The sequence below is a fragment of the Paraburkholderia sp. GAS448 genome (genome assembly GCF_050435685.1).
In the GTDB taxonomy this organism is placed as follows: Bacteria; Pseudomonadota; Gammaproteobacteria; order Burkholderiales; family Burkholderiaceae; genus Paraburkholderia.
On record NZ_JBNDKT010000021.1, the window covers coordinates 113,320 to 158,036 of the forward strand.

A 44,717-nucleotide genomic window follows, 5' to 3' on the forward strand; every position below is an offset into this window, starting at 1 on the left:
TAAAGGAGCACTGAGTTCACGCGCTGCCGCCAGCCTCGCAGGATGCGCGGCAGCATCACCCGTACCTGACAATTGACTACCGCCATGTGTGACTTACAATCCTTAAGTGACCGCCGGACTGGTGGTTCATTCGAACAGTGCTTGCCCGCCGCGATTCCCTCCAGCATTCCTCTGATGCTTTCGCAGCAGCGGGTAAACGATTAGTGATCCAGACAAATGACTCCCGGCGAAGCTTCGATTGCGGAGATGCGAACGACACTGGACCCGGAGTTCGATGTCGTACTGTCGCCGGTGTCGCACCCGGCGCTCGGTGCGATACGGATCATCGACAGCCTGTTTGCGATCGGGCGCATTGAAGCGCCGTTCGCGGACTATCCGCACGAGCTGCTCACGCGGCTCTCGCGCCGCCATGCGCGCATTTTCACGGAGCATGGCGCCGTCTACGTCGCGGACCTCGACAGCAAGAACGGTACGACACTTAACGGCAAGAGCGTGCGTCAGACGCCCAGTCGTGTGCGCGCCGGCGATGAACTCTGTTTTGGCGGCGAACTGAAATACCGGGTCGGCGTCGAGCCGCGTGCGCGCATCGTCGCGGCGGCCCAGACCGCGCCGCACGTCGCGCTCGTGCTCGTGCCGCAGCGCGACGATCTCGGCCTCCAGCCCATCGATCTACGGGCGTTTCCGTTTCTGGTCAGCAAGACCGACGAGATTTTCGCGCGCTACAAGGATCGCTATCCGCACCAGGTCAATTACATCTCGCGACGCCATGCGCATATCTTCCTCAAGGCGGGTGACCTGTATGTGGAGGACCTGGGCAGCACGAACGGTACCTTCGTCGACGGAAAGCGGCTCGACGAGACGGCCCATGCGCTCTCGGAAGGCGACGTCGTTGCATTCGGCAGCGACCATTTCGTCTACAGGGTGGAACTGCAGAACGAGCGCGAATTTGAGCCGACCGTGACCCAGATGATTTCAACGCCGCCGATCGACGACTTCGACGCCGACAAGACTACGTTTGTCGGCGCCGCGCATTCGTTCCTCGACATTTTCTGCGTCGACCGGGCGCTGCAGCGCGAGGACGAAGTCAACGAGGCGGCGCAGCCGGCCGCACAGGCCGCCGGACGCAACGCGCAAGCCGATCGCCCGGACCCTGCCAACCGCGCGGGCAGCCGCATGAGCCGCACGCAGCGCCGGTGGCGCCTGCTCTTCGGCGAACTCACGCGCGCCTTCTCCGGCGGCGAGCGCACCACGGTTCCGCGAACGGCATGGTGGGGGCTCGCGGGCGTCGCGCTGCTGGTCGTGGTCGCCGTGACGATGTATATGCGGAACTCGTCCGAGCGCGAACTGAAGAATCTGCTGGCAACCGGCGACTATGGCCGGGCGGTCGCCGTCGCGAACGACTATCTGGGCCGTCATCCGGCTGACACGCACATCAGGGCGCTCGCCAGCGAAGCATTGCTGAAGGCGAAGGTGCCAGGCTGGCTCGCCGCGCTGCAGGCGCGCGAATTCGACCGCGCCGACGCGTTGATCGCCCAGATGAAAGCGTTGAGCCTGCCGAACGCCGACGCTGCATCACTCGTCGGCGAATTGCGGTGGGTGGGGGATCTGGAGCGCTTCTTCGTTGGCCGGGGAGGGGTGGATGCGCCGATCCGGATCTATGCGGACGAGGACCGGATCAACAGCCTCCTGAAGCGCTGGGAGGACGACGCGAAGAGCCACCAGCGCGCGCTCGACCGGATCGCGTCGTACGTGCCCGAGTTTGTCGAGCCGTACGCGCTGGCCATGAGCCATCTGCGCAAGCTCGAGAGCGACGATTCGGTGTACGTCGCCGCGATCGACCGGCTCAATGCCACCATCGACACCGAACTGGGACGGGATAAACCCGATGCGCTGCCCGCCGTGCTCGACGACTACGCGCAGCGCTATCCGCGCCTCGCCGGTCTCGATCGGGTGCGCGAAGACCTGCGGCAGTACACGGCCGTACTGAACGAAGCGACCGCTCGCCGGCTTGTGCCGCTCTTGGCGTTGCTCAGGAAAGTGCGCTTCACGACGCCACCGTTCCAGGCTCACTTTCAGCAACTGGCCGCCACCCGCCTGCCTTCGGCGGATGTGATCGCCCGCCACGACGCAGCGTCGGCTGCCTGGCAGCGCGGCGACGGCCAGACGGCGCTGGCGGATCTGCAGGCGATACCTGCGGGTCCGTGGTCCGATGTGCTTGCCGCCGAACAGGCGCACAAGAAAGCCCTCTTCGACCAGTTCAGCGACCTGCAGAAGACCCGCGGCACGAAGGACTACGACGAACGGCTCCTGTCGTTCTACGCAGGACTCGATCCTGCGCAAGACGCCTGGTTCGTGCGTGCCATCCAGTCTGACGTCGCCGCGCTGCGCGACAAGGCGCTCTCGCGTGCGCAGGATCTGCTCGCGCGCGCGCAGGGCCTGTGGCGCCAGTATCGGGCGAATGGCGCGATCGGCGGCACGCAGCGGCTCGAGTCGGGCATCTCCGAGGGGTTCCGCAGCCAGGCGCGGCTCCTGACCGACGCGCAGACGCTCGCGCATCAGGGCATGCGCATCTACACGCAGCTCAGGGCAGACCACGCGTCCGACTGGGACCAACTGGTCGACGACGTCGACGCCGAAGCAGAACTGCAACGCCGCTCGCTGGAGGAATTGCGCATGGTCCTCGAACCTGCGCTGCTGAAGTCGAAGCTGGCACTCATCGGAGGCAACAGCGGTGAAGCGCGACAATCACCTTAAGCCGCTGTCCGAAGCGCTGGAAGATCACAGCGCGGAAGGCATCGCGATCCTCACCGCCGAGCCGGTCCGGATGGCGTATGCCCTCGTGCTGACGATGGTGGCGCTGGTCGTGGCCGGACTGCTGTGGTCGTTCATCGGCCGCGCGGATGTGATCGTGAGCGCGCAGGGCACGCTCGCGCCGGAGTCGGACGTGCGGCGTATCTATGCGCCCATCGACGGGGAACTGGCGGACCTCTATATCGCCGAAGGCCAGCCGGTGTCGAAAGGCGACGTGCTCGCGAGACTGAACGCGCGGGGTGCGATCGAAGCGGCAACCAACGCGCTGCAGGCGCAGTTGAAGCTCGACGACGCCGAGCGCGAATGGAAGCAGTTTCCGGAGCAGAAGGCGCTGATGGAACGCAAGGCGGCGGCATTGAAGGAACAGATCGAGGTCGAATCGAAGCTGCACGAGAACCGCATTTCCGAGGGCACGACGAAGCTCGCCGAAGGGCAGAAGGCCGAACTGGAGCAGGCGCGCAGCGAACTCGAGAACGCCCGCCGGCTGCGCGACGCGGCACGTCAGGAACTCGACAGCTACTCACGTCTCTTCGCGCAGCCGGGTGGCGGCGGTGTCGCAGAACTGCAGGTCGAAGCGAAGAAAACCGCGTATCTGCAGGCGGACAATGCGTACCGCGTCGCGCAGTCGAAACTCGCGGAACTGGATTTCCGCCTGAGTCACGAATATGCGCAGGCGAATGCGCAGCTCGAAACCAGCGGCCAGCAAGCCACCAATCTGCAGATCCAGTACGACGCGGCCATGCGCGAGATCGCGAACGCCGAAGACAAGCTGCGCCTGCAGGTTCAGACCGCGCGGCTGGTGGCCGACGCCGCCGCGCGCATCCGCTTCGAGAACATCGACAAGGACAATTTCCTGCTGATTCTCGCACCGGCTTCAGGCGTCGTGACCGACGTGACGACCACGCAGCCCGGCGACAAGATCCAGGCCAACGCGCCGCTCGGCGGCATCGCGCCGAAAGATGCGCGTCCTGTGCTGAAGATCGAGATCGCCGAGCGCGATCGCGCGTTCCTGCACGAAGGCCTGCCCGTGAAGATGAAGTTCAGCGCGTTCCCCTACCAGCGCTATGGGCTCATCAGCGGCACGCTCGCCTATATTTCGCCCGCGACCAAGCCGTCTGTGCAGGACAAGCAGCCAGTCTACGAAGGGCGCGTCACGCTTGAGCGCAACTACTACCAGATCGCCGAAAACAGGTATCCGTTGCGATACGGGATGACGGCGAGCGCGGAGATCGTCGTGCGCGAGCGGCGCCTGATCGATCTGGGTCTCGACCCGTTCAGGCAACTCGCCGGATGAGCGGCGCGCCGATGCAATGCAACGCCAGGTCGTGCGATGTGATGGAGCGAACCGAATCGAACCGGAACCGAACCGGAACCGAACCGCGAGGCCGCACGCGCATGGAAGCCCCGGCGTGCGGGCCGGAGAATGCCAACCAGAGGAGCGGATGAGATGACCGCGATTGTACGAATCGATGAAGAAGTCGTGGACGTCGCCGAATTCATACGTCTACTGAAACTGACGGGACAGTTCGAGAGCCTGATCGAGCAACTGGTGCGCGACAAGCTCACCGTGCACGCCGCGAAGAAGCAGGGCATCACCGTATCGGCGGATGAGATCCAGGAACGCGCGGATCAGTTTCGCCGGGTGCGTGGGCTGCACCGCGCTACCGATATGAACCAGTACCTGGATGCGCTCGGTGTGAGTCTGGACGAATTCGAGGCGTTCATCACGGACGGCCTGTATCAGGAACGCATGCTCGACAGGGTGAGCAACCAGGCGGCGATCGAGGAGTACTTCTCGCTGAACTCGCCGAAGTTCGACGCAATCGAGGTCAGCCACATCGTGCTCGACAGCGAGGGCAAGGCGAAAGAAATGATCTCGTACCTGCACGACGATCCGGAGAGCTTCGCCGACATGGCGCGCGAACATTCGATCGCGGATACGCGCGAGTCGGGCGGCGTGATCGGCAAGGTGCTGCGCGGCTCGCTCAAGGCGGACATCGAGGCGAAGATCTTCAATGCGGCGGTCGGCGATCTGCTTGGGCCGTTTCCGTCGCCGGACCGTTCCTGCTATGAGATTTTCGCGGTCACGGCCAAATATCCGGCGAAGCTCGACGAAGATGTCGCCGCCGAAGTGAAGCGTTTGTTGCGCGAGGGATGGCTGATCGCGCGCGCACAGGAGCATGTCATCGAGGCCCGCTAGCGTGAACAGGCCCTGGGCAGGCTGAAACAATCCACGGCTCCTGGGCCCGTGCAGGCTCAGGACGCACGACGCACAGCACGCGCCAACGTCGAGGTTCGCAAGCACATGGACGCACCCCAGACATCGCCGTCCGCGGCGGAGTTTCTGTCATCGGTCGAGATCCTGTCGCCGTTTTCGCGCGAGGAACTCGAGCGCATGGCGGAGCATGCGCAAAGCCGCTTCTACTCATTCGGCGAAACGGTGTGCAATGCGGGCGAGCCGGCGGAAGGACTCTTTATCGTCAAGTCGGGCTCGGTGCGCATCTTTACCGAGGAGCACGGCAAGGAAATCAGCATGGGCGTGCGCAAGACGGGCGAGATCTTTGCCGATATCGCGATGCTGCGCACCTATGTGCATGAATCGTCGGTGCGGGCCTCGGCGAAAACCGAACTGCTGTTCATACCGCGCGCGGCGATCGAACCGGTGATTGGCGGCAACCAGGTCGCACTGGCGTTCGTCGCGAGCTATGTGGCGATCAGTTCCGCGGGCGGGTTCGTGGCGCAGCTGTTCGATCTGCGCGGCAAGCTCAACAAGGCCGAGCTGGAAGAATACGTGCGCAGCGTGGGCGTGAAGCGGGTCAGCGCGGGCAAGGAAATCCTCAAGCAGGATTCGCGCGAAGACCGGCGGCTCTACGTCGTGCGGCAGGGCGAAGTGCGCATCGTGCGGCGCGAGGACGACAAGGATTACACGCTCGCGACGCTGGGCGAAGGCGAAATCTTCGGCGAGAAGGCCTGCCTGATGCGCCAGGAGCAGATGGCTTCGGTCATCGCGACTGCCGACACGCGGCTGCTCGTGATCCCTGAGCGAACCGTCCATTTCATCCTGGAGCGCAATCCGAAACTTCGCGAAGTGCTCGAAGAACGGATTCGCTATTCCGACCGCGAACTCGAACGCCAGAAGCGGATCGAGCAGCGGCGCAAGCTGCCGTTGACGCTCGACCTTCACACGAAGCCCGAGTTCGGCGAGAAGGTCATCAAGCGGTTTGCGCTCGTCGAGCAGGCCGAGGAGATGGATTGCGGCGCGGCCTGTCTGGCGATGGTGTGCAGGCACTACAGCATCCCCATGACGCTCGGCAAACTGCGCGAGCTTGCCAACGTTACGACGCAGGGCGCGACGCTCGACAGCCTCGCGCGCGCCGGAGAGTCGCTCGGCTTTACGGCGCGCGGCGTGCAATGCACGTTCGACGCGCTGCGCGGCTTCGATCTGCCGTTCATCGTGCACTGGGAGGGCTATCACTACATCGTGGTGTATGGCCTCTCGAAAGACTATGTGTGGGTGGCCGATCCGGCACTCGGCTTCAGGAAACTGAGTGTCGAGGATTTCGAGCGCGGCTGGAGCGGCACCTGTCTGATCTTCACGGCGGGGCCGAATCTCGCGCAGATGGCGGCGGCGCGTTCGCCGTGGATACGCTTTGTCGGTTACCTCACGCCCTACAGGAAGATCCTCGCGAACCTGTTTCTTGCGACCTTCGTGATTCAGGTGCTGGGCGTGATTCCGCCGCTCATCATCCAGAACGTCCTCGATGGCGTGATCGTGCATCAGAACGTCAGCCTGCTGCATCTGTTGATTGTCGGGCTGATCATCTCCAACGTGTTCACGCAGCTGATGTCCACGATCCGCGCCTATCTGGCGAATTTCATGGTCCGCAACATGGACTTCGCGATGATGTCGCAGTTTTTCAAACACACGATGTCACTGCCGTTCTCGTTCTTCGCGAAGCGCAAGACCGGCGATATCTTTGCGCGCTTCCAGGAAAACCAGACGATCCGCGCGTTCCTGACCGAATCGACCGTCGCGACCGCGTTGAACCTGCTGATGGTGTTCATCTACTTCTCGATCATGTTCTTCTACAACGTGAAGATGACACTGGTGCTGATCGCCTTCGTGATTCCGATCATGGGGCTCACCGTGCTTGCCACGCCAAAGCTCAAGTCATACGCGCGTTCCGTGTTCGCCGCCTCGACCGATTCCAAATCCTTCCTGATGGAAGCGCTGGCCGGTGTCGAGACGGTCAAGGGCATGGGCATCGAGCGTCCGGTGCGCCTGCGCTGGGAGAAGAAGTACGCGAAAGCGCTGGAATTGCAGTACCGCGCGCATGCATTCAACATTCTGGTCGGGCTGGGCAGCCAGCTGCTCAATGCCGCGACGACCATCGCGATCCTCTGGGTGGGCGCGAATCTGGTGCTGGCGCGCGAGATGACGATCGGCCAGCTGATTGCCTTCAATGCCTTCATGGGCAGCGTGCTGAGTCCGTTGATGGGGCTGGTGGGCCTGTGGAGCATGTTGAACGACGCAGGCGTTGCGATGGAAAGACTGGGCGACGTCCTCGACATCGAGCCCGAACAGAAGCCGGAAGATCTGCCCTCGCGTGTGATGCTGCCGGAGCTGCAGGGCGAAATCAGCATGAGCGGCGTCTATTTCCGTTACGGTGAGGACGACAGCGCCTATGTGCTCGAGAACATCAGCTTCGATATCAAGCCGGGTGAGCTGGTGGCGATTGTCGGCCGCAGCGGTTCGGGCAAGACGACGCTCGCCAAACTGCTGGTCGGATTCTATGCACCGTCCGAAGGCAAGATGACGGTCGACGGCTACGACATGAATGTGATCGACAAGGCCTACTACCGCGCGCAGATCGGCTACGTGATGCAGAGCAATCTGCTGTTCTCCGGCACGATCGCGGAGAACATCGCGAGCGGCGACGATGCGCCCGAACGTCGCCGCATCGAGGAGGTCGCGAAGATGGCCGACGCGCATGCGTTCATCAGCAAGATGCCGCTCGGCTACGAACAGATTGTCGGCGAGCGCGGCATCGGGCTGTCGGGCGGCCAGATCCAGCGGCTGTGCATCGCGCGGGCGCTCTATCACGATCCGCGCCTGCTGGTGTTCGACGAGGCCACCTCGGCGCTCGATTCGCAGTCGGAAAGCAATATTCTCGGCAACATGCACGACATCCTCAAGGGGCGCACGGCGGTGATCATCGCGCACCGGCTCAGCACCATCATGCGTGCCGACAAGATCCTCGTGCTTTACGAGGGCGCAATCGTCGAACAGGGGCGGCACGAAGAACTGGTGGAGAGGAAGGGCATGTACTACCAGCTTGTCCAGAAACAGTTGAGCGCCTGATGAAGATACTCGACCAGACCGAAGAGGGGACGAGCCCCGCCATCTCATACGCAGGCTTGATCGAAAGAATCGAGATCCTGCGCTCGACGCTGCGCTGGTCGTCGAGACTCGAGCGCGCGGACATCGACAAGCTGCTTCGCCAGGCGAGTTCGCTGCGCGACGAAGTCATGCAGATGTCGCACCGCGAGCGCTTCGTGCAGGCAGTCGCGGAACCGCCGCGCGTCGACCAGTCGCGAGGGGCGCGGCGCCAGGCACTGCTTGAACGCAGCTTCATCTTCGAAGGAACGTTCGGTGACAACCCCAAGCTGCTCGAAGCGCTCGAAATCGCCGAGAAAGCCGCGCCGACCGATCTGCCCGTGCTGATCGATGGCGAGAGCGGGACGGGCAAGGAACTGATGGCGAAGGTGATTCACGCGAACGGCAGCCGGGCCGACAAGCCGTATATCTCGGTCAACTGCGGCGCGATTCCCGACAACCTGCTCGAGTCCGAGCTGTTCGGCCACCGGCGCGGCGCGTTCACGGGGGCATCGAGCGACCGCAAGGGCAAGTTCGAAAGCGCGCATACCGGCACGATCTTTCTCGACGAGATCGGCGAGTTGCCGCTGGCAGGCCAGGTGAAGCTCTTGCGCGTGCTCGAAGCGCACGAGATCCAGCGCGTCGGCTCGGACGAAACGATCGCCGTCGATACCCGCATCGTGGCCGCGACGAACCGCAATCTGCGTCGCCTGAGCGAGGAGGGGACGTTTCGCGAAGACCTGTTCTACCGGTTGAGCGTGATTCATGTGACCTTGCCGCCGCTGCGCGAGCGGCGCGACGAGATTCCGCTGCTGGTCGCCTACTTCGGCGACGAAGCCGCCGGCACGCTCAAGCGGCGACCGGTCAGGCTGACCCCGAGGCTGCGCGACTTCATGCTCACCTACGCGTATCCCGGCAACATCCGGGAGCTGCGCAACGTGATGTACCGCATCTCGTGTCTCGCGGGCGATACCGCTGATCTGGAACACCTGCCTGTGGATATGCGGCCCGTGCCGATGAGTTCAGGCGTGCAGGGCAGCGCCGGTAACGCGGGTGGTGCAGGGGTAGGTGGCGCGAACGTATCGAACCTGCTGTCGCTTGCGGATGCCAAGCGGGCTGCCAGCGACGAAGCCGAAAAGGCGTTCCTCGAACGCGGCTTGCATGAGGTTGGCGGCACGGTGGCCGAACTGGCGAGACGGGTCGACATGAACCGGTCGCATCTGCAGATGCTGTTGAAGAAGCACGGTCTGCATTCGAAGGATTTTCGCCATCAGGGCGAGAAGAAGAACGGCCAGGGCAAAGACGACGACGGCGAGGACGCCGAAGCTGGCTGACCGCGCGCACATGCTGTCGATGCGAATCGGCCGCGCTCAGGGCGCCGGATTCAGCAGGGTCTTGTCCGACGCGTGAGGATCTTCGGCCTGCACGACCACCGCCGAGATATTGTCGCGGCCGCCGCGCGCCAGTGCGATGTCCACCAGCTCTTCGGACGCGCGGTGGCAGTCCACGTTCGCCAGTGTGGTCAGGATCTCGTCGTTGGTGACTTCGTTGCTGAGGCCGTCGCTGCACAGCAGGAAGACGTCGCCATCAGCGACTTCGATGGCGTCTTCGTCGAGGGTGAGCCGGTCGGTCGCGCCGACTGCGCGCGTGATCATGTGCTGGGCCGGATGGTGGCGCGCCTCTTCGTCCGTCAGACGTCCCTGCAGGCGGAGTTCCTCAACCTGGCTGTGATCGCGCGTCAACTGCCGCAATTGACCCTGCCGGTAAAGATAGAGGCGGCTGTCGCCCGCCCATAGATACCCGCAGAAGCGGTCGCAGGCAAGCAGCACGACGACCGTGCTGCCGATCCGTTGCACCTGACGCCGCGCCGCTTCTTCCCTCAGCTGACGATTCGCGACCTGCAGGCGCGTCCGCGCGTCGGCGATGAAGCGCTTCATGCTGGCAGGCGGCGACATCTGGCTCAAGGTGTCAACGACGAGCCGGCTCGCGAGATCGCCGACGGCGTGGCCACCCATGCCGTCGGCCACGGCCCAGCGCCCTTTGTCTGGCTGGTCGAGGCAGGCATCCTCGTTGATTTCGCGTACGCGTCCCACGTCGGAACGCGCCGACGAAGCCCAGCGAAACTGGCTTGGACAGATCACGGGATCTACCCCGCAGTGTTGGTGTTGCGTGCGTCGGGCGAGGCGTTGATGGTCAGGTTCGAGCCGGTGTTTTGTACGCTCACCGACTGGAACGTGTTGTTCATCTGGTTAGCATAGAAGCTGTTGGAGATCTCGTACAGGTTGACGACCGGTCCGACGGTCGGCGTTTCGCGCACGTACGGCTGGATCCAGCCATACACCCAGGGGGCGCCGCCGCCGCCGCGGATGGCGGCCATCGCCTTGCGGTCCAGCGCGATGTTGAGCGAGAGGTCACTGACAGTGATGGAGGACATGGCGGGTCTCCAGAGGCGGCCGCCGAATCACGGCCTTGGATCAAGAAAAGTTGAATGACATGGTGCAAGTGCCATGCCAGTTTGACGCCGCGCCGGCACGCTACCCGTAACACCTTGATTGGCTGGCGGTTTCCCGCGTGAGGCTCCATGCGGGCAGCGTCGCGCGACGGGCAGGACGTTGGATGAACGCCAACACAGAGGGCGGGAAAAGGTGGTCTGCCCAACACTTCTGCGATGCATTCGCGTCGCGTCGATTCGTACCCGGTTGATGGGGGCACGCCAACAGTTCGAGGCAAGAAACTGTTGGGCATACCCGTACACAACACTGCACCCTTCCTCGCCTTCTTTAAGGAAAAGTCATGTAAATCAATGGCTTGAATGACATGGCCCGGTTGATGCGGAAGACCTCGCAACAGTGTTGGTCAATCGATGCAAGCCACGCTTGCATGAACGAAGAAACCGGGGCAAGCCATGAACCACTACCAGCAGCAGGCGAGCATCGAAGGGCGGAGCGCGGATCGCGCTGCCGTGTCGACTTTGCCTGACGTTCCGCTTGGCGACTTCGACGAACTGATGCCCGGTGCGCATCTCGTCACGCAACGCAGTGGTTATGAACATCACGGCATCTACGTCGGTGGCGGCAAGGTCGTTCACTACTCAGGTTTTGCCTGCTCCGCGCATCGCGGCCCGGTTGAGGAAGTCTCGCTCATGCGCTTCGCCGCTGGCCATCCGGTTGTAGTCCGCCCGAACCCCTTCCCGAAGTACTCCAGCGACGAAGCCGTGCTGCGCGCGCGCTCCAGGCTCGGCGAAAACCGCTATCGCCTGTTGACGAACAACTGCGAGCACTTCTGCGCATGGTGCCTGCTTGGCGAAAGCCATAGCGAACAGGTACGCACCTGCCTCACGCATCCGCGCACAGGGCTGCACGCTCTTGTGTGCCTGTGCAAGGCGTTTGTCGAAGCGGGTGTGAAGGGCGGCTACGGCGTGGCACATGCATGAACACGGCCGACGCCCAAATGGACGGACGCGGCGCAGTAACCAGGAAACAGGACTGAAGGAGAACGAGATGATCAGCGCAGAAAAATCGTTGCACTGGGCCGTCGACAAGTGGCTCGCCCCGACACCCGCGATGCCGGCGCGCGTCGCGCGTTGCTGCCGTACCGGCACGCACCGCCGGCGCTATGTGTGCGTCGAGGCGTTGCGCCCGGGCGGCCTGCTGTCGATCTTCTTCTTCCGCCACGACGACGGTACATGGAACGTGTTTCCGCCCGCGGCTGAACGCCCGGCGATGAACGGCTACCGGCGGGCAGCGTGATCGTGTTGGGCGCAGGAGCGCGTTCGCCAGACGTGCATCATGTTTCCCCGTTGCTGCCGGTACGCATGCGCTTGAATTCCGATGTGGAATCGTGTTCTCATTTGATATCTAAATCGGGATGAGAGTGCATCATGGCGGGGAACCTGGAACGGGCGCTGTCGATCATCGAATTGCTGGCGAGGCAAGGCGGCAGCATGCAGCTTGCGACCATTGCCGATACGCTGAACATTCCGCGTAGCGGCACCCATCGTTTGCTGGCGGAACTGATCGAAGAAGGCTACGTGCGCCAGGATGAGCATGGCGAATACGTGCTGGCGCTCAAGCTGGTGTCGCTCGCCCTGATCTGGCTGTCGACGGGCGGCGTGCTCGACATCTCGCAGCCGGTGCTCGACAGGCTCGCGGCGGCCTCGGGCGAACTGGCGCGGCTGGGCGTGGTTGAAGACGATCACATCACGTTTGTCGGCAAGGCGCAGGGCGCGAAGTCCGGCCTTCGCTACGACCCGGACATGGGGAGCCAGCCGCCGCTGCATTGCACCGCAAGCGGGCAGGCGTGGCTCTCGACGCTGAGCGACGAGGAAGCGCTCGAACTCGTGTCGCGCCAGGGTGGGATCGGCAAGCCGGGGCAGGGTGGGCCGAAGGCGCCGAAAACCATCCAGCAGTTCCTGCAGGAACTGAACGGCGCCCGCAAGCGCGGCTACGGTGTCGCGAGCGAGACCTACGAGGCAGGGATGACGTCGATGGCCGCGGCGATCCGGCATCCGGTGACCGGCAAGGTGGTGGGCATCGTCAGTCTCGCCGGGCCGACGAGCCGTCTGCCCGAGGCGCGTCTGAAGGAACTCGCGCCGGCGTTGCTGGAGGCCGCGTCGGACATGGGTGCGGCGACGCTCAGTTCGCCGTACTTCAAGCGCAGCGCGAACGTCGCGCCCGCGGTCGCGGTTGTGCAGAAGGTGGAAGCGAAGCGCAAGGGGCGCCCGCGCGCGGCGTGAGTGGTACGAAGCCGGGGGCGTCGGAGCAGGTCGCGACGCCGGCTAGAGGCAATGCAGCACCGCAGCAGTCACCTCTGTGATCTTGGATGACCCGTTCGAACCGCTCCTCACGAAAACCGCTTTTCGCCTGGCTGGCGATCCTGCTGGGGTTGCTGGCCGTCGTCCTCGCTGCAGGTGCAATGGCGGGTTGGCTGGTGTTGCGCGCAAGTCTCCCGCAACTCGACGGCAGCCACGCCGCCCCCTCGTTGTCCGCGCCCGTTACGATCGAGCGCGACGCGCTCGGCGTGCCGACACTGCGCGGCCCGACGCGCACCGACGTCGCATGGGCCACCGGCTTTGTCCATGCGCAGGACCGTTTCTTCCAGATGGATCTGCTCCGCCGCGTCGCTGCGGGGGAGATGAGCGCGCTTGTCGGATCGTCCGCGCTCGAACTCGATCGGCGCAATCGCGTGCACCGTTTCCGCGAGCGCGCGCGGACCGCATTCGATGCGTTACCCCCTGACCAGAAGCAGATCATCGAGCGCTATACGGCGGGGGTCAACGACGGGCTTGCGTCGCTCCCTGCGCGTCCGTTCGAGTACTGGGTGCTGCGGGTGCATCCGTCGCAGTGGCGTCCGGAGGACACCCTGCTCGTCGTGTATGCGATGTACTTCGATCTGCAGATGCACGAGGTGCGCCGCATCCTGTCGCGCGCGGCATTGCGCGAGCGCGTGCCGGCTGACGTTTTCGCGTTCCTGCTGCCGGCCAATAGCCACTGGGATGCGCCGTTCGACGTCGCCGTGCCGCCGCACGAAGCACTTGCGACGCCGCCCGCCACACGCCCGGACTGGCTGCGTGCGTCGAAGCCCGCCGGGGTCGCGCGAGCGGAGCGCGCGCCTTACGATGGCAACACGATGACTGGCAGCAACGGCTGGGTCGTCGATGGCGCGCACACGGTTCATGGCGGCGCCATCCTTGCGAGCGACATGCACCTCGGCCTGTCGCTGCCGAACATCTGGTACCGCCTGTCGCTAGTCTGGCCTCGCGCGGACGGGCGGGAGCGCCGCATCACGGGTGTCAGCCTGCCAGGCGCGCCGCTTGTCATCGCCGGGAGCAACGGGCAGGTCGCCTGGGGGTTCACCAACAGCTATGGCCGCTTCATCGACCTCATCGAATTGCAGCGTAATCCGTCGGACCCGTTGCAGTACCGGATTCCGGGCGGCGCCTGGGCGCGCGCGACGATTCACCATGAACGCATCGATGTGAAGGACGGCGCGCCCGTCGACCTGCCGGTCGTCGATACGCAATGGGGTCCGCAGATTGTGGCCGGACCGCACGCCTATGCGCTGCGCTGGGTGGCGCACGATCGCGAAGCGGTCAACCTGAACCTGCAGCATCTCGAAGACAGCACCGACATCGCGGATGCGCTTCATGCAGCGCAAACCAGCGGCATCCCGACGCAGAACTTCATGGTTGCCGACGTGCACGGCAACATCGGCTGGACCCTGGCGGGTCCGCTGCCGCAGCGCAGTGGTGGTGACGCTGGCGTCACAGAAGCACGCGGACTGGCTGACGATCTGCCCTTCGATTCGTCCAGCTACGAAGGCTGGCACACCTACCTGCCGCCGCAGGCGTACCCGTCGCGGATCGACCCGCCACCCGGACGTCTGTGGACTGCGAACAACCGCACGTTGCCGCCAGCTGAAGCGGCACTGCTGGGCGATGCAGGCGCTGACCTGGGTGCCCGCGCATCGCAGATCCGCGACGATCTGCTGGCGTTGCCGCACGCCGGTGAGCGCGACATGCTGTCGATCCAGATCGACGATCGCGCACTGTGGATCGACAGTTGGCGGCGCCTCGCGTTGTCCGCACTCGACGACGACGCGCTCAGGGACCATCCGCAGCGCACGGAATTCCGCCGGCTCGTAGAAACGTGGAACGGCCGCGCGGATGCAAACGCGGTTGGCTATCGCCTCGTGCGCGCGTTTTACTTTTCGCTTTACGACGCGTGGTTCGGCAAGCTCGACGCGGATCTCGCCGCGCAGGATCCGCAACTCGGCTTCCGCTGGGCGAGTTCGCGCTACGCCGTGGTGATGGAAGCGCTCGCCGCGCATCGTGCGTGGATGCCGGACGGGTTTGCCGACTGGCGCGCGTTCATGCTCGACCGGATCGATCGCGCGATCGGGCAGTTGCCTCGCGCGGACGTCGACGGAACGAAGCTAGACGAAGCACGCTGGGGCGAGCGCAACCGCGCGGCGATCGAGCATCCGTTTGCGCGGATCGTGCCGGCATGGCTGCCGTGGGTGCGCCGCTGGCTGGGTGCGCCGCGCGATCCGCTGCCGGGCGACTTCAACATGCCGCGGGTGCAGTCGCCGAGCTTCGGCGCATCCGGGCGGATGGTGGTGTCGCCGGGGCGCGAGCAGGACGGCATCTTCGAGATGCCGGGTGGGCAGTCGGGCAATCCGCTGTCGCCTTATTTTCTTGCAGGACATGAAGCGTGGGTCCGCGGCGCCGCGACGCCGTTTCTGCCCGGCGCCGCGCTCCATCGGCTCGAACTGACGCCACAGGCTCGCTGATCGGGCGGTCCGTCGCGCGCTGCGAGCTGAAGTCGAAGCGCGCAGTCCATGTGCATGATTGCGGTCCCCGCGATCTGCCGCGCCTTAGCGGGAGATAGCGCCATTGCACACAGACGCTCAAGGAAGCGTCATGTGCGATCCTCTCATGTCGGCCCGGGCGCGGACGTTCGGAGATCTGATCTGTGCGGCTCAAATGGGGTCGGCCGGCGACATCCGCGTCCGGCAGAGCACGGCCAACTACGGCCGTTCGCCAACACCATTGCGCGGGCATTTGAACGTCGGGTTCTCCCTGGCAGCAGTCATTCAGCTACCGGTCAAACATATCGGCATCGATCGGAGAGATTGGCCGCTGACGAGAAGATTGAACGCTCGTTCACGACCCGCAGTCGCCATTCGTGACCTGCACATGTACCGGTCGGGCGGTCCCCTGGTCTCTATTCTTTCGCACCTGGGGAAACCTGCGGCACGTTGCGCCTCGCACTGAAACGCTACAAGGCAACGTGGATCGAGGCCCCGCCGTGCGGGCGTGAGCCGTCGAGCATGCATGCTCGACGGCGTCACAGCTCACGCATGCGCTGGACAGCAGACTCGCGCGTCTCGCGAATAGCCGCGATCACCGCGATCAGCACCGACAGCGCCGCCACGCCGGCGAGGAAAGCCAGAAAGAGCCACGGCACCGTGAGGCGCTCGGGCGGAGGATCGAACACACCCGTCAGCAGCTTGACCAGCATCCATGCCAGTGCAAAGCCCGTCAGCGTTCCGATGGCCGCCCCGCCCAACAGGAGCACGAGCGCCTCGCTCCACAAGAACGCACCAAGCTGACGCGGCCTGGCACCGAGCGCGGTCAGAATCGCAAACGTGCGCCGCCGATCGAAGAAACCCAGCGCAATGATGAGTCCGGTTGCGCCGGCGACCATCAACGCCGCGGCCCCGAGTTCGAGTTGCGTGAGCCCGCGCAAATCGACGGCCGTCAGGCTCGAACTGATCACGCGCTGAGCCTGCCCGATGTCGGTGACCTTGACTGCCCCAAACGGCGCAACCGTGGCGCGCGCGGCTACGGCCACCTGCTCAGGCGGCGCCGTTGTCTTCAGCAACACGATTTCCGCCGCGCTCGTGCCGGTTTGCCGCGCGATGTAGCCGGCATTCGCGACGAGGAATGAGTCGCGCGGCGCGGTCGGGAATTCGCGCACGACGCCAACAAAACGAAACAGCACTACATGATATTGATGGTCGCTTGCGTTCTGAAGGCGAAGGTTGATCTCGTCGCCTGGGTGCAGTTGATAATCCTTCACGGTCTCTTCGGACACGAGGATGCCGTTCGGATATTGCGCGAGCAGGTCGAGCGATCTTTGCGCATTGCCGCCTTCGAAATAGGCGTCTGCCATGCGCGTCGCCTGTCCGATGTGGCGGGCGTCGATGCCATACAGGTCTTGCAGGTCCGTGCCCACGTAGGCGAAACGGTGCTGCATCTGCTGGGCGGCGCTGACTCCGGGCAACGCAGCAAGTTCGGCGAATCTGGCTGATGCGGGTGCCTGCGAAGTCCCGGTCGCCGTCACGTCTGCGCCGTTCGTGAGTTCCGCGTCCACGCGCGCCTGCGCGTTGTAGGTTGCGTTGAAAACGGCCGTGGACGTCGCGAACGCGAACGCCAACGCGATAAGCGCAATGCCCTGCGTCATTCGATTGCGCTGCCGGCTCATCGCCGCTGCGGCCACGTCGGCAAGCGAATGCGCAAGCGGACGAAGCCAGATGGCGAGCGCGCCGCGCCCGCGCCGCAATCCCGCGAGACCGAGCCTGATGGTCAGCAGGCCGCATCCTGCCCAGGCAAGGACGGGCGCGAGAAAGGCGACGTAATCGATCGACGATGACGGCGTGCCTTCGGGAGCCAGCACGACCTGATACCCGGTGCTCCAGGTCCGCCAGAAGATGATGGTCGACAGTGCGAGCAGGACGACATCGAGGTAGACCCGCTGCCAGAGGCGCGGTCGCGCGGAACCCGTCATCCGGCGGCCGCTCGTGACGGACGTCGTGCTTGCACTGATCCATGCTGCCACGAGAATCGCCGCATTCGCCAGCACGACACCCGCTATGGCCGCGCAGGCGACCCAGCCCATCGACGAAGCCCCAAAATAACCAGCGCCGGGAAACAGACGCGACAGCAACGCGGCAAGGACCAGCCCAACAAGCGTACCGCCGACGCCAACGCACATCGCTTCGACCGCCGCCAGCTTCATGATCTGGGCGCGCGATGCGCCACGGATTCGCAGGAGTGCCTGATCCCGGCGTCGCCGTCCGGAACCTGCCGCAACGACTCCGATCGTCAGGAACGCGCCGAGAAGTGCGCCGGGTGCGCCCAGAAACAGAAACAGGACCTTTGCGTAAAGTGCGTCGCTGCGCACGCCGTCGAGCCGCGCGGCAAGGTTGTCGGCAACGAGCGCATTGCCCGCGATGCGCGCCTCGAGATTTCTTGCGGCGCCCTGCACCTGCGCAACGGCGGCTTCAGGATCCCCCGGAAGATCGTCATGCGCGAGTGCGACGTGAAGCTGGATGCGCAATCCTCGCGCTCCGGCTGCCGCCTCTGCGCCGAACAGACGTTGCCACGCGTCCATCGGAAGCAGAAGCACATTGTCCGGAGGCGCTTGCGGCGCTGTGCGAGGCGCGACGCCGAGGGCCTGAAACATCGCATCGGCATTCGGCAGATCGACGATGCCGGCGATCCGCACATCGGTCGCAGCCACGCCTGGATCACGAATGCTCACCGTATCGCCGATGGTCACATGCAGGTTCGCGGCCGTCTGTTGCGCAATCAGAGCGCCATCCAGACTGCCCAGCAGCAGCCGAACCTGAGCCGGAAAGTCCCGAAAGTACGTGCTTTCAAGACCGAGCACCTTGCCCTGTCCTGTCGTCTGTACGCTTCCTCCCGTGGTAGCTTCGAAGCCATCGACATCGGCATAACCGACAGCTTGCTGTTTCGTGACGCGCGCGGCCTTTGCGACGGCTGCTGCCGCCTGCGCGATCGAAAGCGCGCCCGTCGTCGCCGGTCCTGGTTGCACCTGCCAATCCACGGGCAGGCTGGCGCTCGCGCGTTGTGTCATCGAAGCGGTGCTTTGCGCGATGAAAGCGCCAAGCGATGTGACCAGCGCGACCGTCACCGCGATGCCACCCGACATGCCCGCGAGCCGGCCCCCGCGTTGCCTGACAAGTCCGATAAGCCAAAGGCCGATCATGGCTGTCTCGCTGTCGGCCCGGCTTCGGTGAGCACGCCGCGCTCCAGGCGCCAGAGCGTGTTCATCCGTGCTGAAACAGCCGGATCATGAGTGGCGATGACGAGCGCCGTCGGCGTGTTGGCGAGATGCGCGATGAGTGCATCGAGCAAGGCCTGACCGGTGGCCTGATCGAACTGGCCCGTGGGCTCGTCAGCGAGAATGACGAGCGGTCGTCCGGCCGCCGCGCGCGCCATCGCCACGCGCTGCATCTGGCCGCCCGAAAGTTCCTCCGGCAATTTCTGCGCAAGCGCCTCCAGACCGAACCTGGCAAGGGCAGCGGACACCGCGCCCTCGACATCGCTTGCGCGATCGCCGGGATCGGCCGCATCGGCCATCAGGAGCGGCAACGCAACGTTTTCGCTCACCGTCAGCGGCTCGAGCAGGCTCGGCGTCTGGAACACGAACGAGATCTTTGCGGGCAGCAGCCTCTCGCGCGCACCGAGCGCGGGCCAATCGATCGTGCCGCTCGTCGGCGTATCGAGCGCTGCCATCAGGTGCAGCAAGGTGGTCTTGCCGCTCCCCGAGCGGCCCGCCAGCGCGATGCGATCACCTCGATGGAGGACGAAGCTGGCCGTGGCGAGCGCCACGACTTGCGTCTCGCCGTGCCGGTAGGTGCGATTGAGTGATTGGGCTTCGATGAGCACCTCACGCATCGACGAGCCTCCCATCGCGGATGACGAGCACGCGGTCGGCGCGCGCAGCCAGAGCATCGCTGTGCGTCGCGATCAGCGCCATGTCGCCGTTGCCGTGACATCGCTCGACCAGATGACTCACGATCACGGTTTCGGTTGCCGCATCGACTTCGGCGGTGGGCTCGTCCGCAAGGAGCACCTGATGCCCGGCCGAGAGCGCCACCGCGAGCCCGGCACGCGCTGCTTCGCCGCCGGACAACTGCGACGGATACGCGCGGCGTCGCGCAGCCAGGCCTGTCACATCGAGCAGCGCATCGAGTTTGACGCGATCTTTCGTGCCAGCAAGCAACATCTGCAGCGTCATGTTGCCCTCGACGGTGAGATGCTCGAACAGGTTGGCCGACTGCATCAGCATGCCGATGTGGCGGGCCCGCAAGGCCGCACGCACGGCTTCAGGCCGGCGCGACAGGCGTTGACCCATCACGTCGACATGGCCGCCGTCTGGTTCCTCCAGCCCCGCAAGACAGGCGAGGAGCGTTGACTTGCCGCTGCCGGAGGGTCCCAGCAACGCCACGAATTCGCCTGCGCACAGTTGCAGTGAGACGCCCCTTAGCGCGGCGGTCTCGTCGTCTCCGCTGTGATAAAACCGGTAGAGTTCGAACGCTTCAAGCCGAGGCAGATCAGCGCCATTGGAACGAATTGGCCATGAGGTTCCATTGATCGGCATTGTCGGCTCCAAGCGGTGCGGAGAGGTCGAGCGTAGCGAGTGTGCCGCCGCGATAGATTAAATACCGGTGATGCTCAAGACGAAGTTGCTTGTTCGTGACCGGGTTCGGTTCGGAATTCGACGTGTAGATAATCAGCACGGCTGCCCCACTGCGCAGCCATACGTTTTTGATGGCACCGATCCTGATTGCATGACCGGTCCTGGCGAGTTCGGCGGCTGAGTGCGCAGTAACGGACGATACCGTCGGCGCGCTCGCAGCAGGGGCAACACTGATCTCGACGACGTTGTACTTATCGGCAAAGCGCGTCCCGTCGCGGCGGTCCGTGCGGGCCCAACCTTCGGGCACTTTGAGGGAAAAGCCTGCCGGGGACTGATAGGTTACGAAGACCTGCGTGTCTGGAATGTCGCCCGGCGGATTTTTTTCGGGCGTGGCAGCCTGCCCGGTTGTCGCCAGGACGCTTTCGGCGGCTTGCAGCGTGCAGGGCGAGGCGGCGAACGCCAGCACAAGGGCCGAGCTCCGTAGTAAGCGCTGACAGGTCAGATGTGGTATCACGATCCCTCCCTGCTTCACATCCGTGCAGCGCGACTCTTCCTGAAGGAACCACTGGTTCGCATGCACCGGACTACCTGCACCATAGTCCGCGAAGCTTAGGAAACACTTAGCTGGCTCCTCCGCGTCCGTTGGACCTGGGGCGAGGTTCGGCTATCTGCGTACGTTCACACTGGCCTGAGAAGCCAAGGCCGCGTGTCGAACCGGAAACTCGATCTATAGTCTCTTTGTTATGAAGAGCGTCGCATCGCCTTTCATATCGCTGCTCGCAAAACCAGCTGTCGAGACCGCATGCTTGAATGTCCATGTGTCCGACTCCTGCTATGCCGCCTGACCGACAAGTGCTGTGGTAGTTGAATGACTGCGGAAGACTTGCCGCCTGACTCGAAGAGTGAATGACCGCAGGACCCTGAGAGCCGCCATTGAGGTGCCACGCGGTCGAGCGTCCGGAGCGGGTCGAACTGAGCCGACCGCGTCAGGCAGCGGTCGGCCATGAACGGTCGGTCGACATACGCCCTTGAATTGTTGGCAATCACTCTCCCGAGCGAGAGCAGCCGCTGGCTAAACTACGGTTTCCAGGCAGTGGCGTGACAGACGCTGAATGACCTGAGCCGCACTAACGCGGCGACCCGGAAGATCCTCTGACCATGAAAGGAAAGGAGAGACCTCATGCCGAGCCTTGAGCGAGTGCGATCGGCGATGCTTGTCGACTCCGTCTGGCGCATAGCGCTTCGCCTCGGGTTCCGGTTCGCTCGCGCCTGGTGGTACCTTCGACGGCCTCGCCATGAGGGCGCGCTAGTAGCAATCTACGTCGGGCGAGCGCTGTTGCTTGTGAAGTCATCGTACCGGGCCGAGTGGAATTTTCCCGGCGGTAGTGTCCGGCCCGGTGAGACGCCTGATGCAGCGGCGCAGCGCGAAATGGAGGAGGAGATTGGTCTGTCGTCGTACGCATTGCTCCCCGCGGGCAGCGCCTGCGGCATTTGGGACGGGCGAAAAGACCGGGTGCATTTCTTTGAACTACACCTCGATTGCATACCCGAGCTGCGGCTTGATAATCGTGAGATTATCGCCGCGCATCTGGCATCGCCAGAGGAATTGCACGGCATCGCGCTGACTGAGGCGGTCGCTGCGTATCTCGGCAGAGATCTCTGCTGTTAGTTGGCCCTTTTCCTTTCAGGACATCTCCGCGGGGCCTGGTGATGGGAAAGCAGTCGGTCGGTCCCCGCCTGTATGCATCGACAAGAGGACGCGCGCGTGGCCTGTTGAACGCGGTCTGATCGCTTCAGAATAGCAATCCCCCATGCCGTCGACTGCCGAGCTTGGCGCGCGATGGCAAGGCAGCGCGGGTCCGCCCCCGCGAGCTGCTGGTCTTGGCTCACGAGCTGGGGTCGAGAGAGCTGTTTTGGGAAACGAGGAGTGCCCGAACAACAAGCATGATACGTTCAACGCGCGCGCTGGGCCTGATTCGGCCTGAACGTTCGAGTTCGGCGAGCCCGTGAAGGGCTGCCCAAAAAGTCTCGGTCGCGACATCCACATCGACGCAGAACGGCGTTACGACCGTCGCAAGAGCTGCGAAAGCAGCCCGCAGTTCCGGTCTGGTTTCAGCTTCAGCGAACCGCAGATCCGTCGGGAGGACAAACATGGCCTCGTAGAGTGCAGGACGACGTAATGCAAAGCCGAGATAGGCCATGGCGACATTCTCGAGGGCGTTTCGTTGTCCGGTCGATCCACGCGCCGCTTCCCGAAGAGCCACGGTGATCTCCTGGAAACCCTCGACTGCAACTGCTGCAACAATCGCATCCCTGTCCTCGAAATGTGAATAGAGGACTGGCTGACTATATTCGATCTCTTCGGCCAGGCGGCGAATCGTTACGGCATTCCATCCTTCGCGCTCTGCGATCACGCGCGCCGCTGCGACAATGCGGGACTCGCGCTCAGCCCGTTGCCTGCCTTTCCGCTCAGCGATACTCAACCTTCGATCTCCCAGACCAGGATGGCCGACATGCCTTGTGATGATACCTAAGCTTGATAATCTAGCAATGATAGATTATATTGTGTCGATACGATACAAAACATAGGACACTGCGATGCATTGGCTTGCGATCGGACTGGCGCTGCTCCTTGCTCTCGCGATTATCGCGATCGGCACCCTATATGTTGTGAACCCAACGACCGCGACACGCAGTTTCGGTCTGCCGCTTCCTGAAAACGGCGCCAACATCGCCTGGTGGCTTCGCCTCAAGGGGGTGCGCGACATTGCATCGGGATTGACAGTACTGGCGTTCATGGCGTGGGGCGCCCCTCGCGGGATCGGCATCATTCTGCTTGTGGGAGCGATCATCCCTGTCGGCGACATGCTGCTCATTCTTGCAGCGAAAGGCTCCACCAGAAGCGCCTTCGGCATGCATGCCCCTACGGCCGTGCTTATGGTCTTAACGGCCATTCTGATGATGATGGGTGGGCGCTGAGATGGCCCATGCTCTTTCGATCTGGCTCCTCGTTGCCGGCTTCTTTGGCGCAGGCCTCTTTAACGCGATCGGCACGCCCGCGACGCAAAGCGATTTCGCTCGGTGGGGTTACCCGCGCTGGTGGGGCCGTTTTGCCGGCGGACTGGAGATAATGATTGGGATGACAAGGAACACGTCTGTCGTACTTTACATTGTGGTGATGATAGCCGTTGTCGTTGGCGTAGATTTACTGTTCTTTAAGAATCGATTCTGGGAACGGTTGATGGTGAATATCGGCATTGTCCTGGTGTTTGCGGCCTTCTATTTGCGATTCCTAAAGAGCCCATAAGCGAAGCTCCACGGCACCAACTGGTTGCCTGATACCCACATCGAGCCCGACGGCTTATGCTGCCGCTACGCTCCAGAGCAAACCGCGGCTCATGTGGAGCGTTCAGGGAAACTCGACTGTCGCCTTCGAGGCGACGCCCGCCGGCCACGCGTCGAAGCGTGGCGCAACGGCATCGGCGGCCCGGGTGCGGTCACGAACAGCCGTTCGACATCAAAGGGGTCTCCTTTGAGCCCGACTACTGGCCGATATGGTCAGCACGAAGGTGCTCCTGAACGAACCTGATGTTTCAGAAATACCTGCTCCCCGCTTCAGGGAGAGGTGACGCGCTTCCCATTCGCAATCGCCTGCGGGCGTGATTTTCTGCCACATTTATAGAACTGCTACCGCCTCTACCTCGACCTTCAAACCGAAATGCAGCGGGCCCGTAGGAACGACGGCTCTCGAAGGACACGCCTCGCCGACCCAACGTGCATATATGCTGTTGAATTCAGGCCAGTTGGCGATGTCGTCGACATAGACGCGAACCTGCACCAATCGGTCGATGGCGCTGCCTGCAGCGAGCAGCGCATGTTCCACGTTGTCGAGTACCTGTTGAACCTGCTCGGCGAAGGGACTGTCGGTCAGTCTGGTTCCGGCGGCGGTAATGGGTAGCTGGCCCGAGACAAAAACGAACCCGTTTGCGACCGTCACATGGCTATAGTGGCCGCCAGGTGTTGCCAGATCCGGCGTGGGGGGATGAACGGGCTCCTGCGAACGATTTTCACCAGCCATGAAAGCGTCTCCACACGGTAAGTTCCCCGGTCGGTTCCAGGGCATGGTATTCGGGGAACTGTGCGCCTGTCGCGCAAGCGTGATTCGGCAGGATGCGCAGTCGGGTGCCGACCGGCAAGCGGACTTTGAGGTCGCCGTCGTCAGGTGTGTGGTTGGCATGGGCCCGAGCGAGAATACCGTGTTCCTGGTTGGCGCCAATCAGCACGTAGCCGTCGAGCGGGGTACCGTCTAGTGTGCAGGGCAGTCCGTAGCCGAAATCGCGGGATTGTTTCGACGTGCCGCGATCACGGCTCATTGCCATCCATCCCGCGTCCACGATGACCCACCCCTTGTCCTGTTGATGGCCGATGACGGTGGTGAGCACGCTGAGAGCGATGTCGTCGATCGGGCATACGCCGACGTTGTGCATCACGAGATCGAAAAATACGTAAACGCCGGCGCGGACCTCGGTGATGCCATCAAGACTGCTTGCGGCCAGCGCAGTCGGCGTCGAGCCGACGCTGACGGTCTCGCACGGAATGCCGGCGGCGCGCAGGCGTTGTGCGGCGCGCACGCAGCCGGCGCGTTCCTGCTCGGCGAGCGCCGATAAGGCTTCCTGCGTGTTCAGTTCGTAGCTCGAGCCGGCATGCGTCATGACGCCGCCGACCCTGACGCCGCCCGCCTGCAGAATGCGGCCGATTTCCAGCAGCGCATCGTCTTCGGGCGTGATGCCGGAGCGATGCCCGTCGGTATCTACTTCGATCCACACTTCGAGCGATTCATCCGCCGATTGGCAGAACTCCACGATTCCCGTGGCGGCGCTGGCATTATCGACGATGATCTTCAGATCGCATCCCTGTTTCCTGAGCGCCATGACTCGGGAGAGTTTGGAGGGAATGATGCTGACGGCGTAGAGAATGTCCGTGATGCCAGCCGCGAAGAAAGTTTCCGCTTCTTTCAGGGTGGAAACCGTAATTCCTTGAGCCCCGGCGGACATCTGCGCCTGTACGACATCGAGGCATTTCGAAGTCTTCACGTGCGGCCGGAATTTCACGCCCAGGGCGTTCATCAGCTCCTGCATCGAGGCGATGTTTTTTTTCATCCGCCGGACGTCGATGATGGCCGCAGGTGTATCCAGTAAATCGAGCGTCATGATGTTGTCGGGTGTCATGGTTGAGTGGCTGGCTCGAAGCGGCTTGCCCACGAGACGAGTGAATCGAGTGTCGGGGATTCGATTTCCGGCGTCGGCGCGCCGGAGACGAGCGGCAAGCCAATCCGGTTGTGCCAGTAGGTCCGCAATCCGACCGCAGCGGTACCGAACATGTCGTAACTGGAGCCGGCGACGAACGCCGCTTCATGGGGCGAGACGTTTAGTTTGTCGAGCGCAAGCCGATAGGGACGGGGATCGGGTTTGTAGGTGCCGGCTTCTTCTGCTGTAACCACCGCATCCCATCGCACGGGCAGAATCGATGCGGCTTGTCGACCGAGTCGATTGGAGCAATTCGTGACGACGGCAAGCTTGCAGTGAGGCTGCAGTTGCTGCAACGCAGCCACGGCCCCATTCCATGGAGCAAGCTCAAGCCAGTTTTCCTCAAGCGCTTGCGGCGCAGATGCAGGAAGGCCGACATGTTGTGCCGCCTGTCTTACCAGCGTTTCATATTCGACGTATTGACCGCAGCCATAGGTGAGCCGCAGGTACTCAGCCCGCCAGGCTCTGCCTGCCTGTTCAGATCCGGCGGAACGATTCCAGAGTGTCCAGGAATCGAGTAATGCGGTTAGAAGGTCGAACAGGACGGCTGTCGGATAGCGGGGACGGGGCGAGGAGCTTTCCACGGGCATAGACCTTGATAATCGGAATCCAGAGATGAATTCGATTATAGGTTTCGACGTCCCGTTGTGAGTTAAGGAAAATTAACTCAATAATTCAGAGAAATTAAACATCGAGTACGTCGTGCAGAGGCAGATTTGCCGTGGCGCGGAGCGCGATCCGCTGCGGAGGACGGGGCTGTCAGACCCGCCATGGCGGGAGCGGCCTGAAGCGTCCTTGCAGGTACTGCATAAAATCCCGAGTTCTTCTCGGCAAGCCGGATCGGTTGTGCGTCAGGGCAATAACGTTGGCGTCCGGTGCTTTCCATGCGGGTAGCAGCCTCACCAGCGTTCCTTGCCGAATATCGTCCGCGACATCCCATTCGGAACGCAGGATGATGCCTCGCCCCTCGCAAGCCCAGCGGCGAATCACATCACCATCGTTACAGCTGAGTTTCGGCGCAACCCTGACGCTGCGACTGGTTTTGCCTTTGCTGAAATGCCACAACGATACGTCTTCGTTGTTTTCGCGAAGGACGATGCACGGCAATCGCGCCAGATCGTCAGGCGCATCCGGATTGCCGAAACGTTTGACGAAAGCAGGGGAGGCGCAGACAAATCTCGCGTTGGGTGCAATTGCATGGCCGACAAGATTGGATGCACGCAGTTCACCAATGTGCACCACGACATCGAAACGGTCGGCCGCTTCGGTCAACGGCTGGTCGGATAGCGTCAATGCCACATCGACGTCGGGATTCTCTTGCTGGAAATCTGCGATGACCGAGGCGAGATACCGACGGCCGAAACCGAGCGGTGCGTTGACCTTCAATGTGCCGACCAATCCTCCATGGCGAATTCGCAGATCTTCCAGCAGTGTGTCGAGTTGCTGGATCAGTTCCGATCCGCGCAGGCACAGCAGCGTGCCCTCCTCTGTGAAGATCAGCTTGCGTGCGGTTCTGTCGACCAGCCTGGTGCCGAGTTTCTTTTCGAGTTGCTGCAGTCGCTGAGATACCGCAGAGGGTGTGAGGCCAAGCTTCCGCGCGGCAGCGATCAAGCTCCCGTTCTGCTGGATGGTAAGGAGGAAACGGATATCGGCAGAATCAGTCATTTCAGTGCCGCTAAGTTCATAAGTTTAGGGAAATCAAATTGTTCGGCCGGATCGATCAAGTACCTTCGCGACATCGTGGAAACGATGCGGGTTTCCAGTCGATTGCTACCGATCTTTTTCTTCGGTCGCTCAAGATGATCATCCCACCGCTGGTCTTCTTTGGCCTTGTCTCAGGCATTGTGGCGATGGGTGATCCAAAGGCGGTGGGGCGTACGGGGATTCGCGCGCTATCCCGGTTACTTATCGCATCGGTCGTGGTCGTTGCCGCATCCCCGCCTGCGTTTAGTTAGACACGCGACGCCAGAAGTCTGATGCCGGCAATTCCGAATACAACGGCCAGGCATCCTTCCAGGGCACGACGGGTCCGCACGTACAACCTGCGAGCCGAGTCCGTTGAAAACAATACTGCATAACCGCCGAACACCAGACATCCGATGGCCGCACAACCTGCGACTACATCACTATGGGCTGATCCCGTGCTGTTCGACGATAGAGCAACAATTGAAACCCACACGAGGATAGCTTTTGGATTAGTAAGATGGAGCATCACTCCGCGGGAGTAGACGCTCGGCAATGTCGGTGTTCGTTCCACCTTCAGTACGGATTCGGCTGCTGTCGCAAGCGCATTGCGTCCGGATTTGAAGGCTAGCCACAAGAGATATAGACCACCAAAAATCTTGACTGCAATGATGAATTGCGAATAGGCGATCAGGGCAGCCGACACGCCTTGCGTTGCCACCGTCGCCCAAAACATTGACCCCGAGATGACACCGAGTGCGAACATCAACGCCGCTTTCCGGCCGTGACTGGCCGCTATGGACATAATTGCAAGGTTGCTCGGCCCTGGACTCGCGGTGCCAACGAAATACGCTGCATAGGCAAGCAGCAGGTTTGTCGAGAAACAGGCGTTTGCAATCATGTTTGGGTTCCAGAAATGGAAAGTCGCCTGATTATCGGGCTTTGCCGAAACGAGCGGGAGTGGCAATATTGCCATCTTTCGAGGAATATCAGACATGCGCGCCAGTGTTCGTCGAACGAGGCGGATGGCGCCGCATGGCCGAAGCAGGTCAAACGCCCGGGCCGCCTTCATGAATGCCTCAGTCCGACCCGTCTGGTCGAAAACCCGTGTTTCGCAAGCGGACTCGGGGCCGAACCAAACGGCAGATCAATGCGAACAACATCGCATGGACCCGACTGGCACGATTACATCGAGGAGCGCTTCGCACTTTAGGCGCGCAAGGGCCTTAACCCCGTGCGCACTTCGTTCGCGAAGATCATCGGTTCTTCCCATGCCGCGAAGTGCCCGCCCGTTTCGGGTTTGTTGAAGTAAATCAGGTTGTGATAGGCCTTTTCGGTCCAGGTCTTCGGCGCCTGGTAGTTTTCTCCCGGAAAAGCGCTCACAGCGGCAGGCACGTTGACGTCGGCCGCGAGGAAGAAATTCGCGTGCGACTCCCAATAGAAGCGCGCCGCCGAGATGCCGGTGTTGGTCAGCCAGTAAAGCGTGATGTCGTCGAGTATGTCGTCTCGCGTCAGCGCGCCTGCTGAATGACCGTTGACGGGATGACCGAGCACGGCTGCGCTTAACGCCGCCGCGGGCTGGCCGTAGCCGTCGCCGTGGTCGAGTAGCCAGGAAGCCAGCGCGACAGGCGAGTCGGCGAGTCCGTACAGCGTCTGCGGGCGCGTGCCCATTTCGAAAGCGTAGCCGCGCTTCTTTTTGAAGTTGGCACTCAACTGCTCATACGCATGCTTTTCCTCGTCCGATAAGCCGGCAGGCATCGCGTCGCCCGCGGCCAGCGACTTCAGAATCTCCGCCGGAACGGCGGCCGGGAAGTTCACATGAATGCCGATCAGTTCGGGCGGCGCCTGTTTGGCCATGATGTTCGTGACGATCCCGCCGAGATCGCCGCCCTGCGAAGCAAAGCGCTCATAGCCGAGGCGTTTCATCAATGTGACCCACGCGCGCGCGGTGCGCTCCGGTCCCCAGCCCGTTGTGGTAGGTCTCGCCGAAAAGCCGTAACCGGGCAAGGATGGAATCACGAGATGAAAGGCATCCGAAGCCGGCGCGCCGTACGCTGTCGGATTGACGAGCGGGTCGATGATCTTGAACTGTTCGATGACCGAGCCGGGCCAGCCGTGGGTCACGATCAACGGCATCGCGTTTTCGTGCTTCGACCGCACGTGGATGAAATGGATATCGAGTCCGTCAATCTCAGTGATGAACTGCGGATACGAATTCAGCCGCGCTTCGCATTTGCGCCAGTCGTAGCCGGTTGTCCAATATTGCGCGAGCCCCTGGATGGTGGCGAGCTGAATACCCTGCGATTCATCGGGCACCGTCTCGCGATCCGGCCAGCGCGTCGCCTTGATGCGGCGCCGCATGTCGACGAGCTGCGAGTCGGGGACGTGAACGCGGAACGGCCGGATCGCCGTCTTGTCGCCGTTCGCGGGTTCGGTGATCTTGCCGATTGCCGGGCTCGGTTCCGCGAAGGCGAGCCGGCTAAGCGAGCCTGCGGCGAGCGCCGCGGCGGCCATACCGACAAAGTGCCGGCGCGATGAGGATTGGGGCGTGTCTTTTGACATGGGGTCGGTCTCCTGCCTTGGATCAGCGTGTTGCGTTGCGCGTGAAGTCTGCGATGTGCAGTCTCACGAAGTCGTACATGCTCATGGGTTTGCGGCCCGTGAGTTCGAACAGGTCGTTCGTCATGCGGTCGTATCGTCCCTGAGCGTGCAGGTCGGCCATCACGGCCAGATGATCGACGACGTGAGCGGGAATGCCGAGTTCGCGCAATTCGTCCGACCACGGCGCGACAGGCACATTGCGGTAACGGATGGGCCGGCCGAGCGCGTCCGAAAAGACGCGCGCGGCGTGCTCGAGATCGGTTGATTCGAGGCCCGTCAGGTTATAGATCTTGCCAATATGCGGCGCCGGGTCTTCGAGAATCACCGATACGGCATTTGCAACGTCAACGGCTGAAATGGGCGAAGTCTTGCTATTGCCGAGCGGCAGTGCGAGTTCGTCGTTGTCGCGCACGCCGGCTGCGCCAAGCGTCAGGAAGAAGCTCTCGAGAAACGCCGTGGGCCGCACCGTGACGACGGGCAGCCCCGACCACTGCAAAACCTGCTCGGCAAGCCAGTGCAGCTTATGCTGGGGGCTGTCGGTGGTCTCCGTGATGCTCATTTCCGTGACTGTCATCTGCGACATGTTCACGATGGCTTCGACGCCATGATGACGCGCCACGGCAGCAAAATTGACGGTTGCTTCGAGATAGGCCGCAGAGACGGACATGCCGAAATAGACGCGCGAACAGCCTTCGATTGCGCGGTGCATCGAGGCGAGATCGGTCAGATCGCCGACCATGACTTCGGCGCCAAGACGGCGCAATTCGTCAGCGCGTTCGTCTTCTTTGCGGACCAGCGCCCGCACTTTATAGCCCTTCGCGAGCAATGACGTTGTCACGTTGCGGCCAATGCCACCAATTGCGCCTCCGGCGCCCGTCACGAGAATGGGCCGATCATGAGCAGGTTTCGTTGTCATATCACATACCTTTCAAGGGAGAGACTTCACTTTATTTATGTATGCATATACACACGTCTGTATGAATATGTGCGCTATGCATACGTCGATCAACGCGACGATCGGGTCATCATCCGCGTGCGCCTTGCAGAAAGCCGAGCATTGTCTTCGTAACCAGCTCGGGCTGCTCCTCCTGGATAAAGTGCCCACTGTTTTCTACGTCGACGGCGCTCATATTGACCGCCTTTTCTCCGACGACCATTTTCATCCACTTGTATGCGGGACCGCCCATCACGAGAACGGGCATTTGCAGCTGGCCATAATCCTTGTTGTCGCTGACGTCCTGAGGGAAGGCCTGATACCACGCGTTGCCTGCGCGGATCGCGGCGGCGCTGTCATAGGCGTGCTCGTACACGGCGCGGTCGCGCGCGTCGACTGCTTGCTCATTCACAAGAAAGTAGTGGAAGAGCCAGTCCTGTTCAAGCCGGACGCGGCCTGCCAGCAGCTTCTCCGGCAAACCTCTGACCTGATTGAACGCGAACCACCACAGGTTCGGGCGCGCCGAACCCAGCCTGTCACCGTATGCGCCTTGGGCGGGTAGAAGCGGAAAAGTCTGCAGGCTATCGTCGGGATGCGGAAACTCCATCATCACCAGCTTGTCGGTGGCTTCCGGATAGTTCTGCGCGTAGGCGAACGCCACAGCCGAGCCGATGTCGTGTCCCGCGATCGCAACTTTGTCGTATCCAAGCGATTGCGTCAGTTCATGGATATCAGCGGCCATCGTTTTCTTGTCATAGCCGTCAAGGGGTTTCGACGACGCGCCCATGCCGCGCAGATCCACCACGATCACGGTGTAATGCTCGGCGAGCGCCGGCATGATCTTGTGGAAGGTCCACCACGTTTCGGGCCAACCGGGCAGCAACACGAGCGGCTCGCCCTTGCCGCCGACCACATAATGCAGCCGTACGCCGTTCACGGTTGCATAGCCATTTCTGAATCCGGGCAGCGACTTCACCAGCGCACCGTCCGAGATGTCGGTCTTTGCGGCCGCGGGCTTGCGCGCATGCGTTGCGACGGGTGCATCCGTTGCTGACGTCTGCGTGTAGCCGGGCGAGGCGGCCGCCATCAGCGCCGCAACGACGATGCTCGCGCAGCCGGTCCTGATCATTGCTTTCAAAGCAAATCCTCCTTCGATAGGGGGCAACTCGAAGTTGCAGATCATGCAGCGTGGGTGCGCAGATCGTCGGAACCCTGGTCGTTGACGATCATCGGGTGCGAAGCGCGTTCGTGAACATGCGCGGTCGGCGTACGGTCGATCATCAGACTCAGCAATTCGGGGCGGTTGTAGTGGCCGGCCGAGTCCATCAGCATCTTGCGGCGGTCGATTTGCGTGAAGTCGAGATCGACGATCACTTCGCCTTCACCCGAGCGAAGCGGCTCGGCCATCAGCATGCCGTCAGGAGCGACGATCGTGGTGAAACAGCCGCCCGAGATCGCACCGATTCCACAACCGGTATCTTTCATGATTTGTGCCTGCTGGTCCGCGTCCAGCCACGCCGTTGCATTGACGACGAACGCGCCGGATTCGAGCGCATGCTGGCGGATGTTGATTTCCATGCGCTGGGTAAAGCCCTCGCCAAAGGCGGAACCCGGGTACATCGCCGAATGGATCTGCTCGCCGTCGGCGATCATCGCGTAGCGGGCGAGCGGGTTGTTGTGCTCGAAGCATGCGAGCTGGCCGATACGGCCGACTGCGCTGTCGACTGCACGCAAGCCCGAGCCATCTCCCTGGCCCCAGATCATGCGTTCGAAATGCGTCGGCGTGATCTTGCGGCGGCGCTGGATCAGCGTACCGTCAGCATCGAAGAGCAATTGTGTGTTGTACAGCGTGCCGCCATCGCGCTCATTGACGCCAATGGACACGACCATGCCGGCCCTTCGCGCGGCTTCGCCGATCGCGTCGGTAGCAGCGGACGGCACAGTCACAGCCTGTTCGAGCAGGCGCAGATGTTCGGTGCCCGACAGAAGCTCGATGCCCGTCTGGACGGCCGCAAAGTAAGGGTAATAAGGCACGACCGTTTCGGGGAAGGTGGCGAACTGCACGCCTTTCTGGCCGAGTTCGTAGATCTTCTGCACGACCTTGGCGACGGTTGCTTCACGGCTATAGAGCACCGGGCTGAACTGGACGGCGGCGGCTTTGACGACTTTCATGACAAACTCCTTGACTAGGGGGAGGGGTACCAGGCGTTGGTCAATCTTGCATATGCAACATCGACCGAAAAACTTCAGACCATGCGCAGCGGCAATTTGCGCGCGATATTCATGAGCTCATGGGCGCCGCTTTCGCCGAGGAGGCGCGTGGCGTGGCTCTGTGCAGCCGACCACCTGCTCGCGGCGTTTTTGAGCAGCGCCTTGCCTTCGTGCGTGAGCGAGAGAGGGCGGCTTCGACCATCGCTTGCCGGGACGCCCTCGGCAACCCAGCCCTGCGCGATCAGCGGCTGCAGATTCCTTGTCAGCGTCGAGCGCTCGTGATGATTCCGCCGGCCCAGATCTGAGCGGCTAACAGGCCCGAACTCCGCGATCTGCACGAGCAATGAGAACTGCGGCGCCGCGATGCCGAACGGACGCAACGCATCGTCATAGACGGAAGTCAAGACGCGGGAGATCTGCCGGGCGCGCGTCAGCAGACAATTGCGCGCGATCTGGCTGCTCAGCGGTTCATCCGCGGTGCGGTCCAGTTCAACGGTTCCGTTCGACTCGTGTTGCATATGCACTACCTCGGTAAGCCCAGTTTTTGCGGTGCGGTGTTTTGCTCGCGATGGGCGTATTTGAGCGGATGAACGTATCCCGCTTGTGTCCGAAAGTCGGTTGTGTGTAAGCGTGCGTATCCCTATCTGTTGTAGATACGTTGAGATACAAAAAGGCAGTGCGGGGAAAGAGGGAGGGAAATGACGAGGGCTGCGGCGTGATGATCTCGCGAGGCCTCAGCCGCCGTTGCGGCCTGACTCGGCTTCTATATTCTCCGCCGCGGCACGCGAGAACCGCATTTGATATTCACTCGGCGAGAACCCGGTCTTGCGCTTGAACAATTGCCGAAATGTGCTGGTATCGCCATAACCGACCCGCTGACTCACCGCCTCAAGCCCAATTGGCCGCGTTTCCAGCAACTTTTTCGCGACCTCGATGCGCAGATTCTGCAGATACGTCAACGGTGCGAGCCCGACGGCTTCCTTGAAACGGCGATTGAGCGTGCGTTCGCTGACAGCAAGCGATGCCGCCAGATCGCTCAACCGGAATCCCTGCTGCAACGTAGCCTCCATTTGCTGCTGGGCGCGCGCGACGAGCGTGTCGGTATGCCCATGTTCGTCGAGAAGCGTTGCAAAGGAAGCCTGCGAAGTCCGGTTCATGTCGATCAACAGCGCCTTCGCGGTCATCGTGGCGAGTTCTTCGCCGGCGAATGTTTCGACGAGCCGCACCGCGAGATTCAGATACGACGTCACGGAGCCGCCCGAGATGATGCCGTCTTGCGCGATCAGCAGTTCCTGTGCGCGAACTTCGACACGCGGATAGCGGCGCGCAAAGTCCGCGGCTCTCGCCCAGTGCGTCGTTGCGGCGCGGCCATCCAGCAGGCCCGCCTCGGCGAGCAGGTAGTTGGCCGTGCAATAAGCTGCCAGCACGGCACCTGCCTTGCGTTGACGCCGCAGTGCGGAAGACAGCGCGTTCAACTGCTCGCGGCGCCCGATGAACTCGTCGATGTTCGAGAAAAACGGTGCCGTCAGCAGAACGGCGTCCGCCCGTTTGCGCGGGTCGATCTTGCCGTCGACGTGAATGGTCTGGCCCGACGCAGCCGTGACGGGTTGCCCGTCGAGAGATTCCACGCGCCACGCAAACACCGGCGCGGATGTCGCGCCCGGTGCAGCCTTGCGCGCATGGAACTGATTGGCCGCGCTGAAGACGTCAACAGGGCCCGCGACGCCGGACGCGAGGATTCCGTCATAGACCCAGATGCGGACGATGGCCATTGCGTGTCTGAAATTCCCTGAATAATGGCGATGCTGCCACTTCCGGCCGCACGAGTAAACCCCGATCATGGCCACATCCAATGACCTGAAAGCAGGAGCAGCACCATGCCAATGATCGATGCACTGTGGCCCGAAGACGCCTTGACGCCCGAGGCCGAAGCGCGCCTCGTCAAGGAACTGACCGACATCCTCATCGAGGCGGAAGGGTACGATCCCGCCAATCCGATCGCACAGCGTGTCACCGTGTTCCATCTTCATCGGCCTGCTGCGATCTACATCGGCGGCGAACGCACGAACACGATACGCTACCGGATCATTCCGTCTGCACCCGAAGGGCAATACACCGACGAATCGCGTCGCTCGCTCGTCAGAAACGTCACGGAAGCGGTGGCGCGCGCGGAGAACCGGCCGTTCGATGACGTCGCGCCGCGCGTCTGGGTCTTCCCGACCGAGATTCCGGATGGCGCCTGGGGGACGCGCGGCGCGATCTGGATGCTGCCCGATATTCATGCGCTGCTGGCGGGCGAGTCTGAGCGCGGCGCGGGCGTTGGACGCCTCGCGCGACGCCGCCTCGAAAAGGCGCGCATCACGCTCGAAGCAGCGCTCGATGCCGCTAGCGCAGGCATGACGAGCAAACCGTAACTGGAGCGCCCAGCATGAAATTCAACGACACAGCCCCCATGCTGGTGCCCGCAGGCGGTCCGCCGCTCTGGCTGGCCAGGCTCGCCGAAAACGCGACGCTCGAAGCCACCGTCCTGAAGCGTCCGATCGAGGGACGCGCCGATATTCTCTCCGTGATCAAACACGCGGTCTCGCTCTACGAATTCCAGCATCACAGCTACAAGGGCGAGATCGGCAATGGTTTGTACATGGAATCCTATCGGTCGCAGATCCAGGGCGTGCCGATCGAAACAGTGGTCGTCGCGCATCTGAACGAACAGGGCGAGACGGATTCCGTGGTCATCAACCATCGCCCGCTCAACGCAGCGCTGCTGTTTTCGAAACGGATGTGGGAACGCGTCGATGAGCGCTTCCGCGATTGCTATCTGACGGGACCAGAAGCCGCAGCGCTGAATACGGCATCTGGTGTGGCCTCGCGCCAGCCTCCTTGTATTGAAGAGTTGCCGTAACGAACGATCTATCGATCGAAGCAGTGAGGATTTTGCAATGACTGATGCACTTGATGGCGTACGCGAACACTATCGCGCGATGCATAATCCAGGCGGAGGCTCGCGGCAGCCTTCAGGCTGATGCGACAAGAACAGGACATGATGAAACGCCTTTTTCTTAATTTGACAACAGCCTCTGTGCTGGTCGCTTCTGCTGGAGTCTCCATGGCGCAAACCACTCCGATGCCAACCACGCCAACCACGAAGATATTGGCGATTGGCACCTTTCCACCGGGCACGGACATGCAACTTGTCCAACACATTCTTCCGACCGAAGTTCGCGAGACGGCGCAGCTCTACCTCGAGGGCAAGATTGACCAGTGGTATTCACTGCAAGACCAGGCTGGGGTGGCGTTCATCCTGAACGTTACGGACGTAAGTCAAGCGCATGAAATGCTCGAGGCACTTCCCTTGGGGAAAGCGCACTTAATGACATTCTCGCTTCTCCCAATAGGCCCACTGAAGCCGTTGAGTAAGCTTTTGAATCCGCCTTCCCCCCAGTAGAAAGCGCTAGAGCGTACCGGGCTGCTGCGCCGCCGGTTTTCTTGAAGAGGCGGGGAACGCGGGCAGATTATCTCGCCGTTGTGGTTTAGTTACCTGGAAGTTACCGGATTATATCGGCGCGGACTGCTCATGGTGTCCTATGGCCCGTCACCATCTGATGCGCGTGACGATGAAGGTGGGATCGATCGTAGCGCAATTGTTTTAAGTCCTTGTCAGGATCAAAGATGAAGCTTTATTACTCGCCGGGAGCATGCTCGCTTGCGTCACATATCGTCGCACGCGAAGTCGGTATCGCAATTGAACTCGAAAAGGTGGACATTTCGTCGGTGGAAAGCCTGTCCCAACCGTACCGGAATCGATTCCGCGTACGGGTTCCCAACCATGAACGCAGGAGACAACCATGACCTTTGACGGTTCTGCCATCAAGGCACTGCTGGACGATGCAGTCTCGAAAGGTGTTGTTCACGGTGTTGCGGCGGTCGTAGCCATTACGCCGCGGGCGAGGCAGGCCCACAAACGATGTTCCGCAACGCGTCGATGACGAAGGCAGTGGCCACTACCGCGGCGCTGCAATTCGTGGAGAAGGGGCAGCTAAGCCTTGATGCCACCGTCGAGTCGATTCTGCCCGAGTTCGGTCAGTTGCAGGTGCTGGAAGGCTTCGACGGCGAGAAGCCGCGTTTGCGGCCTCCTGCCAGCGGAGCCACGGTGCGCCAACTGATGACCCACTCGGCAGGCCTGGGCTATTTCTTCCTCAACGAAAAGTTGATGCGCTACCACGAGCTCACGGGGGAGCCCAACCCTCTCACGGGGCTGAAGCGCAGTCTCTCTGTACCACTCGTCAGCGACCCCGGCGCGGCCTGGGAGTACGGCACCAACGCGGACTGGCTAGGGCTCATTGTCGAGAAGCTATCTGGACAGAGTTTGGGCAGCTATCTCAAGCAGCATGTGTACGGGCCGCTGGGGATGAACGACTCGACATTTGCGCCCAGCGTCGAACAGCGTGCGCGGCTGCTGCGCGTGATGCAGCGCCAACCTGACGGCACGCTCGCGCCTTCAGCGCCCGATCTGCCGCCGACCTCCGAATGGGACGCTGCCGGCCACGGATCGTACGGCACGGTGCAGGATTACGGCCGCTTTCTCCAGGCATGGCTCAACGACGGCGCTGGCATCCTTGAGTCGGCGACTGTACAGATGGCGCTGCAAAACCACCTCGGGGATATCAGGCTCCCCGATCTGCTGAAATCTACGGTGCCTGAACTGTCGAACGATGTGCCCGCACTTCCGGTGCCGCAGGGCTGGGGTCTCGGCTTCCACCTGACGCTCGCCGATGTGCCGGGCATGCGCAGCAGCGGGACCGGTGACTGGGCCGGCGTCTTCAATTCCTACTATTGGATCGACCGCACCAAGGGCATCGGCGGTGTGTTAATGACGCAGCTGCTGCCCCTTCTTCGATATGCCTGTCATCGAGACACTCATTGGCTTCGAGACGGCGGTGTACCAGCAGGTGGGTGCGGTCGTACCAGCGGCTTGACGCCAGGGTGTGAGCGCGGCGAGCGGGACCGACCGCCGTGCTCAGTCTGGTGCGGTCGAGGTCAGCCTTGGTAAGTGACCGCTCCTGGACCGTCAGTTTAGGTGGTCAGGTGTCCGGCTTGGGTCGAGGCCGTGTGAAAACGCATGCTGAATGCGGCGTTCTAAAAAATCGACCCTCCAGATCGCGCCGTATTGGCTTGGCAGCAACTCAGAAAGGGTAAAGCGACACCCGAAAACCGAGTACTTTTGCGTTTTCACACGGCCTCGGTCGCGTGCCGCCGATCGCAGCCTAGCGACGTTGAAGCTGTGTATGCCAATTGCATGAGGCAGCACCCGGCCAGGAACGGTCGTTCGGCACTCGTTCGCGAATAGTCGACAATCGTTGCCCTGAGACCGCCCTACCGGAACATGAAGGCCGAAGGGTGTGAGCGAAACCGCTCATGCGCGATGGATCTGTACGGGCGCCTGCGAAAAAGGCGCCTGTACCTCTGAGGAGATTCGCAATTCGATTCGCTTCGCGGATTAGGCAGACGGCCTGTCAGGTCAGCGCTTTTCTGACTTTCTCGATCAGGTCGTCTGTCTTCTCGATGACGATCGGGAAGCCCTTCACGTCGAGCACGTTACTCCGAACATCGATACTAAGCTGCCCATCGACGAGCTTCATGTCGAACAGCTTCGCCCGCTCCCCTAATATCTGGCGGGCGGTACTGGTGACATCCTGCTCTGAGCCCCCTTCTTTGAATTTGACGAATGCTGGCGCGACTGCCCCCAAAAGCATGTCTCGCAACGCCTCTGCCTCCCGGATCGGGGCTGTATTCGCTGCGTATGTGATGCAACGTGCGATGTCATCGTAATTTTTTGCAGCATCGAGCCATTCAATCTGGTCGATATGCTCAGCTTCGTCTGCAGCGGCCGTCGGCTTTTCTTGACTCGTGAATTGGTCCGCCGTTACATAGTAAGACTCGATGGAACCCTTGCGTAAAATGAAGCAACCCGCGCTCTCAAGCAAATCCAGAAGTTTGGAAAGCCGGTTTTTTATCTTGACAATCACTCCAGCGCTGTCGAAGGAGGAGATCGTCGTGTCATTGAGGGCAAATAGAGTCGCGAAGAAGGCACGGCGTTTGACGACAGCGACATCCTCACCCTCTTCCCGGTTGACCCAATATGGATGTTTTTCCGCGTGGGCAGCCGCAGCATCCCAATGTGCCGTCACAACTGCGCAAAAGTCGTTGTAGATCGACTTGGCCAACGCCAGCGCGGAATCGGCACCCATGTCAACTGCCTTTGAATTGGCGGCTGCGTTGTTCATCAGAAAACTCGACGCGAGTTCAAGGCTATCCGCAAGCGCATCAGCATCAGCAAGCACCGCTGGGTCTTTGCCCATCATCCGAAGCAGCTTGGCCACTACTGGTATCTGCCCCTTCCCGATAACCGGCAGCAATTGCGAACCTGCGGCCTCGAGGTTAGCATCCATTTTCCGCGCGAGCGCGCTGCAAACGATCACGTCTGATGGGCCCTCGACGAGAAGAGGGCGTCGAGAGAACAGCGATAGCTTGTGCTCCTGCCCCAGACGAGAAACGAGACCTTGGATCTTTTTGCCTTTCAGCTCCCCCGCGTCTGCTGGAATCTGTACCGGTGGGAATTCGCGGTCGTAGCAAAAGACGAGAGACAGCATATCTTCTGCCTTCGCGATCTGTACCATCTCAGTCGAATGGGTTGCAATCACAATCAGCTTCTTGTTGTTCCCCTGCGCAGGGATGCCCGCGACTCGCAGGATTTCGGCGAGCAGAAATGCCTGCAGTTGCGGATGTAGGGAGACTTCAGGCTCATCGATGCAAAGTGCACCGACCTCATCGTCATATAGAGCGGCCAACATACCGACGAGGTGCAGAAGCCCCGACGCCTCACGGCTTGACACATACGGTTCCGAATTGACGTCAAGCCGGGCAAACTGTGGCTTCAGCATTCCGCCATCCCATTCCACCAGGATATTTCTGCGAAACAGCTTGCGAAGGCGTTCCTGCACCTTCACTAGAATATCCACACGTTCGGCTAGCGCGTAGAAGTCTCCGCTAAGGCCTTCCATGGCATGGCGCCTGTTCGAATCGCTCTTCGACCCAAAGTTCGCGGTGTCGTACTGGAGATTGGACCAGCCGCTAACGTCGGACCGGAACTGCTCAAATAAACCCATTCGGCCGGCCGAGAGGTAACGTACCCGCTTGCCCCCAGCGAATGGCTGTAGCGCTGTCTTCATGTTTCTCAGCAATTGTGTCTTCCCGGCCCCGTTCGGCCCGAGAAGCACGGTCAACCCTCGATGCAGTGCGACTTTTCTTTGCGCAGAACCTGCGACGGTCTCGGCCGTGAACGTCAGTTCGATTGGAAACTCCATATGCAATTAGCGGCGATAGCCGCCCCCCGTGCGTGTATTCCCACGTTGCGATGATCAAGTGCAGACTGGGAAAAGTTAAACTCCAGACGTTGGTCGTCAGAGGGCCGTTTTTCGCCCACTGAGACTACTTTATTTTAAAGCGGAGCGAGGCATATGACTTTCGGGGTAAAGATTGAACGACCATAAGCGTTCGAGAAGTGATGACGACAGTGGGTTTGCATCGAAGCGTGACGCTGAGAGGAGGTAACCACCCATCCCCCATGCCTTGTGAGTTCGCAGCAGGCTGGTGTTGCTGAGTAAATGACCGCTATGGAGTACGTGCGGTGACCGCTTCGGGTCGAACTGGGACCTTCAAAGTTGCGTCTAGATGCGACAATGCCGACTTGACATCGGCTCTGTTGTAAAGCATAGGGTTGCAGTTCGTGGGTGAAGCATATCCCTGCACTTGATGCAAAAATGTACTTCCTGTTTCATGTCCACTGCGTTCTCCGTTACGTTGATGAGGTTGACGGAGGGCTGTAAACGCAGAAGGTCCCGTCCGTCGCCGGCGGGGCCTCTGAAGTTGCGTCGTGTTTCGCTAGCACAACTTCCAGACAACCCGCCGAAGCTGGTGGTCGTGGTGGTGGTAACAGCGGTGATCGCAAAAGGAAACAGCTCGATGTCGGTGACGACAATGGAGCTTGGGGAATTTCGTCAACCGCAAACGACACGTCATTGAGTTTTTAACCCGTTCAACCAGAAGACCGGCCACACAAAGGGCAATCGAAAATGAACAAGCGCAAGTTTCTGACCAGCGCCGCCGTGCTAGGCGCTGCGGCATCATCCGCGTTCGGCCAGAAGAACGTCGCTCACGACGCGTGTGCGGCATCGCCCGTGCTGCTGACCGTCAGCGGCGCGATCAAACACAGCAATCGAGGCCCGCTCGATCCAGCGCTCGACCAGCTGCTCGCCAAGCATCTGGTGAAGTTCGACGAAGCCTATACGTTCGATTTCCCGTCGATCGCGGGCATGTCCCGCGTGACGATCAAGCCCACGCTCGAATACGACGCGAAGCCGCACACGCTAAGCGGGCCGCTCCTTTCGGATCTGCTCGAGCGCGTCGGGGCGCCTGGCTCGGGCGACACGAAGATCGTGCTGCGAGCCATCGACGGTTACGCAGTCCAGACGACACTCGACACGGTGCGCGCCAACCGTTTCATCGTGGCGACACATCTGGATGGCAAGCCGTTGTCGTTGGGTGGTCTGGGTGCGCTATGGGCGGTTTATGACGCTGACCGTATCCCCGAACTGGCCGCGAAGCCCTTGAAGGAACGGTTCGTTCTGTGTCCGTGGGGCATGTACCAGATCCAGGTCAATGCAGCGTGATCAACGAGGTGCGCTCCACGCAGTGTGATGCGGGCCGCGCGCTGCGCTGCCCTTACATGCGGTCAACCGACCGTGGCCGGTCGGCCCGGTTCGGCGAGCGCTGCGGCTGAAGCCGGGAACAGGACCTCGATGGCGAGGCCACGGCCACCGATACCCGTGCCAGCATCTTTGCCAACTCGGCAAGGCGGGCGTTTTCCCATACTTCCACTTCATGAGTGGCTTGCCGGTAGCTCGCCACGAGTGCAACCCCCCACACCAGCGCGATGCTCGTGAAAACCAGCAGCATCAGACGGCCGCGTATCGAGGCGAGCATCACACTTTCTCCACGACGTAGCCAATCCCGCGCACGGTCCTGATCAGGTCCGCGCCCAGCTTCTTGCGCAGGTTGGAGATATGGACTTCTATCGCATTGCTTTCGATTTCCTCCTGCCATCCGTACAGGCTTTCTTCAAGATATTCTGCTTAAGGTTCCCTTCAGGCGGACTCGCTACCATCGGCTCGTCTTTGATCGACATGAAGCTGTGTGGAAGCTGTGTGCGAAACACGCGTTCGGATGTCGTCAGAATGCAGCAAGGTAAACGAAAGCACGTTCGAACCACAGACACGCGCTAAACAGGTCATGAAGTCATCCACCCGGGAAATGCTGCGAGCGTATCTCACGACTGCTTCGCTTGCAGTCGCGGCCATCGAAGCGCCCGTTCTGATCGCGCTTTTCCTGTTCGGTATTTCCGCAGAAGCATTTCAATCTACCGCGTTTCGGCTGGGTGCGTGCGCGCTCGTCGTCGCTGCCGTGCTGGGGACAAGACGGCTGGCTTGTCTCGCGTTCCGATCGGCCCTGAAGAACAGGTATGCTACGGTCTTTGGTGCGGACGGCGATTCCATTTCCGTGTCGCCGCACCTTCCGGGGCGCCAGCTCGTCATGCTTCATCTGCGCTTTAGCCGCAGGCTGTTCGAACTGGCTCCTTTCCAGAATATGCTGTCCGGGTGTGTGTCGCTACGATCGCTGCGGTCGTGACGGCGGGCGCGACAAAGCCGGACTCTGTTGAACATTCAAGGACTTGTCATGGTAGATCTGCGAGAGCGGCTGGACCCCGCTTACGATGGCGTAGCGCGCTTCCTGCACTGGATCGTGGTTCTTTTGATCGCGGCGCAGTTCGTGATCGGCTGGACCATGCCCGACGTGCACCGCGATACGAAGCCGGTGGGGTTGATCGCGTGGCATCTGGGCGTCGGCGCTGCACTGATCGCCGCGATGGCTGTCAGAATCGTCTGGCGGTTCACTCACCGGCCACCGCCCGGCACGCTGTCTCCCGCGATGAGCCTGATCTCGCGGATCACGCATTTCCTGCTGTATGCCGCGCTCGTCATCGTGCCGGTGCTCGGATGGGCCAACGCTTCGTCGCGTGGCTGGGCGGTCAGGCTGCTGGGCGTATTGAACCTGCCGGCGCTGATGCCTGCGGGATCCACCGCGGGACACGCCGCGGGCGATATTCACGGTGTGCTCGCGTGGGCGCTTTTCGCGTTGATCGTCATGCACGTCGCCGCGGCACTGTTTCATCGCTTCGTTCTCAAGGACCGCGTTTTGCAGCGGATGATGCCGTAGGGCACGATTCCATGAATACGCTGCTTTTGCATACCCGTCGTTCGACGGTTTCGCGGACGGGTCGCGATGACTGACAGACACCGCGGCCATCGCCCGCTTCAGCGCGCGCTGATCATTACGGCGGACGACTTCGGCCTCGATCCCCGTGTCAACGATGCGGTGGAGCGGGCCCATCTGCATGGCGTGCTGACGGCGGCGAGCCTGATGGTCGCGGCGCCTGCCGCGCGCGACGCGGTCGAACGTGCGCGGTGTTTGCCCGATCTGCGTGTCGGTCTGCATCTGGTGCTCGCTGACGGGGCGTCCGTTTTGCCGCACAGCGCGATTCCCGCGCTCGTCGATGCAGAGGGCCGGTTCGGCGGCAATATGGTGCGCGACGGCTTTCGCTTCTTCTTTTTGCGGCACGTGCGCGAGCAACTCGCGCTGGAGATTCGCGCGCAGTTCGATGCGTTCGCGAAGACCGGGCTGCGGCTCGATCACGTCAATACACACAAGCATTTTCATCTGCATCCGACGGTGCTTTCGCTGATGCTCGACATCGGGCGGGAATACGGCATGAAGGCCGTGCGTCTGCCGTTCGAACCGCACGCGCCGTTCTGGCTCAGGCCGTGGATAGCCCTCGTTCGGGCGCGCCTTGACCGGGCGGGCGTGGCGCACAACGATTACGTCGTCGGGATCGCCGGCACGGGGCAGATGGACGAGGCCGCGATGCTGGACGCGATTGCGTCATTGCCGGCCGGTGTCGGCGAGATCTATTGCCATCCGGCGTCAGCGGACGGGGGCGCGCTTACACCAGCGATGCACGCCTATCGCCACGCCGACGAACTCGCTGCCTTGCTTTCGCCGCGGGTGGCTGAGGCCATCGCCGCCGCGGGCGCGACCTGCGGCGGGTTCGCTGATGTGTTTGCCGAAACCGTGCAGGCGTCATGAAATGGCTGCAGTTGACCCGGTCTGCCTGTCGGCATCGCACGCCGGATTGCGCTTGTCCTGCATGAGGACATCGGCGATGTCGCGCCAAACGTAAAGGGTAGTTTTCTTCAATACGCGGGTGGCCTGCGTCCCATACCTTCGGTCCTTGACTGTTTCGATAGAAGGTAATGAGGACGTTCAATGAACATTTTTCTTTCGATGGCGGGGTTCGCGCTGGCCTCGTCGATTTCTCCTGGCCCTGTCAATATCGTGGCGCTGGGGGCCGGTGCGCAGTACGGATTCAGCGCGAGCATCCGGCATGTGACGGGCGCGACGGTGGGCTTTGTCCTGCTGCTTCTGCTCACCGGCCTGGGGCTGCACGAACTGTTGAGCCGCTGGCCCGATCTGACCCATGCAATCCAGTGGTGCGGCGTGGCGTTTCTGCTTTTCATGGCATACAGACTGGCCGTCGATGACGGCAGACTCGGCGCGGACAAGGCGGTGAAAGGCGGCGCGATCAAATCTGAAGTGCAACACCTTCCTCGTGTAAGGTGCGCACATGCAAAAAAGAAGAACGTATCAACAGCTTCAGCCTGAAGAGCGCA

Annotated in this window: 42 protein-coding genes and 3 pseudogenes (1 of these 45 running past the window's edge); 24 read left to right on the forward strand and 21 right to left on the reverse strand. The window is 61.9% G+C overall.

The genetic code is table 11. From position 1 onward, the window contains the following. The 6 genes from P3T23_RS30695 to P3T23_RS30720 form a co-directional block, all read left to right on the forward strand. Nucleotides 1–14 carry the 3' portion of an efflux transporter outer membrane subunit gene (locus tag P3T23_RS30695; RefSeq protein WP_429319887.1) on the forward strand. 1,363 nt of this gene lie to the left of the window's left edge, so only the last 14 of its 1,377 coding nucleotides appear in the window; the start codon falls outside the window, past its left edge; it ends in the stop codon at nucleotides 12–14. A 202-nt stretch (nucleotides 15–216) separates the two neighbouring features. Further along, a complete protein-coding gene (locus tag P3T23_RS30700) occupies nucleotides 217–2,754 on the forward strand; it encodes an FHA domain-containing protein (RefSeq protein WP_429319846.1) in 2,538 nt (845 codons plus the stop codon). Beyond that, nucleotides 2,732–4,105, forward strand: coding sequence for an HlyD family efflux transporter periplasmic adaptor subunit (locus P3T23_RS30705; RefSeq protein WP_429319847.1), 1,374 nt, complete (start codon nucleotides 2,732–2,734; stop codon nucleotides 4,103–4,105). Before P3T23_RS30700 ends, P3T23_RS30705 begins: the two co-directional genes overlap by 23 nt. A gap of 153 nt (nucleotides 4,106–4,258) precedes the next feature. Then, on the forward strand, nucleotides 4,259–5,011 hold the full coding sequence (locus P3T23_RS30710) for a peptidylprolyl isomerase (protein WP_429319848.1): 753 nt from the start codon (nucleotides 4,259–4,261) through the stop codon (nucleotides 5,009–5,011). Nucleotides 5,012–5,116: 105 nt separating this feature from the next. After that, entirely contained in the window at nucleotides 5,117–8,173 is a 3,057-nt protein-coding gene (locus tag P3T23_RS30715) for a peptidase domain-containing ABC transporter (protein ID WP_429319849.1), read from the forward strand. Continuing rightward, nucleotides 8,170–9,522, forward strand: a complete 1,353-nt coding sequence (locus P3T23_RS30720; RefSeq protein ID WP_429319888.1) for a sigma-54 interaction domain-containing protein — start codon at nucleotides 8,170–8,172, stop codon at nucleotides 9,520–9,522. Before P3T23_RS30715 ends, P3T23_RS30720 begins: the two co-directional genes overlap by 4 nt. Nucleotides 9,523–9,558: 36 nt before the next feature. On the opposite strand, the gene P3T23_RS30725 is transcribed toward P3T23_RS30720, so the two are convergent. Both P3T23_RS30725 and P3T23_RS30730 read right to left on the reverse strand, forming a co-directional pair. Further along, complete coding sequence (locus tag P3T23_RS30725; protein ID WP_429319850.1) at nucleotides 9,559–10,329, reverse strand: PP2C family protein-serine/threonine phosphatase; 771 nt, start codon at nucleotides 10,327–10,329, stop codon at nucleotides 9,559–9,561. 5 nt (nucleotides 10,330–10,334) lie between these two features. Continuing rightward, nucleotides 10,335–10,622 carry a hypothetical protein gene (locus tag P3T23_RS30730; RefSeq protein ID WP_429319851.1) on the reverse strand — a complete coding sequence of 96 codons (288 nt, stop codon included), beginning with the start codon at nucleotides 10,620–10,622 and terminating at the stop codon, nucleotides 10,335–10,337. Between the two features lie 471 nt (nucleotides 10,623–11,093). Between P3T23_RS30730 and P3T23_RS30735 the strand changes: the two genes are divergently transcribed. The 4 genes from P3T23_RS30735 (at nucleotide 11,094) to P3T23_RS30750 (ending at nucleotide 15,478) form a co-directional block, all read left to right on the forward strand. After that, the gene (locus P3T23_RS30735) at nucleotides 11,094–11,621 is read left to right on the forward strand and encodes a lecithin retinol acyltransferase family protein (RefSeq protein ID WP_429319852.1); all 528 of its coding nucleotides are present in this window, start codon (nucleotides 11,094–11,096) and stop codon (nucleotides 11,619–11,621) included. Nucleotides 11,622–11,688: 67 nt separating this feature from the next. Continuing rightward, entirely contained in the window at nucleotides 11,689–11,937 is a 249-nt protein-coding gene (locus P3T23_RS30740) for a hypothetical protein (protein WP_429319853.1), read from the forward strand. 131 nt (nucleotides 11,938–12,068) lie between these two features. Next, nucleotides 12,069–12,923, forward strand: a complete 855-nt coding sequence (locus P3T23_RS30745) for an IclR family transcriptional regulator (RefSeq protein ID WP_429319854.1) — start codon at nucleotides 12,069–12,071, stop codon at nucleotides 12,921–12,923. 86 nt (nucleotides 12,924–13,009) lie between these two features. Further along, nucleotides 13,010–15,478, forward strand: coding sequence for a penicillin acylase family protein (locus P3T23_RS30750; RefSeq protein ID WP_429319855.1), 2,469 nt, complete (start codon nucleotides 13,010–13,012; stop codon nucleotides 15,476–15,478). 557 nt (nucleotides 15,479–16,035) lie between these two features. On the opposite strand, the gene P3T23_RS30755 is transcribed toward P3T23_RS30750, so the two are convergent. Genes P3T23_RS30755 through P3T23_RS30770 form a run of 4 tightly spaced genes read right to left on the reverse strand, consistent with a single transcriptional unit; the run spans nucleotide 16,036 to nucleotide 20,605 of the window. Beyond that, nucleotides 16,036–18,702 carry an FtsX-like permease family protein gene (locus tag P3T23_RS30755; RefSeq protein WP_429319856.1) on the reverse strand — a complete coding sequence of 889 codons (2,667 nt, stop codon included), beginning with the start codon at nucleotides 18,700–18,702 and terminating at the stop codon, nucleotides 16,036–16,038. Beyond that, nucleotides 18,699–19,394: an ABC transporter ATP-binding protein gene (locus tag P3T23_RS30760; RefSeq protein WP_429319857.1), complete on the reverse strand. Its 696-nt coding sequence runs from the start codon at nucleotides 19,392–19,394 to the stop codon at nucleotides 18,699–18,701. Before P3T23_RS30760 ends, P3T23_RS30755 begins: the two co-directional genes overlap by 4 nt. After that, nucleotides 19,387–20,100, reverse strand: coding sequence for an ABC transporter ATP-binding protein (locus P3T23_RS30765; RefSeq protein WP_429319858.1), 714 nt, complete (start codon nucleotides 20,098–20,100; stop codon nucleotides 19,387–19,389). The genes P3T23_RS30760 and P3T23_RS30765 overlap by 8 nt, the downstream gene beginning before the upstream one ends. Continuing rightward, nucleotides 20,054–20,605, reverse strand: coding sequence for a hypothetical protein (locus P3T23_RS30770; protein WP_429319859.1), 552 nt, complete (start codon nucleotides 20,603–20,605; stop codon nucleotides 20,054–20,056). Before P3T23_RS30770 ends, P3T23_RS30765 begins: the two co-directional genes overlap by 47 nt. Nucleotides 20,606–21,319: 714 nt before the next feature. Here P3T23_RS30770 and P3T23_RS30775 point away from each other — a divergent pair. Continuing rightward, nucleotides 21,320–21,808: an NUDIX domain-containing protein gene (locus P3T23_RS30775; protein ID WP_429319860.1), complete on the forward strand. Its 489-nt coding sequence runs from the start codon at nucleotides 21,320–21,322 to the stop codon at nucleotides 21,806–21,808. 217 nt (nucleotides 21,809–22,025) lie between these two features. Here the strand turns inward: P3T23_RS30775 and P3T23_RS30780 are convergent, their stop codons facing one another. Beyond that, on the reverse strand, nucleotides 22,026–22,622 hold the full coding sequence (locus P3T23_RS30780; protein ID WP_429319861.1) for a TetR/AcrR family transcriptional regulator: 597 nt from the start codon (nucleotides 22,620–22,622) through the stop codon (nucleotides 22,026–22,028). 115 nt (nucleotides 22,623–22,737) lie between these two features. Here P3T23_RS30780 and P3T23_RS30785 point away from each other — a divergent pair, with 115 nt between their 5' ends. Both P3T23_RS30785 and P3T23_RS30790 read left to right on the forward strand, forming a co-directional pair. Then, nucleotides 22,738–23,118: a DUF4267 domain-containing protein gene (locus P3T23_RS30785; protein ID WP_429319862.1), complete on the forward strand. Its 381-nt coding sequence runs from the start codon at nucleotides 22,738–22,740 to the stop codon at nucleotides 23,116–23,118. A gap of 1 nt (nucleotide 23,119) precedes the next feature. Then, nucleotides 23,120–23,446: a hypothetical protein gene (locus P3T23_RS30790; RefSeq protein WP_429319863.1), complete on the forward strand. Its 327-nt coding sequence runs from the start codon at nucleotides 23,120–23,122 to the stop codon at nucleotides 23,444–23,446. A 369-nt stretch (nucleotides 23,447–23,815) separates the two neighbouring features. On the opposite strand, the gene P3T23_RS30795 is transcribed toward P3T23_RS30790, so the two are convergent. The 4 genes from P3T23_RS30795 to P3T23_RS30810 all read right to left on the reverse strand — a co-directional run bounded on the left by P3T23_RS30795 (nucleotide 23,816) and on the right by P3T23_RS30810 (nucleotide 27,110). After that, complete coding sequence (locus P3T23_RS30795; protein WP_429319864.1) at nucleotides 23,816–24,217, reverse strand: RidA family protein; 402 nt, start codon at nucleotides 24,215–24,217, stop codon at nucleotides 23,816–23,818. After that, complete coding sequence (locus P3T23_RS30800) at nucleotides 24,207–25,349, reverse strand: DSD1 family PLP-dependent enzyme (RefSeq protein ID WP_429319889.1); 1,143 nt, start codon at nucleotides 25,347–25,349, stop codon at nucleotides 24,207–24,209. Before P3T23_RS30800 ends, P3T23_RS30795 begins: the two co-directional genes overlap by 11 nt. A gap of 14 nt (nucleotides 25,350–25,363) precedes the next feature. Then, the gene (locus P3T23_RS30805) at nucleotides 25,364–26,029 is read right to left on the reverse strand and encodes an HAD family hydrolase (RefSeq protein ID WP_429319865.1); all 666 of its coding nucleotides are present in this window, start codon (nucleotides 26,027–26,029) and stop codon (nucleotides 25,364–25,366) included. A 175-nt stretch (nucleotides 26,030–26,204) separates the two neighbouring features. Further along, the gene (locus P3T23_RS30810; RefSeq protein WP_429319866.1) at nucleotides 26,205–27,110 is read right to left on the reverse strand and encodes a LysR family transcriptional regulator; all 906 of its coding nucleotides are present in this window, start codon (nucleotides 27,108–27,110) and stop codon (nucleotides 26,205–26,207) included. A 134-nt stretch (nucleotides 27,111–27,244) separates the two neighbouring features. Between P3T23_RS30810 and P3T23_RS30815 the strand changes: the two genes are divergently transcribed. Next, nucleotides 27,245–27,400: a cation:dicarboxylate symporter family transporter gene (locus P3T23_RS30815; protein ID WP_429319890.1), complete on the forward strand. Its 156-nt coding sequence runs from the start codon at nucleotides 27,245–27,247 to the stop codon at nucleotides 27,398–27,400. On the opposite strand, the gene P3T23_RS30820 is transcribed toward P3T23_RS30815, so the two are convergent. The 7 genes from P3T23_RS30820 to P3T23_RS30850 all read right to left on the reverse strand — a co-directional run bounded on the left by P3T23_RS30820 (nucleotide 27,397) and on the right by P3T23_RS30850 (nucleotide 34,646). Beyond that, nucleotides 27,397–28,029 (reverse strand): LysE family translocator, encoded by a 633-nt coding sequence (locus P3T23_RS30820; protein WP_429319891.1) that lies wholly within the window; start codon nucleotides 28,027–28,029, stop codon nucleotides 27,397–27,399. The genes P3T23_RS30815 and P3T23_RS30820 overlap by 4 nt on opposite strands. A 308-nt stretch (nucleotides 28,030–28,337) precedes the next feature. Continuing rightward, complete coding sequence (locus P3T23_RS30825) at nucleotides 28,338–29,690, reverse strand: alpha/beta fold hydrolase (protein ID WP_429319867.1); 1,353 nt, start codon at nucleotides 29,688–29,690, stop codon at nucleotides 28,338–28,340. A 22-nt stretch (nucleotides 29,691–29,712) separates the two neighbouring features. After that, nucleotides 29,713–30,645 (reverse strand): NAD(P)H-binding protein, encoded by a 933-nt coding sequence (locus tag P3T23_RS30830; RefSeq protein WP_429319868.1) that lies wholly within the window; start codon nucleotides 30,643–30,645, stop codon nucleotides 29,713–29,715. Nucleotides 30,646–30,754: 109 nt separating this feature from the next. Then, nucleotides 30,755–31,792 carry an alpha/beta fold hydrolase gene (locus tag P3T23_RS30835; RefSeq protein WP_429319892.1) on the reverse strand — a complete coding sequence of 346 codons (1,038 nt, stop codon included), beginning with the start codon at nucleotides 31,790–31,792 and terminating at the stop codon, nucleotides 30,755–30,757. A 50-nt stretch (nucleotides 31,793–31,842) separates the two neighbouring features. Then, nucleotides 31,843–32,835, reverse strand: a complete 993-nt coding sequence (locus P3T23_RS30840; protein ID WP_429319869.1) for a carbon-nitrogen hydrolase family protein — start codon at nucleotides 32,833–32,835, stop codon at nucleotides 31,843–31,845. Between the two features lie 74 nt (nucleotides 32,836–32,909). Continuing rightward, nucleotides 32,910–33,392, reverse strand: coding sequence for a MarR family winged helix-turn-helix transcriptional regulator (locus tag P3T23_RS30845; RefSeq protein ID WP_429319870.1), 483 nt, complete (start codon nucleotides 33,390–33,392; stop codon nucleotides 32,910–32,912). Between the two features lie 216 nt (nucleotides 33,393–33,608). Beyond that, nucleotides 33,609–34,646 carry a GlxA family transcriptional regulator gene (locus tag P3T23_RS30850; protein WP_429319871.1) on the reverse strand — a complete coding sequence of 346 codons (1,038 nt, stop codon included), beginning with the start codon at nucleotides 34,644–34,646 and terminating at the stop codon, nucleotides 33,609–33,611. Nucleotides 34,647–34,751: 105 nt separating this feature from the next. On the opposite strand from P3T23_RS30850, the gene P3T23_RS30855 reads away from it, so the two are divergent. The 5 genes and pseudogenes from P3T23_RS30855 (at nucleotide 34,752) to P3T23_RS30875 (ending at nucleotide 37,924) form a co-directional block, all read left to right on the forward strand. Next, nucleotides 34,752–35,288, forward strand: coding sequence for a tautomerase family protein (locus P3T23_RS30855; RefSeq protein WP_429319872.1), 537 nt, complete (start codon nucleotides 34,752–34,754; stop codon nucleotides 35,286–35,288). 14 nt (nucleotides 35,289–35,302) lie between these two features. Then, complete coding sequence (locus P3T23_RS30860; protein WP_429319873.1) at nucleotides 35,303–35,776, forward strand: hypothetical protein; 474 nt, start codon at nucleotides 35,303–35,305, stop codon at nucleotides 35,774–35,776. 138 nt (nucleotides 35,777–35,914) lie between these two features. Continuing rightward, entirely contained in the window at nucleotides 35,915–36,319 is a 405-nt protein-coding gene (locus P3T23_RS30865; RefSeq protein WP_429319874.1) for a hypothetical protein, read from the forward strand. Between the two features lie 224 nt (nucleotides 36,320–36,543). Beyond that, nucleotides 36,544–36,639, forward strand: a pseudogene (locus P3T23_RS30870) (glutathione transferase GstA); the annotation flags it as partial. Between the two features lie 199 nt (nucleotides 36,640–36,838). After that, the gene (locus tag P3T23_RS30875) at nucleotides 36,839–37,924 is read left to right on the forward strand and encodes a serine hydrolase domain-containing protein (RefSeq protein ID WP_429319875.1); all 1,086 of its coding nucleotides are present in this window, start codon (nucleotides 36,839–36,841) and stop codon (nucleotides 37,922–37,924) included. A gap of 463 nt (nucleotides 37,925–38,387) precedes the next feature. On the opposite strand, the gene P3T23_RS30880 is transcribed toward P3T23_RS30875, so the two are convergent. Next, nucleotides 38,388–40,238, reverse strand: a complete 1,851-nt coding sequence (locus P3T23_RS30880; RefSeq protein ID WP_429319876.1) for an ATP-dependent nuclease — start codon at nucleotides 40,236–40,238, stop codon at nucleotides 38,388–38,390. A 768-nt stretch (nucleotides 40,239–41,006) separates the two neighbouring features. On the opposite strand from P3T23_RS30880, the gene P3T23_RS30885 reads away from it, so the two are divergent. Continuing rightward, nucleotides 41,007–41,603, forward strand: a complete 597-nt coding sequence (locus P3T23_RS30885) for a molybdopterin-dependent oxidoreductase (RefSeq protein ID WP_429319877.1) — start codon at nucleotides 41,007–41,009, stop codon at nucleotides 41,601–41,603. Nucleotides 41,604–41,655: 52 nt separating this feature from the next. Here the strand turns inward: P3T23_RS30885 and P3T23_RS30890 are convergent, their stop codons facing one another. Together P3T23_RS30890 and P3T23_RS30895 are read right to left on the reverse strand one after the other, a co-directional pair. Then, nucleotides 41,656–41,916, reverse strand: a complete 261-nt coding sequence (locus tag P3T23_RS30890) for a hypothetical protein (protein WP_429319878.1) — start codon at nucleotides 41,914–41,916, stop codon at nucleotides 41,656–41,658. Continuing rightward, nucleotides 41,916–42,056: pseudogene (locus P3T23_RS30895) on the reverse strand (winged helix-turn-helix domain-containing protein); the annotation flags it as partial. The gene P3T23_RS30890 and the pseudogene P3T23_RS30895, both read right to left, overlap by 1 nt. A gap of 166 nt (nucleotides 42,057–42,222) precedes the next feature. On the opposite strand from P3T23_RS30895, the gene P3T23_RS30900 reads away from it, so the two are divergent. The 4 genes and pseudogenes from P3T23_RS30900 to P3T23_RS30915 all read left to right on the forward strand — a co-directional run. Next, complete coding sequence (locus P3T23_RS30900; protein ID WP_429319879.1) at nucleotides 42,223–42,618, forward strand: hypothetical protein; 396 nt, start codon at nucleotides 42,223–42,225, stop codon at nucleotides 42,616–42,618. Nucleotides 42,619–42,666: 48 nt separating this feature from the next. Then, nucleotides 42,667–43,206 carry a cytochrome b gene (locus tag P3T23_RS30905; protein WP_429319880.1) on the forward strand — a complete coding sequence of 180 codons (540 nt, stop codon included), beginning with the start codon at nucleotides 42,667–42,669 and terminating at the stop codon, nucleotides 43,204–43,206. 66 nt (nucleotides 43,207–43,272) lie between these two features. Further along, nucleotides 43,273–44,133: a hopanoid biosynthesis-associated protein HpnK gene (hpnK, locus tag P3T23_RS30910; RefSeq protein WP_429319881.1), complete on the forward strand. Its 861-nt coding sequence runs from the start codon at nucleotides 43,273–43,275 to the stop codon at nucleotides 44,131–44,133. A 180-nt stretch (nucleotides 44,134–44,313) separates the two neighbouring features. Next, a pseudogene (locus tag P3T23_RS30915) lies at nucleotides 44,314–44,637 on the forward strand (LysE family translocator); the annotation flags it as partial. Nucleotides 44,638–44,717 lie beyond the last annotated feature (80 nt).

Bases quoted from the DNA above. Each gene is read 5' to 3' on its own strand.
- P3T23_RS30700 (WP_429319846.1), top strand. From the start codon at position 217: ATGACTCCCGGCGAAGCTTCGATTGCGGAGATGCGAACGACACTGGAC.
- P3T23_RS30710 (WP_429319848.1), top strand. From the start codon at position 4,259: ATGACCGCGATTGTACGAATCGATGAAGAAGTCGTGGACGTCGCCGAA.
- P3T23_RS30715 (WP_429319849.1), top strand. From the start codon at position 5,117: ATGGACGCACCCCAGACATCGCCGTCCGCGGCGGAGTTTCTGTCATCG.
- P3T23_RS30730 (WP_429319851.1), bottom strand. From the start codon at position 10,622: ATGTCCTCCATCACTGTCAGTGACCTCTCGCTCAACATCGCGCTGGAC.
- P3T23_RS30735 (WP_429319852.1), top strand. From the start codon at position 11,094: ATGAACCACTACCAGCAGCAGGCGAGCATCGAAGGGCGGAGCGCGGAT.
- P3T23_RS30740 (WP_429319853.1), top strand. From the start codon at position 11,689: ATGATCAGCGCAGAAAAATCGTTGCACTGGGCCGTCGACAAGTGGCTC.
- P3T23_RS30745 (WP_429319854.1), top strand. From the start codon at position 12,069: ATGGCGGGGAACCTGGAACGGGCGCTGTCGATCATCGAATTGCTGGCG.
- P3T23_RS30750 (WP_429319855.1), top strand. From the start codon at position 13,010: ATGACCCGTTCGAACCGCTCCTCACGAAAACCGCTTTTCGCCTGGCTG.
- P3T23_RS30755 (WP_429319856.1), bottom strand. From the start codon at position 18,702: ATGATCGGCCTTTGGCTTATCGGACTTGTCAGGCAACGCGGGGGCCGG.
- P3T23_RS30760 (WP_429319857.1), bottom strand. From the start codon at position 19,394: ATGCGTGAGGTGCTCATCGAAGCCCAATCACTCAATCGCACCTACCGG.
- P3T23_RS30765 (WP_429319858.1), bottom strand. From the start codon at position 20,100: ATGCCGATCAATGGAACCTCATGGCCAATTCGTTCCAATGGCGCTGAT.
- P3T23_RS30775 (WP_429319860.1), top strand. From the start codon at position 21,320: ATGCCGAGCCTTGAGCGAGTGCGATCGGCGATGCTTGTCGACTCCGTC.
- P3T23_RS30785 (WP_429319862.1), top strand. From the start codon at position 22,738: ATGCATTGGCTTGCGATCGGACTGGCGCTGCTCCTTGCTCTCGCGATT.
- P3T23_RS30790 (WP_429319863.1), top strand. From the start codon at position 23,120: ATGGCCCATGCTCTTTCGATCTGGCTCCTCGTTGCCGGCTTCTTTGGC.
- P3T23_RS30795 (WP_429319864.1), bottom strand. From the start codon at position 24,217: ATGGCTGGTGAAAATCGTTCGCAGGAGCCCGTTCATCCCCCCACGCCG.
- P3T23_RS30800 (WP_429319889.1), bottom strand. From the start codon at position 25,349: ATGACGCTCGATTTACTGGATACACCTGCGGCCATCATCGACGTCCGG.
- P3T23_RS30810 (WP_429319866.1), bottom strand. From the start codon at position 27,110: ATGACTGATTCTGCCGATATCCGTTTCCTCCTTACCATCCAGCAGAAC.
- P3T23_RS30815 (WP_429319890.1), top strand. From the start codon at position 27,245: ATGATCATCCCACCGCTGGTCTTCTTTGGCCTTGTCTCAGGCATTGTG.
- P3T23_RS30820 (WP_429319891.1), bottom strand. From the start codon at position 28,029: ATGATTGCAAACGCCTGTTTCTCGACAAACCTGCTGCTTGCCTATGCA.
- P3T23_RS30825 (WP_429319867.1), bottom strand. From the start codon at position 29,690: ATGTCAAAAGACACGCCCCAATCCTCATCGCGCCGGCACTTTGTCGGT.
- P3T23_RS30830 (WP_429319868.1), bottom strand. From the start codon at position 30,645: ATGACAACGAAACCTGCTCATGATCGGCCCATTCTCGTGACGGGCGCC.
- P3T23_RS30835 (WP_429319892.1), bottom strand. From the start codon at position 31,792: ATGATCAGGACCGGCTGCGCGAGCATCGTCGTTGCGGCGCTGATGGCG.
- P3T23_RS30840 (WP_429319869.1), bottom strand. From the start codon at position 32,835: ATGAAAGTCGTCAAAGCCGCCGCCGTCCAGTTCAGCCCGGTGCTCTAT.
- P3T23_RS30845 (WP_429319870.1), bottom strand. From the start codon at position 33,392: ATGCAACACGAGTCGAACGGAACCGTTGAACTGGACCGCACCGCGGAT.
- P3T23_RS30850 (WP_429319871.1), bottom strand. From the start codon at position 34,646: ATGGCCATCGTCCGCATCTGGGTCTATGACGGAATCCTCGCGTCCGGC.
- P3T23_RS30855 (WP_429319872.1), top strand. From the start codon at position 34,752: ATGCCAATGATCGATGCACTGTGGCCCGAAGACGCCTTGACGCCCGAG.
- P3T23_RS30860 (WP_429319873.1), top strand. From the start codon at position 35,303: ATGAAATTCAACGACACAGCCCCCATGCTGGTGCCCGCAGGCGGTCCG.
- P3T23_RS30865 (WP_429319874.1), top strand. From the start codon at position 35,915: ATGATGAAACGCCTTTTTCTTAATTTGACAACAGCCTCTGTGCTGGTC.
- P3T23_RS30875 (WP_429319875.1), top strand. From the start codon at position 36,839: ATGTTCCGCAACGCGTCGATGACGAAGGCAGTGGCCACTACCGCGGCG.
- P3T23_RS30880 (WP_429319876.1), bottom strand. From the start codon at position 40,238: ATGGAGTTTCCAATCGAACTGACGTTCACGGCCGAGACCGTCGCAGGT.
- P3T23_RS30885 (WP_429319877.1), top strand. From the start codon at position 41,007: ATGAACAAGCGCAAGTTTCTGACCAGCGCCGCCGTGCTAGGCGCTGCG.
- P3T23_RS30890 (WP_429319878.1), bottom strand. From the start codon at position 41,916: ATGCTCGCCTCGATACGCGGCCGTCTGATGCTGCTGGTTTTCACGAGC.
- P3T23_RS30900 (WP_429319879.1), top strand. From the start codon at position 42,223: ATGAAGTCATCCACCCGGGAAATGCTGCGAGCGTATCTCACGACTGCT.
- P3T23_RS30905 (WP_429319880.1), top strand. From the start codon at position 42,667: ATGGTAGATCTGCGAGAGCGGCTGGACCCCGCTTACGATGGCGTAGCG.
- hpnK (WP_429319881.1), top strand. From the start codon at position 43,273: ATGACTGACAGACACCGCGGCCATCGCCCGCTTCAGCGCGCGCTGATC.